The sequence below is a fragment of the Geodermatophilus sp. SYSU D00698 genome (assembly GCF_054050335.1).
Window position 1 is genome coordinate 1 of sequence record NZ_JBJGZD010000009.1, and the last position, 56,183, is coordinate 56,183.

Annotated in this window: 52 protein-coding genes, 1 pseudogene and 1 riboswitch; of the genes and pseudogenes, 20 read left to right on the forward strand and 33 right to left on the reverse strand. The window is 76.2% G+C overall.

From position 1 onward, the window contains the following. Positions 1 to 152 precede the first annotated feature (152 nt). The 3 genes from ACI8AB_RS10250 (at position 153) to ACI8AB_RS10260 (ending at position 3,346) form a co-directional block, all read left to right on the forward strand. The gene (locus ACI8AB_RS10250; RefSeq protein ID WP_456950050.1) at positions 153 to 608 is read left to right on the forward strand and encodes a hypothetical protein; all 456 of its coding nucleotides are present in this window, start codon (positions 153 to 155) and stop codon (positions 606 to 608) included. A gap of 175 nt (positions 609 to 783) precedes the next feature. Further along, entirely contained in the window at positions 784 to 1,812 is a 1,029-nt protein-coding gene (locus ACI8AB_RS10255; RefSeq protein WP_456950051.1) for a C40 family peptidase, read from the forward strand. Positions 1,813 to 1,861: 49 nt separating this feature from the next. After that, positions 1,862 to 3,346, forward strand: coding sequence for an APC family permease (locus tag ACI8AB_RS10260; RefSeq protein WP_456950052.1), 1,485 nt, complete (start codon positions 1,862 to 1,864; stop codon positions 3,344 to 3,346). A gap of 34 nt (positions 3,347 to 3,380) precedes the next feature. Here ACI8AB_RS10260 and ACI8AB_RS10265 read toward each other — a convergent pair whose 3' ends face one another. Continuing rightward, positions 3,381 to 3,959, reverse strand: a complete 579-nt coding sequence (locus ACI8AB_RS10265) for a YdeI/OmpD-associated family protein (protein WP_456950053.1) — start codon at positions 3,957 to 3,959, stop codon at positions 3,381 to 3,383. A gap of 28 nt (positions 3,960 to 3,987) precedes the next feature. On the opposite strand from ACI8AB_RS10265, the gene ACI8AB_RS10270 reads away from it, so the two are divergent. Next, complete coding sequence (locus ACI8AB_RS10270; RefSeq protein ID WP_456950054.1) at positions 3,988 to 4,314, forward strand: hypothetical protein; 327 nt, start codon at positions 3,988 to 3,990, stop codon at positions 4,312 to 4,314. A gap of 8 nt (positions 4,315 to 4,322) precedes the next feature. On the opposite strand, the gene ACI8AB_RS10275 is transcribed toward ACI8AB_RS10270, so the two are convergent. Beyond that, positions 4,323 to 5,357: a uroporphyrinogen decarboxylase family protein gene (locus tag ACI8AB_RS10275; protein WP_456950055.1), complete on the reverse strand. Its 1,035-nt coding sequence runs from the start codon at positions 5,355 to 5,357 to the stop codon at positions 4,323 to 4,325. A 43-nt stretch (positions 5,358 to 5,400) separates the two neighbouring features. Here ACI8AB_RS10275 and ACI8AB_RS10280 point away from each other — a divergent pair, with 43 nt between their 5' ends. After that, positions 5,401 to 5,988 (forward strand): gamma carbonic anhydrase family protein, encoded by a 588-nt coding sequence (locus tag ACI8AB_RS10280; RefSeq protein WP_387992346.1) that lies wholly within the window; start codon positions 5,401 to 5,403, stop codon positions 5,986 to 5,988. A gap of 72 nt (positions 5,989 to 6,060) precedes the next feature. On the opposite strand, the gene ACI8AB_RS10285 is transcribed toward ACI8AB_RS10280, so the two are convergent. From ACI8AB_RS10285 to ACI8AB_RS10305, 5 genes are all read right to left on the reverse strand, one after another. Continuing rightward, positions 6,061 to 7,128: a threonine aldolase family protein gene (locus tag ACI8AB_RS10285; RefSeq protein ID WP_456903861.1), complete on the reverse strand. Its 1,068-nt coding sequence runs from the start codon at positions 7,126 to 7,128 to the stop codon at positions 6,061 to 6,063. Between the two features lie 73 nt (positions 7,129 to 7,201). Continuing rightward, positions 7,202 to 8,275: a homoserine O-acetyltransferase MetX gene (gene metX / locus ACI8AB_RS10290; protein WP_456950056.1), complete on the reverse strand. Its 1,074-nt coding sequence runs from the start codon at positions 8,273 to 8,275 to the stop codon at positions 7,202 to 7,204. 10 nt (positions 8,276 to 8,285) lie between these two features. Next, positions 8,286 to 9,578: a bifunctional o-acetylhomoserine/o-acetylserine sulfhydrylase gene (locus tag ACI8AB_RS10295; protein ID WP_387992337.1), complete on the reverse strand. Its 1,293-nt coding sequence runs from the start codon at positions 9,576 to 9,578 to the stop codon at positions 8,286 to 8,288. Positions 9,579 to 9,622: 44 nt separating this feature from the next. Next, positions 9,623 to 9,739, reverse strand: a riboswitch (SAM riboswitch). 23 nt (positions 9,740 to 9,762) lie between these two features. Next, positions 9,763 to 10,803: an NAD(P)H-dependent flavin oxidoreductase gene (locus tag ACI8AB_RS10300; protein WP_456950057.1), complete on the reverse strand. Its 1,041-nt coding sequence runs from the start codon at positions 10,801 to 10,803 to the stop codon at positions 9,763 to 9,765. A 40-nt stretch (positions 10,804 to 10,843) separates the two neighbouring features. Then, complete coding sequence (locus tag ACI8AB_RS10305; protein ID WP_456950058.1) at positions 10,844 to 12,157, reverse strand: DUF1479 domain-containing protein; 1,314 nt, start codon at positions 12,155 to 12,157, stop codon at positions 10,844 to 10,846. 84 nt (positions 12,158 to 12,241) lie between these two features. Here ACI8AB_RS10305 and ACI8AB_RS10310 point away from each other — a divergent pair, with 84 nt between their 5' ends. Beyond that, positions 12,242 to 13,381 carry an ROK family transcriptional regulator gene (locus tag ACI8AB_RS10310; RefSeq protein ID WP_456903854.1) on the forward strand — a complete coding sequence of 380 codons (1,140 nt, stop codon included), beginning with the start codon at positions 12,242 to 12,244 and terminating at the stop codon, positions 13,379 to 13,381. 107 nt (positions 13,382 to 13,488) lie between these two features. On the opposite strand, the gene ACI8AB_RS10315 is transcribed toward ACI8AB_RS10310, so the two are convergent. The 6 genes from ACI8AB_RS10315 to ACI8AB_RS10340 form a co-directional block, all read right to left on the reverse strand. Further along, on the reverse strand, positions 13,489 to 15,453 hold the full coding sequence (locus ACI8AB_RS10315) for an acetyl/propionyl/methylcrotonyl-CoA carboxylase subunit alpha (RefSeq protein WP_456950059.1): 1,965 nt from the start codon (positions 15,451 to 15,453) through the stop codon (positions 13,489 to 13,491). Between the two features lie 5 nt (positions 15,454 to 15,458). Continuing rightward, complete coding sequence (locus ACI8AB_RS10320) at positions 15,459 to 17,039, reverse strand: carboxyl transferase domain-containing protein (protein ID WP_456950060.1); 1,581 nt, start codon at positions 17,037 to 17,039, stop codon at positions 15,459 to 15,461. 71 nt (positions 17,040 to 17,110) lie between these two features. Beyond that, the gene (locus ACI8AB_RS10325) at positions 17,111 to 17,608 is read right to left on the reverse strand and encodes a hypothetical protein (RefSeq protein ID WP_456950061.1); all 498 of its coding nucleotides are present in this window, start codon (positions 17,606 to 17,608) and stop codon (positions 17,111 to 17,113) included. Next, on the reverse strand, positions 17,605 to 18,495 hold the full coding sequence (locus tag ACI8AB_RS10330) for a mechanosensitive ion channel family protein (protein ID WP_387992316.1): 891 nt from the start codon (positions 18,493 to 18,495) through the stop codon (positions 17,605 to 17,607). Before ACI8AB_RS10330 ends, ACI8AB_RS10325 begins: the two co-directional genes overlap by 4 nt. Positions 18,496 to 18,564: 69 nt before the next feature. Further along, positions 18,565 to 19,347, reverse strand: coding sequence for a thioesterase family protein (locus ACI8AB_RS10335; RefSeq protein WP_387992313.1), 783 nt, complete (start codon positions 19,345 to 19,347; stop codon positions 18,565 to 18,567). A 43-nt stretch (positions 19,348 to 19,390) separates the two neighbouring features. Then, positions 19,391 to 19,750: a hypothetical protein gene (locus tag ACI8AB_RS10340; protein ID WP_456950062.1), complete on the reverse strand. Its 360-nt coding sequence runs from the start codon at positions 19,748 to 19,750 to the stop codon at positions 19,391 to 19,393. A 156-nt stretch (positions 19,751 to 19,906) separates the two neighbouring features. Between ACI8AB_RS10340 and ACI8AB_RS10345 the strand changes: the two genes are divergently transcribed. Beyond that, positions 19,907 to 20,935, forward strand: coding sequence for an EamA family transporter (locus tag ACI8AB_RS10345; RefSeq protein WP_456950063.1), 1,029 nt, complete (start codon positions 19,907 to 19,909; stop codon positions 20,933 to 20,935). On the opposite strand, the gene ACI8AB_RS10350 is transcribed toward ACI8AB_RS10345, so the two are convergent. Continuing rightward, the gene (locus tag ACI8AB_RS10350; protein WP_456950064.1) at positions 20,884 to 21,885 is read right to left on the reverse strand and encodes an ABC transporter substrate-binding protein; all 1,002 of its coding nucleotides are present in this window, start codon (positions 21,883 to 21,885) and stop codon (positions 20,884 to 20,886) included. The genes ACI8AB_RS10345 and ACI8AB_RS10350 overlap by 52 nt on opposite strands. Before the next feature lie 111 nt (positions 21,886 to 21,996). Between ACI8AB_RS10350 and ACI8AB_RS10355 the strand changes: the two genes are divergently transcribed. After that, the gene (locus ACI8AB_RS10355; RefSeq protein ID WP_456950065.1) at positions 21,997 to 22,938 is read left to right on the forward strand and encodes a siderophore-interacting protein; all 942 of its coding nucleotides are present in this window, start codon (positions 21,997 to 21,999) and stop codon (positions 22,936 to 22,938) included. Positions 22,939 to 23,008: 70 nt separating this feature from the next. Here ACI8AB_RS10355 and ACI8AB_RS10360 read toward each other — a convergent pair whose 3' ends face one another. From ACI8AB_RS10360 to ACI8AB_RS10395, 8 genes are all read right to left on the reverse strand, one after another. Continuing rightward, positions 23,009 to 23,851, reverse strand: a complete 843-nt coding sequence (locus ACI8AB_RS10360) for an ABC transporter ATP-binding protein (RefSeq protein ID WP_456950066.1) — start codon at positions 23,849 to 23,851, stop codon at positions 23,009 to 23,011. Further along, positions 23,848 to 24,957, reverse strand: a complete 1,110-nt coding sequence (locus ACI8AB_RS10365; protein WP_456950067.1) for a FecCD family ABC transporter permease — start codon at positions 24,955 to 24,957, stop codon at positions 23,848 to 23,850. Before ACI8AB_RS10365 ends, ACI8AB_RS10360 begins: the two co-directional genes overlap by 4 nt. Before the next feature lie 10 nt (positions 24,958 to 24,967). Beyond that, the gene (locus tag ACI8AB_RS10370) at positions 24,968 to 26,038 is read right to left on the reverse strand and encodes a FecCD family ABC transporter permease (RefSeq protein ID WP_456950068.1); all 1,071 of its coding nucleotides are present in this window, start codon (positions 26,036 to 26,038) and stop codon (positions 24,968 to 24,970) included. Positions 26,039 to 26,106: 68 nt separating this feature from the next. After that, positions 26,107 to 26,823: a mycothiol-dependent nitroreductase Rv2466c family protein gene (locus ACI8AB_RS10375; RefSeq protein WP_456950069.1), complete on the reverse strand. Its 717-nt coding sequence runs from the start codon at positions 26,821 to 26,823 to the stop codon at positions 26,107 to 26,109. Positions 26,824 to 26,880: 57 nt separating this feature from the next. Further along, positions 26,881 to 27,375: a glutathione peroxidase gene (locus tag ACI8AB_RS10380; RefSeq protein ID WP_456950070.1), complete on the reverse strand. Its 495-nt coding sequence runs from the start codon at positions 27,373 to 27,375 to the stop codon at positions 26,881 to 26,883. A gap of 55 nt (positions 27,376 to 27,430) precedes the next feature. Then, positions 27,431 to 27,838: a DUF2237 family protein gene (locus ACI8AB_RS10385; RefSeq protein ID WP_387992283.1), complete on the reverse strand. Its 408-nt coding sequence runs from the start codon at positions 27,836 to 27,838 to the stop codon at positions 27,431 to 27,433. A gap of 99 nt (positions 27,839 to 27,937) precedes the next feature. Beyond that, positions 27,938 to 29,362: a hypothetical protein gene (locus ACI8AB_RS10390; RefSeq protein WP_456950071.1), complete on the reverse strand. Its 1,425-nt coding sequence runs from the start codon at positions 29,360 to 29,362 to the stop codon at positions 27,938 to 27,940. Between the two features lie 88 nt (positions 29,363 to 29,450). Beyond that, positions 29,451 to 30,410, reverse strand: a complete 960-nt coding sequence (locus tag ACI8AB_RS10395) for a hypothetical protein (protein WP_456950072.1) — start codon at positions 30,408 to 30,410, stop codon at positions 29,451 to 29,453. 173 nt (positions 30,411 to 30,583) lie between these two features. Here ACI8AB_RS10395 and ACI8AB_RS10400 point away from each other — a divergent pair, with 173 nt between their 5' ends. Next, positions 30,584 to 32,563, forward strand: coding sequence for an acetoacetate--CoA ligase (locus tag ACI8AB_RS10400; protein ID WP_456950073.1), 1,980 nt, complete (start codon positions 30,584 to 30,586; stop codon positions 32,561 to 32,563). Here the strand turns inward: ACI8AB_RS10400 and ACI8AB_RS10405 are convergent. Genes ACI8AB_RS10405 through ACI8AB_RS10415 form a run of 3 tightly spaced genes read right to left on the reverse strand, consistent with a single transcriptional unit; the run spans position 32,513 to position 34,385 of the window. Continuing rightward, positions 32,513 to 33,217, reverse strand: coding sequence for an NUDIX domain-containing protein (locus tag ACI8AB_RS10405; RefSeq protein ID WP_387992271.1), 705 nt, complete (start codon positions 33,215 to 33,217; stop codon positions 32,513 to 32,515). The two genes, ACI8AB_RS10400 and ACI8AB_RS10405, sit on opposite strands and share 51 nt — an antisense overlap. Then, a complete protein-coding gene (locus ACI8AB_RS10410) occupies positions 33,214 to 33,588 on the reverse strand; it encodes a DUF4406 domain-containing protein (RefSeq protein ID WP_456950074.1) in 375 nt (124 codons plus the stop codon). Before ACI8AB_RS10410 ends, ACI8AB_RS10405 begins: the two co-directional genes overlap by 4 nt. Beyond that, positions 33,585 to 34,385, reverse strand: a complete 801-nt coding sequence (locus ACI8AB_RS10415) for a DeoR/GlpR family DNA-binding transcription regulator (protein ID WP_456950075.1) — start codon at positions 34,383 to 34,385, stop codon at positions 33,585 to 33,587. Before ACI8AB_RS10415 ends, ACI8AB_RS10410 begins: the two co-directional genes overlap by 4 nt. A gap of 167 nt (positions 34,386 to 34,552) precedes the next feature. Between ACI8AB_RS10415 and ACI8AB_RS10420 the strand changes: the two genes are divergently transcribed. Then, positions 34,553 to 35,809: an acyl-CoA dehydrogenase family protein gene (locus tag ACI8AB_RS10420; protein ID WP_456950076.1), complete on the forward strand. Its 1,257-nt coding sequence runs from the start codon at positions 34,553 to 34,555 to the stop codon at positions 35,807 to 35,809. Positions 35,810 to 35,874: 65 nt separating this feature from the next. Here the strand turns inward: ACI8AB_RS10420 and ACI8AB_RS10425 are convergent, their stop codons facing one another. Beyond that, the gene (locus ACI8AB_RS10425; RefSeq protein ID WP_456950077.1) at positions 35,875 to 37,116 is read right to left on the reverse strand and encodes an MFS transporter; all 1,242 of its coding nucleotides are present in this window, start codon (positions 37,114 to 37,116) and stop codon (positions 35,875 to 35,877) included. 127 nt (positions 37,117 to 37,243) lie between these two features. On the opposite strand from ACI8AB_RS10425, the gene ACI8AB_RS10430 reads away from it, so the two are divergent. Next, entirely contained in the window at positions 37,244 to 38,572 is a 1,329-nt protein-coding gene (locus ACI8AB_RS10430) for an MFS transporter (RefSeq protein WP_456950078.1), read from the forward strand. Here the strand turns inward: ACI8AB_RS10430 and ACI8AB_RS10435 are convergent. Then, entirely contained in the window at positions 38,535 to 40,244 is a 1,710-nt protein-coding gene (locus ACI8AB_RS10435) for a glycoside hydrolase family 13 protein (protein WP_456950079.1), read from the reverse strand. The genes ACI8AB_RS10430 and ACI8AB_RS10435 overlap by 38 nt on opposite strands. 117 nt (positions 40,245 to 40,361) lie before the next feature. On the opposite strand from ACI8AB_RS10435, the gene ACI8AB_RS10440 reads away from it, so the two are divergent. The 3 genes from ACI8AB_RS10440 to ACI8AB_RS10450 all read left to right on the forward strand — a co-directional run bounded on the left by ACI8AB_RS10440 (position 40,362) and on the right by ACI8AB_RS10450 (position 42,570). After that, positions 40,362 to 40,742, forward strand: coding sequence for an FKBP-type peptidyl-prolyl cis-trans isomerase (locus ACI8AB_RS10440; RefSeq protein WP_387992251.1), 381 nt, complete (start codon positions 40,362 to 40,364; stop codon positions 40,740 to 40,742). 101 nt (positions 40,743 to 40,843) lie between these two features. Continuing rightward, positions 40,844 to 41,848: a cation diffusion facilitator family transporter gene (locus ACI8AB_RS10445; protein ID WP_456950080.1), complete on the forward strand. Its 1,005-nt coding sequence runs from the start codon at positions 40,844 to 40,846 to the stop codon at positions 41,846 to 41,848. 29 nt (positions 41,849 to 41,877) lie between these two features. Next, positions 41,878 to 42,570 (forward strand): DsbA family oxidoreductase, encoded by a 693-nt coding sequence (locus ACI8AB_RS10450; RefSeq protein ID WP_456950081.1) that lies wholly within the window; start codon positions 41,878 to 41,880, stop codon positions 42,568 to 42,570. A gap of 64 nt (positions 42,571 to 42,634) precedes the next feature. Here ACI8AB_RS10450 and ACI8AB_RS10455 read toward each other — a convergent pair whose 3' ends face one another. Together ACI8AB_RS10455 and ACI8AB_RS10460 are read right to left on the reverse strand one after the other, a co-directional pair. Beyond that, the gene (locus ACI8AB_RS10455; protein WP_387992242.1) at positions 42,635 to 42,877 is read right to left on the reverse strand and encodes an acyl carrier protein; all 243 of its coding nucleotides are present in this window, start codon (positions 42,875 to 42,877) and stop codon (positions 42,635 to 42,637) included. 76 nt (positions 42,878 to 42,953) lie between these two features. Next, positions 42,954 to 43,187 (reverse strand): hypothetical protein, encoded by a 234-nt coding sequence (locus ACI8AB_RS10460; protein ID WP_456950082.1) that lies wholly within the window; start codon positions 43,185 to 43,187, stop codon positions 42,954 to 42,956. A gap of 92 nt (positions 43,188 to 43,279) precedes the next feature. Here ACI8AB_RS10460 and ACI8AB_RS10465 point away from each other — a divergent pair, with 92 nt between their 5' ends. Next, positions 43,280 to 43,807 (forward strand): SRPBCC domain-containing protein, encoded by a 528-nt coding sequence (locus tag ACI8AB_RS10465; protein WP_456950083.1) that lies wholly within the window; start codon positions 43,280 to 43,282, stop codon positions 43,805 to 43,807. Here ACI8AB_RS10465 and ACI8AB_RS10470 read toward each other — a convergent pair. Together ACI8AB_RS10470 and ACI8AB_RS10475 are read right to left on the reverse strand one after the other, a co-directional pair. Beyond that, positions 43,783 to 44,208: a hypothetical protein gene (locus ACI8AB_RS10470; RefSeq protein ID WP_387992233.1), complete on the reverse strand. Its 426-nt coding sequence runs from the start codon at positions 44,206 to 44,208 to the stop codon at positions 43,783 to 43,785. The genes ACI8AB_RS10465 and ACI8AB_RS10470 overlap by 25 nt on opposite strands. Continuing rightward, positions 44,205 to 45,389, reverse strand: a complete 1,185-nt coding sequence (locus ACI8AB_RS10475) for an NADH:flavin oxidoreductase/NADH oxidase (protein WP_456950084.1) — start codon at positions 45,387 to 45,389, stop codon at positions 44,205 to 44,207. The genes ACI8AB_RS10470 and ACI8AB_RS10475 overlap by 4 nt, the downstream gene beginning before the upstream one ends. A gap of 218 nt (positions 45,390 to 45,607) precedes the next feature. On the opposite strand from ACI8AB_RS10475, the gene ACI8AB_RS10480 reads away from it, so the two are divergent. The 3 genes from ACI8AB_RS10480 to ACI8AB_RS10490 all read left to right on the forward strand — a co-directional run bounded on the left by ACI8AB_RS10480 (position 45,608) and on the right by ACI8AB_RS10490 (position 49,525). Continuing rightward, positions 45,608 to 47,422 (forward strand): phosphoenolpyruvate carboxykinase (GTP), encoded by a 1,815-nt coding sequence (locus ACI8AB_RS10480; protein WP_456950085.1) that lies wholly within the window; start codon positions 45,608 to 45,610, stop codon positions 47,420 to 47,422. A gap of 226 nt (positions 47,423 to 47,648) precedes the next feature. Continuing rightward, the gene (locus ACI8AB_RS10485) at positions 47,649 to 48,863 is read left to right on the forward strand and encodes an MFS transporter (RefSeq protein WP_456950086.1); all 1,215 of its coding nucleotides are present in this window, start codon (positions 47,649 to 47,651) and stop codon (positions 48,861 to 48,863) included. Further along, positions 48,860 to 49,525 (forward strand): acVLRF1 family peptidyl-tRNA hydrolase, encoded by a 666-nt coding sequence (locus ACI8AB_RS10490; RefSeq protein WP_456950171.1) that lies wholly within the window; start codon positions 48,860 to 48,862, stop codon positions 49,523 to 49,525. Before ACI8AB_RS10485 ends, ACI8AB_RS10490 begins: the two co-directional genes overlap by 4 nt. A gap of 2 nt (positions 49,526 to 49,527) precedes the next feature. Here ACI8AB_RS10490 and ACI8AB_RS10495 read toward each other — a convergent pair whose 3' ends face one another. Further along, positions 49,528 to 50,544: a zinc-binding dehydrogenase gene (locus ACI8AB_RS10495; RefSeq protein ID WP_456950087.1), complete on the reverse strand. Its 1,017-nt coding sequence runs from the start codon at positions 50,542 to 50,544 to the stop codon at positions 49,528 to 49,530. Between the two features lie 149 nt (positions 50,545 to 50,693). On the opposite strand from ACI8AB_RS10495, the gene ACI8AB_RS10500 reads away from it, so the two are divergent. Next, positions 50,694 to 52,745: a HelD family protein gene (locus ACI8AB_RS10500; protein WP_456950088.1), complete on the forward strand. Its 2,052-nt coding sequence runs from the start codon at positions 50,694 to 50,696 to the stop codon at positions 52,743 to 52,745. 88 nt (positions 52,746 to 52,833) lie between these two features. Continuing rightward, the gene (locus ACI8AB_RS10505) at positions 52,834 to 55,335 is read left to right on the forward strand and encodes a transglycosylase domain-containing protein (protein WP_456950089.1); all 2,502 of its coding nucleotides are present in this window, start codon (positions 52,834 to 52,836) and stop codon (positions 55,333 to 55,335) included. Positions 55,336 to 55,361: 26 nt separating this feature from the next. On the opposite strand, the pseudogene ACI8AB_RS10510 reads toward ACI8AB_RS10505, so the two are convergent. Then, positions 55,362 to 56,177: pseudogene (locus ACI8AB_RS10510) on the reverse strand (YhjD/YihY/BrkB family envelope integrity protein); the annotation flags it as partial. Positions 56,178 to 56,183: the final 6 nt, after the last annotated feature.

Here is a 56,183-nt window from a genome sequence, read left to right on the forward strand (position 1 = left end):
CGCCGCTCTGCGGGCCCCCCCGCCGCCGCGCGTCGGGCGGGCGGGGGGGGGGTGGGGGTGGGGGGGGGGCCCGACGGCGCGGGGGGGGGGCGCGCCCCGCCCCCCCCCCCCCCCCCGCGGGGTATGCGGACCCCGTGCTGGGACGAGCTGCGATGCGCGGTGCCCTGGCCGGCCTGGCCGGCACCGCGGCGATGACACTGGCCGAGAAGGTGGAGCAGCAGGTGACCGGCCGGCCGGACTCCTACGTGCCGGCACGCACGCTCACCGCGCTGGCCACCCGGCGCCGCCCGCCCGGGTCCGAGCGGCCGTTCGTGCGCAACCACCTCATGCACTGGGGCACCGGGGCCGCCGTCGGCGCGCTCCGCGGGATCTGGTCGGCCAGCGGCCTGCGCGGCTGGCGCGCCTCGGCCTGGCACACCTCCGTCCGGCTGGCCACCGACCAGACGCTGGAGAACGCCACCGGCGTCGGCGACCCGCCGTGGACCTGGTCGCGGCAGGACCGCGTCGTCGACGTCGCCGGCAAGGCCCTGTACTCCCTCGTCACCGGCGCGGTGTCCGACGCGCTGGTCCCGCTCGCCCCCGACCGCCGCCGCAGCACCTCCCCCTGACAGGACCGGCCCGGTCGCGCGACGGCCGGGACGGGTGGGACGGACGGGGAGCGTGGGGTCCCGCCCGCCCCGGGCACCGCGCGCCCTGCACACGCTCCGCTGACGACCTCCCTACGGTCCGTACCGAGACGAGACCAGGGGAGCGCCGCCGGGAGGCGGCAGGGGGAGGCCGATCGTGCAGCGCAACCGGGCGACGGGACGGTGCTGGACGGGTGCGGTCGTCGCCGCCACCGGCCTGGTGGCCCTCGTGCTCGCCCCCTCGTCCGCCTCCGCCGAGCCCGGCACGCCGCCGGCCACCGCCGCGGAGGCCGCGCAGCTGGTCGAGGAGACCGGCCGGCAGCTGACCGCCCTCGACGAGCAGGTGCACCAGGCCGAGCTCGCGGTCGCCGCGCAGCAGCAGGCCGCCACCGCCGCCGACGCCGCCGCCGACACCGCCGAGGCGACGCTCGCGCAGTACGCCCCGGCCATCCGCGCGATCGCGCAGAGCGGCTACACCGGCACCACCCGGTCCCGCGTGGCCGCCTTCCTGGGCAGCGACTCCGCCGACGACCTCGTCGCCCAGATGACCATGATCGACCTCATCGCCGACCACACCGACGGCGTCCTCACCGAGGTGGCCGCCGCCCAGGCCGCGGCCGAGCAGGCCCGGGCCGACGCCGACGCCGCGGCCGCCGAGGCCACCGCCGCGCTGACCGCCCTGCACGACCAGCAGGCGCAGGTCCGGGCGCAGGCCGACGCGTACGAGGCCGACTTCGAGCGGCTGACGGCGGCCGAGCAGGCCCGCGTCACCACCGCGCTGGCCGGCCCCGTCCTCGACGCGCCGTCGGCGGCCGCCGCCGCGGCCGCCGCCCCCGGCCCCGCCGCCGCGATCGCCGTGCAGACGGCGCTGGCCCAGATCGGGGACCCCTACGTGTGGGGCGCCTCGGGACCCGACGGCTTCGACTGCTCCGGGCTGACCTCCTACGCCTACGCCGCCGCCGGCATCGCGCTGCCGCACTCGAGCAGGGCGCAGTCGACGCTGGGGACGCCGGTGGCGCGGGCGGACCTCATGCCCGGGGACATCGTCTACTTCTACTCGCCGGTCAGCCACGTCGGCCTCTACATCGGCGACGGCAAGATGGTGCACGCGCGCACCTACGGCCAGCCGGTCGCGGTGACCAGCGTCGACCAGTCGGGGTACCGCGGCGCCGTCCGCGTGGCCTAGCGCCCGCCGGGCGCGCCGTCCCCCGGGGCGGGCCGTACCGTTGCCGTCCGTGACCCGGGCACTGCCGCGTGAGGAACCCGCCCTGCGGCCCGAGGCCATCGGCTTCCTCGACTCGCTGGTCATCGGCCTGGCCGCGACCTCGCCGGCCTACTCGCTGGCGGCGGTCATCGGCCCCGTCGTCGCCCTGGTCGGGGTGCACGCCCCCGGCGTGATGCTGGCGTCGTTCGTGCCGATGCTGCTCATCGCCGGCGCGTTCGCCGCGCTCAACCGGGCCGACCCGGACTGCGGGACGACGTTCTCCTGGGTCACCCGAGCCTTCGGCCCGACGGCGGGCTGGATCGGCGGCTGGGCGATCACCATGACCGGCGTCCTGGTGGTCGGGTCGCTGGCCGAGGTCGGCGTCCGGTTCACCCTGCTGGTGCTGGGCCTGGACGCCCTGGCCGACTCCACGCCCGCGGTCGTCGCGCTGAGCGTGCTGCTGGTCGTCGTCATGTCGGCGATCTGCGTGCTCGGCACCGAGATCTCCGCCCGGCTGCAGAACGGGCTGATCCTCGCCCAGACCACGGCGCTGCTGGTGTTCGCCGTCGTCGCGGTCGTCCGCGGCGTCCGGGGCGACTCGCCCTTCGGCGGGCTGACGCCGTCCTGGGACTGGCTGGACCCCTTCGGCGCCGGCGGCGCCGCGCTCACCGGCGGTCTCCTGCTCGGCGTCTTCGCCTACTGGGGCTGGGAGTCGGCGGTCAACCTGACCGAGGAGACCACCGACCCGCGGGTCGCCCCGGGCCGGGCCGGCGTGCTGTCGACGGTGGTCCTGCTGCTCACCTACGTCGGCGTCGCGGTCGCCGTCGTCTCCTTCGCGGGGACGTCCTGGCTGGCCGGCAACGCCGACGAGGAGGAGGCGGTCTTCGCGCTGCTGTCCACGCAGGCGCTGGGCGGCTGGGACTGGGTGGTGCTGGCCGCCGTCGCCACCTCGGCGATCGCCTCCACGCAGACGACGATCATCCCGGCCTCGCGCACCGGCCTGTCGATGGCGCGGCGGGCGGCGCTGCCGGCGCGGTTCGGGTCGGTGTCCGAGCGGTTCCGGACGCCGGACGTCTCTACCTGGTGGGTCGCCGGCGTGGCGGTCGCCTGGTACGTCGGCGTGCACCTGGTCAGCGAGAACGCGCTGTTCGACTCGATCACCGCGCTGTCGCTGCTGATCGCGCTGTACTACGCGCTCACCGGCCTGGCCTGCGCCTGGTACTTCCGCCGCCGGCTGGCCCGCAGCGTGCGCGACGCGCTGCTGCTCGGCGTCGGTCCGCTGGTCGGGGCGGCGATGCTCGGCTGGCTGCTGGTGCTCTCCGTGCGCGACCTCGCCGACCCGGGGAACAGCTACACCGGCCAGGCCTGGCTCGGCCTCGGCCCGCCGCTGGTGATCGGCGTCGGGATCATGGTGGCCGGGATCGTGCTCATGCTGCTGTGGCGGTGGCGCGACGCCCGCTTCTGGCGCGAGCGCCCCGGCGTGGCCCCCGAGGACGCCGACCCCCTCGCGGACTGAGCGTCCGCTCCGGTATCCCTGCAGGAGGGGCCTCTCAGTGGAGGGTGCGGCCCTCCGCGAGCATCGTGACCAGGGCCGCGATCCGCTTCGCCCGCGTGGCCGGGGTGGCGGCGGTGTGCACCCGCCACAGGACGGCGTAGCGGTTGGTGCCGTCCAGCCCCGCGAACGCCTCCTGCGCGGCGGGCTCGGCGGCCAGCGCCGCGGCGAGGTCGTCGGGGACGGTGATGGTGGCCGGGCCCGCGTAGGCGCGGTCCCAGCGGCCGTCGGCCTGCGCCGCCTCCACCTGCGCCAGGCCCGCGGGCCGCATCCGGCCGGCCGCGACGAGCCCGGCGACGATGCCGACGTTCTTCTGCGACCACACGCTGCGCGGCCGCCGTGGCGTGACCCGGGTCAGGTACCAGTGGTCGTCCACGCTGTTGCTGCGGCCGTCGATCCAGCCGAAGCACAGCAGCGACTCGACCATCTCGTCGCGGGTCAGCGAGGGCACGCCCGCGCCCTTCTTCGCCAGCTTCACGTAGCAGCCCGGCGCGGTGGCGTGCTCGGCCTCCAGCCACGCCTCGAACGCGGCCTGGTCGGGGAAGGCCAGGACCGGCAGGTCGGTCGGCAGGGTCACGCCGGGATCCTGACCGGGACGTCCCCCGGTGCGCCACCCTGTCGGCGCGGGGAGCGCCGACGCCGTCCGGGCCGGTGAGGTCTACGCCGCCGACCTCGAGCCCCGGCCGGGCGGGCGGCTGCGGCACCGGGTCCGCGTCACCGGTGCCCTCGCCGCCGAGCTCGCCCAGGGACTGGTCCCCGCGCCGACGGTGCACGACGTGGTGGTGCGCCGCCGCGCCGACGGCAGGGAGGTCCTGCGGGTGCCCGCCGAGGACCCGCACGCGCCGGGACACCTGCTGGCCGCGATCCGGGACGAGCTCGACGCCGTCGGCCCCGGGGAGTTCCTCGACCGGTGGAGCGTCCGCACGCCCTGATCCCGCGTTCAGAGCTCCGTGCGGAGCACCTCCGCCGCCCGCGCGAGCGACCGCATCTTGCCCTCGGCGGAGGCCCGCGGCAGGTACTTGAGGCCGCAGTCGCTGGTGAGGACCAGCCGCGCGACGTCGACGTCGTCCAGGGCCCGCCGCACGCGGTCGGCCACCACCTCCGGCGTCTCCACCTCCGGCGTGGACAGGTCCAGGACGCCGAGGGCGATGCCCTTGCCGCGCAGCGGCCGCAGCTGCGCCGGGTCCAGGTGCGACTGCGCCGTCTCCACCGACACCGTGTCGACCGGGGTGTCGGCCAGCTCGGGCAGGAACGAGTAGCCCTCCGGGCGCTCGCTCACCATGGCCGCGTAGCCGAAGCACAGGTGCAGGTGCACCGGACCGGGCGCGCCCTCCACCGCGCGGGTCACCGCCTCGGAGCCGTAGCGGCGGGCCACCTCCGGCCGGGCCTGCAGCCACGGCTCGTCGATCTGCACGACGTCGGCGCCCGCGGCGAACAGGTCGGCGATCTCCTCGCGGACGACGTCGGCGTAGGCCAGCGCCAGGGCGCGGTCGTCGCCGTAGTGCTCGTCCTGTGCCTGCTGCGCCATGGTGAACGGGCCGGGCAGCGTGATCTTGACCGGCCGGTCGGTGGCGGCGCGGAGGAAGCGCACGTCGCGGCCCTGGATCGGGCCGCGGCGGCGGAGCTCGCCGACCACCCGCGGCACCGGGATCGGCTTCCCGGAGCGGTTGAGCACCGTGCCGGGGGTGTCGACGTCGACCCCGTCGAGCGCGGTGGCGAAGTGGTTCGAGTAGGACTCCCGCCGCTGCTCGCCGTCGCCGACCAGGTCCAGGCCGGCCGCCTCCTGGGCGCGGACCGCCAGCAGCGTCGCGTCGTCCTGCGCCTCCTCCAGCAGGTCCGGCGCCGGCCGCCACAGCTCCCGGGCGCGGACCCGGGGCGGGAACTGGTGAGCCAGCCGGTCGTGGTCGATGAGCCACCCGGGCTGGGGCAGGCTCCCGACGACCGTGGTGGGCAGCGGCGGCAGGGAAGCGGGCACGGGGTGATCCTGCCCGCGCCGACGGGGCTCCGGGTGTGCTGGGGTGGACGCCGTGGCGGACAACTACATCGCGGAACTGCCCTTCGGCGCCCCGGCCATCGACGAGGAGGCCTTCGTCGCGCCGACGGCGGTGGTGGTCGGCGCGGTCACGATGGGACCGCGCTCCAGCATCTGGTACGGCGCGGTCGCCCGGGCCGATCACGAGGTCATCGAGATCGGCGAGGGCTCCAACGTGCAGGACGGCAGCACCCTGCACTCCGACCCCGGCTTCCCGCTGGTCCTCGGCCGCGGCGTCACCGTCGGGCACCGCGTCGTCCTGCACGGCGCCCGCGTCGACGACGACGTGCTGGTCGGCATGGGCAGCATCGTCATGAACGGCGCGCACATCGGGTCGGGGTCCATTGTGGCCGCGGGTGCCGTCGTCACCCAGGGGACGGTCGTGCCGCCGGGGTCGCTGGTGGCCGGCGTCCCGGCGAAGGTGCTGCGGCCGACCACCGACGACGACCTCGCGCACATCCGGCTCAACGCGGCCAGCTACACCGAGCGGCTCGACGCGGCGCGGAAGGTGCGGCCGGTGGTGCGCCGTCCGCTGCCGCCGGCCGGCTACACCCCCGGCGACGCCGCGGACTGACGAAGGACCACCCTTCCCCCCACGCCTCGCACGCTCGGCGCGGGCCCCTAAAGGGCGGCCCAGCACGTCACCTCAGACGGCGCCGGCGAGGCGGGCGACGGCGTCGCGGACCTCGTCGAGGGACAGCGCCAGCGTCGCGTCGCCCACCGGGAGCTCGACCCGCACCACGGTGGGGTCGCCGGTGACGCCCGCCCGCGCCCAGGTCCACAGCCCCTCCTGGGCGAGCGCGCGGGCGGCGGCGCGGAAGGCGTCCGGGGTGGTCGACAGCAGCAGGTGCAGCATCGGCGTCTGCGGCGGGTCCGGCACCACCCGCACCCCGGGCAGGCCGCGGACGGTCTCGGCGACCTCCCGCGCCCGCTCGAGGTAGGCGGGGAACAGCGGCAGCCTGCGGCGCAGGCACGACAGCGCCGAGGCCGCGCCCGGCCACAGGCCGAACAGCGTGCCGCCCATCCGCCCGCGCCACTCCCGGACCTCGGCGACGACGTCCGCGGGCCCGGCCACGCAGCACCCGGCCAGCGCGCCGACCCCCTTGTAGAAGCTGACGTAGACGGTGTCGAACGGCGCCGCGACGTCCGACGGCGGCATCTCGTAGCCGGCGGCGGCCTCCCACAGCCGGGCGCCGTCGAGGTGGGCCACCGAGTGCACGTCGTGCGCCCACGCGGCCTGCTCGACGACGTCGTCCCACGGCGGCAGCGGACCGCCCAGGTCCCGCTGCGGCAGCTCGACGACCAGCGCGGCCGGCGGCTCGGCGACGCCGTCGAGGTCGGCGCGCAGCAGCATCCGGTGCCGGTCGCCGACCGGGCGCTCGACCAGGCCCTGCAGCCGCGCCAGCGCGCCGCCCTCGTGCCGGAACAGGTGGCACTCGGGGTGGGCGACGACGGTGGCGCGGCCGCTTCGCCCGGCGTGCACCCGCAGCACCGCCTGCTGCGCCATCGTCCCGCTGGGCAGGTAGACCGCGGCCGGCTTGTCCAGCAGCTGCGCGACCTCCGCCTCGAGCTCCGCGACGACGCCGCCCGCGCCGTACCGGTCCAGCGCGGTGTCCGGCGGGATGGTGGCCAGCAGGTCGGCGGCGCGCTGGGGGCCGTGGCCGGTCAGGGCGCGGTCGCAGGCCGGCCGCAGGGCGTCGAGGTCGTCGTCCACGGGCCCAGTCTGTCGGGAGCCCGGGATCCCGGCGGACCGGGCCCGGGGCCCTGGCTCCGGGACCCCGGCCCCGTCAGGCGTCGAGCAGCTCGCGGAGGAGCGCGCCGACGGCGGCCGCCTCGATGAGGAAGCCGTCGTGCCCGTACGGCGAGGACACCACCCGCAGCGGCACCCCGAGCGCGTCGGCCACCCGCCGCTGCAGCTCCAGCGGGTAGAGCCGGTCGGAGTCGACGCCGGCCACCACCGCCCGCGCGGTCACCCGGGCCAGCGCCACCTCCACCCCGCCCCGGCCGCGGCCGACGTCCCAGGTGTTCATCGCCTCGGTGAGCACCAGGTAGCTGCCGGCGTCGAAGCGGCGGGTGAGCTTGTCGGCGTGGTGGTCCAGGTAGGAGGCGACGGCGAACCGGCCGTCGGCCTGCACGGCCGCGCCGAAGCGCTCCTCCAGCTCGAACGCGCTGCGGTAGGTCAGGTGCGCGATCCGCCGGGCGACGCCGAGCCCGGCGACCGGGTCGGCGCGGATCGCGGCCTGCTGGGTGGTCTGGGTGCCGATCTGGTCGGCGGTGGCCGCCGCGCCCGAGGCGAGGAAGAACAGCCCGGCCACCCGGTCGGGCAGCGCGACCGCCCACTCCAGCGCCCGCATCCCGCCCATCGACCCGCCGACGACGGCGGCCCACCGGTCGATGCCGAGCGTGTCGGCCAGCGCCGCCTCGACCAGCACCTGGTCGCCGACGGTCACCTCGGGGAACCGGGACCCCCACGGCCGGCCGTCGGGCGCGGTCGAGGACGGGCCGGTCGTCCCCTGGCACCCGCCGAGCACGTTGGCGCAGACGACGAAGAACCGGTCGGTGTCCAGCGCCGCGCCCGGCCCGACCAGCGACGCCCACCAGCCCGGCGTCGGGTGGCCGGGCCCGGCCGGGCCGGTGACGTGGCTGTCGCCGGTGAGCGCGTGCTCGACCAGCACCGCGTTCCCGCCGTCGGGGGCGAGCGTGCCCCAGGTCTCGTAGGCCACCCGGACGCCGGGCAGCACCCCGCCGCGTTCGAGCCGGACCGGTCCGTCCAGGTCGAGGAACAGCCGGTCCCCGGCGGGGTCGCCGTCGCGCCACCCGCCGGGGCGCGGCGGGGTGCGGGACCCCGGGAGGTCCCGCACCCCGCCCACGTCAGGCGCCCTTCGCGGCGCGGAACCCGGCCTCGAGGTCCGCGAGGATGTCCTCGATCCCCTCCAGCCCGGCGGCCAGGCGCACCAGGCCGGGCGTGACGCCGGTGGTCCGCTGCTCCTCCGGCGTCAGCTGCGAGTGGGTCGTCGACGCCGGGTGGATGACCAGGCTGCGGACGTCGCCGATGTTGGCCACGTGGCTGTGCAGCTCCAGCGCCTCGACGAAGCGCTTGCCGGCCTCGACACCGCCGCGGATCTCGAACGCCAGCACCGCGCCGGCGCCGCGCGGGGCGTAGCGCTGCTGGGCGGCGTGCCACGGCGAGGACGGCAGGCCGGCGTAGTGCACCGACTCCACCTCGTCGTGCGCCTCGAGGAACTCGGCCACCCGCTGGGCGTTGGCCACGTGCCGTTCCATGCGCAGCGACAGGGTCTCGATGCCCTGCACGACCAGCCACGCGTTGAACGGGCTGATCGCCGGGCCGAGGTCGCGCAGCAGCTGCACCCGGGCCTTGAGCGCGTAGGCGGGCGCGCCGAGGTCGGCGTAGACGACGCCGTGGTAGGTCGGGTCCGGCGTGGTGAAGCCGGGGAACCGGCCGCGGGTCCAGTCGAAGTTGCCGCCGTCGACGATGACCCCGGCGATGGCGGTGCCGTGGCCGCCGAGGTACTTGGTGGCCGAGTGGACGACGACGTCGGCGCCGTGCTCGAGCGGGCGCACGAGGAACGGCGTGGCGATGGTGTTGTCGACGATCAGCGGCACGCCGTTGCGGTGCGCCACCTCCGACACCGCGGAGATATCGAGGACGTCGCCCTTCGGGTTGCCGATCGACTCCCCGTAGAACGCCTTGGTGTTCTCGCGGACCAGCGACTGCCAGTTCTCCGGGTCGTCGGGGTCCTCGACGAAGGACACCTCGACGCCGAGCTTGGGCAGCGAGTGGTGCAGCAGGTTGTAGGTGCCGCCGTACAGCGACGCCGAGGCGACGACGTGGCTGCCGGCCTCGGCGACGTTGAGGATCGCCAGGGTCTCGGCGGCCTGGCCGCTGGCCACCGCGAGCGCGGCGACGCCGCCCTCGAGGGAGGCCACGCGCTGCTCGAGCGCGTCCTGCGTCGGGTTCATGATCCGCGTGTAGATGTTGCCCATCTCGGCCAGCGCGAACAGGTCGGCGGCGTGCTGGGCGTCGCGGAACTGGTAGCTGGTCGTGGCGTAGATCGGCAGGGCGCGGGCCCCGGTGGTGGGGTCGGGGCTGGTCCCGGCGTGGATCTGCCGGGTTTCGAAGCTCCAGCTCTGCTGGTCGGGCACGGCGCCGTCTCCTCTCGCTCGCGGAGACCCCGCGACGCACGGAGGGCTCCGTCTTGCCGCGCGGCGGGCGCCGCGCGGCCGGCTCTTCCCCTGGGAGCACCTCGGACGGAGGAGAGGTTGCCGGGCAGCCAGCCAGGTACTTGTCGCTGCCTCTCGTGAGCCTGCGCGGAACCCTAGCGCCCGGTCAGGAGGCGCCGGGCCGGGGGTGCGCGAGGGCGGCCGCGGCGTCGTCGGCGAGGCGGGCGACCAGCTCCCCGGCGGGCAGCGCCTCGGCCAGCGCGTACGCCTGCCCGGCCCACATGCTGATGGCCTCCGGGTCGCCGGCCTGCCGGGCCGCCGCGCGCAACGGCGTCGTCAGGTGGTGGACGTGCGGGTAGGCGGCCGGAGCCGCGGCGGTGTGCTCGGCGAGGAAGCGGTTGACCAGCCCGCGGGCGCGCCGGCCGCTGAACGCGCGGGTGAGCGCCGTCGGCCGGCCGGCGCCGAGCGCCGCCCGGTGCGCCGCGCCGGTCCCGGCCTCGGGGCACAGCAGGAACGCCGTGCCCAGCTGCGCGGCCTCCGCGCCCGCGACGAGCACCGCCGCGACCGAGGGGCCGTCGACGATCCCGCCGGCGGCGACCATCGGCAGGTCCACCGCCCGGGCGACCAGCCGCAGCAGCGGCAGCAGCCCGTACTCGCCCGCCCCGTCCTCGTCGCGGAGGCCGCCGCGGTGGCCGCCGGCCTCGACCCCCTGCACCACCAGCGCGTCCGCGCCGGCGTCGCGGGCGGCGAGGGCGTCCTCCGGCGAGGTGACGGTGACCAGCACGGTGGCGCCGGCGTCGTGCAGCGCGGCGACCATGTCCGGCCGCGGCAGGCCGAAGGTGAACGACACCACCGGCACCCGCTCCTCGGCGAGGACGGCGACCTTGGCCTCCCACGCGTCGTCGTCGGCGCGGGGCTCGCCGAGGTCCACGCCCCACCGCCGCGCCTCGGGCCGCAGCCGCTCGGCGTAGCGGCGCAGGGCGCCCTCGTCGGCGGGCGGCCCGGGGACGAAGACGTTGACGCCGAACCGCTCCCGGGTCCGCGCCCGGACGGCGCGGACCTCCTCGCGCACCGCGTCCGGCGTCCGGTAGCCGGCGGCGAGGAAGCCCAGGCCACCGGCCCCGGACACCGCCGCGGCCAGTTCCACCGTCGACGGCCCGCCGGCCATCGGCGCCTGCACGACCGGTCGTCGCAGCCCCAGCACCATGCCGGGCATCCTGCCGCGCCGCGGCTCGGGCGGGGGTGGGTCAGGCGAGGCCGAGCCCGCGCCGGCCGATGTCGTTGAGCTGGTCGGGGGTGAACCGGTCCGGCCAGGTGCGCTCGTAGTGCTCGGCGGGGAAGTCGGTGGGGCTGGAGCCGGTGAGGAACGCGTCGCGCACGGAGGCGGCGTAGGCCTCGTTGCGCGGGCACCAGGGGGCGGCGGGGACGTACATGACGTTGCCCCAGCCCTGCTGGTCGGTGACCGGGGCGACCGAGTGGATCATGTCGCAGTGCCACCAGACGGAATCGCCGGCGCGGACGTCGGGGATGCCGCTGGCGGCGCGCAGCAGCAGGGAGTGCCACTTCTCGCTGGCCGGGAAGACCTGGTTGGTGGTGACGCCGCACATGTCGTCGTCGGGGACGTCGGGCAGCAGCGGGCGCAGCATCAGGTAGGCCATCGCCTCGGGGATCGGCACGGTGTGCAGCACGCCCTGGTCGTGGTCCATGTCCGACAGCGCGGTCCACCCCTGGAAGGTGCGGAACGCCGAGCACATGGTGGAGCCGGGGTACTGCGGGCCGGCGGTGCGGTAGGCGGCGTCGTACGGGTCGTAGGCCTCGACGGTGCCGTCGAACAGGTGCCGGAAGGCCTTCTGGTAGGCCTCGGTCATCCACAGGTCGAGCGTGCCGGGGTCGAGGTGGGTGCCCAGGCCGCCGGAGTCCGCGCCCGGCGGGCGGCGGCGGATGCGGTCGGGGTAGAGCGAGTCGCGGTCCGGGTCGAACCACCGGACGCCGTCGGACTCGGACGTCCACAGCGCGTTGAGGAAGCCCTGCACCCGGGCCATGCGGTCGCTCTGCCGGGCCTCCATCTGGGGCGGGGACCAGTAGACGGGGTAGATCTCGGGCTTGGAGCCGACGCTGCCGAAGAAGTCGTCGCCCGGGCCGCGGTAGTCCTCGAAGAAGCGGTTGCTCTCGACGTAGTCGACGATGCCGGCGTCCCAGGCCAGCGCCTGCTCGCGGGGGAAGTGCCCGCGGACGACCAGGCAGCCGCGGCGGCGGAGCGTCGCGAGCTGGTCGGCGGAGACCGTGCCCGCCTCGATGTCGGCGTAGTCGAGAACCGGCCAGATCTGCTCACCGCGCGCCTTCGCCGCCTCGATCTCGGCGACCGCGGCGGCGATGCGGGCCTCGACGACGGCGAAGACCTCCTCCACCGTGCGACCGGAGGCGGCGATGCGCGCCCGCAGCGCCGGCTTGATCTCCCGGATCGCGGCCTTCAGGTCCTCCGGGGGGGTCTCCCAGTGCGGCAGCGGCGGCAGGTGCCGCGCGTGCGGGGTGGGGGAGGCGGTGAGGGTCACGGTGCTCACTCCGTTCAGGAAGGACTCCTTACTTGAGTGGGACCCTAGAGCAGCCGCGCGTTCCAGGCAACAGTCCTTACTAGACTCGTCCGCATGACCCCGGCCAAGCCGTCGCTGGAGCTGCTCCGCTCGCTGACCGACGAGCACGTCCTCCGCGCGCTGATCGACCGGGGCCGGCTGACCCGCGCCGAGATCGCCGCCCGCACCGGCATCTCCAAGCCCACCGTCGGCGAGAGCGTGCGCCGGCTGACCGAGGCGGGGCTGCTGCGCGACACCGGTGAGCGCACCACCGGCCGCGGCCGGATCGGCACCTACTACGCGCTCGCCGGCGACCTCGGGGTCGCCCTGGTCCTCGGCATCGCCCCGGAGGGCGTCGTCGCCGAGGCCGTCGACGTCCACGGCCGGGTCGTCGCCCGGGAGGCCGAGGCGGTCGGCCGCCCCGCGCAGCCGGACCAGGTGGCTCGGGCGCTGCGGGCGGCGGCCCGCCGCGCCGTGGACGGCGGCCCGGGCCCGGCCCGGTCGGCCGTGGTCAGCGCCGCCGACCCGGTCGACCGGGGCTCGGGCCGGCTGGTGCACCTGCCGGACGCGCCGTTCCTGGTCGGTGAGCTCTCCCCGGTCGAGGTCCTCGCCCCGCTGGTCGCCGGGCCGGTGACCGTGGACAACGACGTCAACTGGGCCGCCCGCGCCGAGCGCGCGGCCGCGGCCCCTGGGGAGCTCGAGGACTTCGCGTACCTGTACCTGGGTGAGGGGCTCGGCTGCGCCGTCGTCGCCGACGGCGAGGTCCGCCGCGGGCACGGCGGCCTCGCCGGCGAGATCGCCCACGTGCTCACTCGCAGCCCCGACGGCCGCGCCGTCGCCTTCACCGAGGTCTTCGCCGAGCTGCAGCTGCGCCGGCCGGACTCCACCGCCGTCGACGTCGACGCCCTGCTGGGCGTGGTCGACGCTCCCGGTGACCGGCCGGGCCGCGTGCTCGCCGCCCTGGCGGAGGCGATCTGCGGCGTACTCGGGGCCGTCGTCGCGCTCACCGACCCCCGGCTCATCGTCCTCGGTGGTACGTGGGGCCCGCGTCCCGCCGTCGTGAGGGCCGTGTCGGAGGCGCTGGCGCACCAGCCGCGGGGCGTGCCGCTCCAGGTCGCCCGGGCCACGGCGGAACCGTCGCTGGCCGGCGCCCGGCACCGTGCCCTGGACGATCTCCGGACCTCCATCCTGGCGTCGCGGCCGGTGCCCGCGTAGGGCCGATCGAGCGACCCGTGCCGGGCTGGTCCCCGGCGCGGCCCGTCGCGGTCCCGGGCGGCACGCAGTCGGGACCTCCCGACCCGGCGCACCCCTGGCCGCGGAACTCAGGCCGGGGTGAGCCGGGCCAGCACCTGGTCGAGGGCGACGCGGTCGCCGGGGGCGACGAGCAGGTCGACGACGCCGTCGGCCGGGGCGCGCAGCGTGTGCTCCATCTTCATCGCCTCGACGACGACCACCGGGTCGCCCGCGCCGACCGGCTGACCGTGGGACGCCGGGGTGGCGATCACCGTGCCGGGCATCGGGCTGGTCAGCTCGGGGGCGTGCGCGGCTGCGTCCGGCCGCAGCACCGGCCGCCGGGCCCGGCGCAGCGGCCAGTCGGCGCCGCCGGCGTGCACGAACAGCGCGTCGCCGTCCTCGGCCACCCGGCAGTGCGACCGCACGCCGTCGCGCACCAGCGCCAGGCCGCCGTCCTCGGGCGCGCAGCTCAGCGGCCCGGCGTCGGCGCCGTCGAGGCCGGCGCGCGCGGCGGCGGGCGTGCCGGTCAGCGTCACCGTCCGCTGCCGGCCGCCGGCCTCCAGCCGGACGACGAACGGCGCGGACGGCGCGCCGGCGCGGAAGCCGGTGGGCGCGCTCCACGGGTCGGCCGGGTCGGCGGCGGCCCAGGCGGCCAGCCACACGTGCGCGGCGGCGGCGAGGACGGCGTCGTCGGGGACGGCGGGCGGCTCCCAGGCGGCGGCGAACCGGTCGAGCAGCGCGGTGTCCAGGTCCCCGGCGCGGACCGCGGGCTCGGCGAGCAGCGACCGCACGAACCCGACGTTGGTGGTCACGCCGAGCACCGCGGTCTCCGCGAGCGCCCGGTCCAGCGCGGCCAGTGCCGTGGCGCGGTCGGGGCCGGCGGCGACCACCTTGGCCAGCATCGGGTCGTAGTCCGAGCCGACGACGGTGCCGGCGGCGACACCGGAGTCCACGCGACTGCCGGCGGGCTCGGCCAGTGCCAGCACCCGCCCGCCGGTGGGCAGGAAGCCGCGGGCGGGGTCCTCGGCGTAGACCCGCGCCTCGACCGCCCAGCCGGTCAGCGCGACGTCGTCCTGGGTGAACGGCAGCGGCTCCCCGGCCGCCACCCGCAGCTGCTGCTCGACCAGGTCCAGGCCGGTGACCAGCTCGGTGACCGGGTGCTCGACCTGCAGCCGGGTGTTCATCTCCATGAAGAAGAACTCGTCGGGCCGGTCGGCCGACACGATGAACTCCACGGTGCCCGCGCCGGTGTAGCCGACGCTGCGGGCGGTGGCGCAGGCCGCCGCGCCGATCCGCTCGCGGGTGGCGGCGTCCAGCAGCGGCGACGGCGCCTCCTCGACCACCTTCTGGTGCCGCCGCTGCAGGCTGCACTCGCGCTCGCCGAGGTGCACGACCGCGCCGTGCGCGTCGGCGAGCACCTGCACCTCGACGTGCCGCGGCCGCTGCACGAACCGCTCGAGGAACAGCGTGTCGTCGCCGAACGCCGCACGCGCCTCCCGGCGGGCCGACGCCAGCGCCGCGGGCAGCCCGGCGGCGTCCTCGACCACCCGCATGCCCTTGCCGCCGCCGCCCGCCGAGGGCTTGACCAGCACCGGGAACCCGATCCCGGGGGCGGCGGCCACCAGGTCGTCGTCGGTGAGGCCGGGCTCGGCGATGCCGGGGACGACCGGCACGCCCGAGGCGACCACGGTCTTCTTGGCGGTGATCTTGTCGCCCATCACCCGGATCGCCTCGGCCGGCGGGCCGACGAACACGACGCCGGCGTCGGCCAGCGCGGCGGCCAGGGCCGGGTTCTCCGAGAGGAAGCCGTAGCCGGGGTGCACGGCCTGCGCGCCGGTGGCGAGGCACGCCTCGACCACGCGCTCCACCGACAGGTAGCTCTCCGCGGCCGGGGCGGGGCCGAGCCGGTAGGCGACGTCGGCGGCGCGGACGTGCGGGGCGCCGGCGTCGGCGTCGCTGTAGACGGCGACCGAGCGGATGCCGAGCCGGCGCAGCGTCCGGACGACGCGGACGGCGATCTCGCCCCGGTTGGCGACGAGGACGGTGTCGAACACGGCGGTCACATCCGGAAGACGCCGTAGGCGACGTCGTCGAGGGGGGCCTGCGCGCACGCGGACAGCGCCAGGCCGAGGACGGTGCGGGTGTCGGCGGGGTCGAGGACGCCGTCGTCCCACAGCCGCGCCGTCGAGTAGTAGGGGTTGCCCTGGGCCTCGTACTGGCCGCGGATCGGCGCCTTGAACGCCTCCTCCTCCTCGGCGGGCCAGTCGGTGCCGCGGGCGGCCAGCCCGTCGCGGCGGACGGTGGCCAGCACCGACGCGGCCTGCTCGCCGCCCATCACCGAGATGCGGGCGTTGGGCCACATCCACAGGAAGCAGGGGGAGTAGGCCCGGCCGCACATCGAGTAGTTGCCCGCGCCGTAGGACCCGCCGATGACGACGGTCAGCTTGGGCACCCGGGCGCAGGCGACGGCGGTGACCATCTTGGCGCCGTGCTTGGCGATGCCGCCGGCCTCGTAGTCGCGGCCGACCATGAAGCCGGTGATGTTCTGCAGGAACAGCAGCGGGATGCGCCGCTGGTCGCAGAGCTGGACGAAGTGCGCGCCCTTGAGCGCGGACTCCCCGAACAGCACGCCGTTGTTGGCGACGATGCCGACCGGGTGCCCGTGCAGCCGGGCGAAGGTGGTCACCAGCGTGGGCCCGTAGAGGGCCTTGAACTCCTGGTGCTCGCCGCCGTCGACCAGCGTGGTGACGACGTCGCGGACGTCGTAGGGCGTGCGGGGGTCGACCGGCACCAGGTCGTAGAGGTCGGTCTGCGGGCGGACGGCGTCCCGCGGCGGGGCCACCTCCCAGGCCGGCGGCGCGGGCGGGGCCAGCGTGGACACGATGCCGCGGACGATCTCCAGCGCGTGCTCGTCGTCGTCGGCCAGGTGGTCGGTGACGCCGGAGACGCGGCTGTGCAGGTCGCCGCCGCCGAGGTCCTCGGCGCTGACCACCTCGCCGGTGGCGGCCTTCACCAGCGGCGGCCCGCCCAGGAAGATCGTGCCCTGCTCGCGGACGATCACCGACTCGTCGGCCATCGCCGGCACGTACGCGCCGCCGGCGGTGCAGGAGCCGAGGACGGCGGCCACCTGCGGGATGCCGCGGGCGCTCATCGTGGCCTGGTTGAAGAAGATCCGGCCGAAGTGCTCGCGGTCGGGGAAGACCTCGTCCTGCATCGGCAGGAACGCGCCGCCGGAGTCGACGAGGTAGACGCACGGCAGCCGGTTCTGCAGCGCCACCTCCTGCGCCCGCAGGTGCTTCTTCACCGTCACCGGGTAGTAGGTGCCGCCCTTGACCGTGGCGTCGTTGGCGACGACGACGCACGGGCGGCCCGCGACCCGGCCGATGCCGGTGATGATCCCGGCGCCGGGGGAGTCGCCGTCGTACATGTCCTCGGCGGCCAGCGGCGAGAGCTCGAGGAACGGGCTGCCGGGGTCGAGCAGGTGCGCGACGCGGTCGCGGGGGAGCAGCTTGCCGCGCTCGACGTGCCGGGCGCGGGCGGCCTCGGAGCCGCCGAGCGCGCGCCGGGCCAGCCGCTCGCGCAGCTCGGCGACCAGGTCCTCGTGCCGGGCGCGCGACGACTCCGGCGCGGCCACCGCCATGTTGTGCCTCCTGTGTGGGATCTCCGCCCCGGACGTTAACCGTCGTTCACATCGGCTGTCCACGCGCCGCGTCAGGTGGTCGGGGTGGTGTCCGTCGTCGGCGGGGGCTCCTCGGCGGGGGACGGCGGCTGCTGCGTCGTCGGCGTCTCCGTCGCGGGCTCCGTCGTCCGCGGGGTGGCCGTCGTCGGCAGGGTCGGGGGAGCCGGCGCGGTGGTCGTCGGGACCGGCGTCGGCGCCGTCGTCTCCTCGGGCGTCGTCGTCTCCTCCGGCGTCGTCGGCTCCGGCTCGGGAGTCGTCGGGGGTGCCGTCGTCTCCGGCGCGGGCGCGGGCGCCGGGGTGGTGACCTCCGTCGTGCCGCCGGCCGGGACGGTCGCCGGGTCCGGCGGCTTCACGTACAGGTAGAGCACGCCCAGGCCCACGAAGAGCGCGGCCAGCACCAGCGTGGAGGTGCGCGCCCGGCCGATGTGCCCGGGTGAGCGGCGGAAGACGTTCGACAGGCCGAAGCGGCCGCGGCCGGCGGGGTCGCCGCCGCCGGTCTCCTCGGGACGCGGCGCGCCCGGGACGGTCACTGCTGCGCCCCCTGCCGGACCGGGGCGGGCGCCGGTGCGGGTGCCGGCTCCGGGGTCACGTTGAGGCCGGCGTGGCCGAAGGCCAGCACGATCCGGGCGCGCAGGTCGCGGCTCACCTCGAACTGCCGGCCGGGCAGCGTGCGGGCGACCACCCGCACGTTGACCTGCTCGAGGTCGATGCTCTCGACGCCCATCACGCTCGGCTCGTCGAGCAGCAGGCGGCGCAGGTCGGGGTCGGCGAAGGCCTGCCGGCCCACCTCGCGGAGGATCTCGTTGACCCGCGTGACGTCGGCCGTCGTCGGCACCGGGACGTCGACCACCGCGCGCGCCCAGTCGCGGGACAGGTTGACCACCTTGACGATCTGCCCGTTCGGGATGGTGACCACCTCGCCGTCGGCCGAGCGCAGCCGGGTGATCCGCAGCGTGACGTCCTCGACGGTGCCGTCGGCCGGGTCGCCGCCGCCGACCACCTGGATCGAGACGACGTCGCCGAAGCCGTACTGCCGCTCGGTGATGAGGAAGAACCCGGCCAGGACGTCGCCGACGATCCGCTGCGCGCCGAAGCCGAGCCCCACGCCGAGCACGGTGGCCGGGGCGACCAGGCCGGTGACCGGCACGCCGAGGCGGTCGAGCACGTAGAACGCCGCCACCGCGTAGACCATCACGATGAGCGTCCAGGTGACGACCTGGGTGAGCGAGTGCCGGTGCTTGGCCGCCTCGGAGCGGACCAGCACGTCACCCCCGGTGGAGCGGGCGTCGATGCGGCTGGTGATCCGGTCGCCCACCCAGCTGACGAACCGGGCCACCAGGACCGAGCCCAGGATGATCAGCACGATCTCCAGGCCGCGGCCGGCCAGCCAGTCGAGCAGGTCGGTGAACGGTGCCATGCGGGATCCGGTCCTCCGGTGGCTCGTGGGGTCGGTGCCCATCCAACCCGGTGCGGCTCGGAGTTGCCGCTACCTCGGCTCGACGAACAGCGAGGCGACCGAGCGGCCGATCCGCCCCGTGGTGTCGTGCAGCTCGGCCGAGCACTGCCCGACGCCGCCGGGCCCGATCGTCGTCGTCGCGTCCATGCCCAGCCACTCGCCCGCCGGCTGCCGGAACAGCGCGACGACGAGGTCGACGTTGGCGAAGGTCGCCCGGTCCCACGGGAGCTCGGCGGAGATGCCGCTGGCCGCGTCGGTCATGACCAGGAGGTGCTCCAGCGGCGTCATCGGCTCGCCCTCGACCAGCGCGCACAGCGGCCGGGTCCAGGCCGCGGCCGGCCCGGTGCCGGTGAGCGAGCCCGACGCCTCCCGCCAGTCCAGCGCGCGGTGGTAGGCGACCTCCTCGCGGAACACGTCGAACACCGCCGGGCGGGCGTCCTCCGGGCCGACGGCGGCCGGCTGCGGGGGCGTGGCGGTGTCCGCCGCGTCGCGGCTGCGCATCCGCCAGGCGGTCACCCGCATCGCCGTGCGCCCGCCCGCGGTGAGCGTGGCCTCCACCAGCTCGATCCGCCGGCCCGGGCGCAGCACCCGCGCCTCCACCCGCACCGGTCCCACCGGCACCGGCCCGAGGACGTCGTAGGCCAGCCGCACCGTCTGCCCGCCGGGGATGCCGCCGGTGCGCTCGACCTCGCGGGCGAGCAGCGCCGCCGGTGGCCCGGCGTGCTGGAGGCCCGGGTCCCACGGCCCGATGGTCAGCGCGGTAGCGACGTAGCCGTCGCCGTCCGGGAGGTAGCAGGCGGAGGGCAGGTGCACGTCCCGCAGTCTCGCCCGGCCGGAGTCGGGGCCCTCCCGCGGGTCAGCCGAAGCGGGCCAGCCACAGCGCGGAGACCAGCCACACCGCGCCCACTCCCGCGGCCACCCACCACAGCGGCTGCCCCTCCGCCGACAGCGAGATCAGGACCCCCACCACGAGGACCGCCCCGGCCACCGGCGTCGACCGCAGCAGCGCGCCGGCGGTGTCCGGTCCGGGGAAGGCGACGAAGACCACCGCCGCCGCGACCAGCAGGAACGCGCACAGCGCCCCGAGGTAGGCCGCGGTGACGCCGAACTCCGCGGGCAGCACGAGCGCCCCGACCCCGCCGACGACGGCCCCCGCGCCCAGCCAGAGGAGCAGGCGGCGGCGCCGTCGGGACCATGGGGGGCGGGGTTCGGTCACGCCGTCGAGGGTGCCCGCCCTCCCCGTGGGTCACCCGTGCCGTGGCCGCGATCACCGCGCCAGGACCGTGACGCGCCGGGCGGACGCGGCGCCCGCATGCGCCCGGTGACGCGTCGGTAGGTGGCGTCCGACTCGACGACCGCTACGCTCGGACGGGTGCCGCACACCCGCCGCCCAGCCGTCGGCTACCTGACCACCGTGGCGGCGGCGGGGCTGTTCGCCGTCAACGGCACCGTCTCCACGCTCGCGCTGCAGGCCGGCGTCCCGCCCACCTGGCTGACGGCGATGCGCTGCGGCGGGGCGGCGGTCGGTCTGCTGGCCGCGCTGGCGCTCGTCTCCCCGCGGCGGCTGCGGCTCACCTGGCGCGAGGTGCCCTTCCTCGCCGTGTTCGGCGTGGTCGGCGTCGCGCTCACGCAGTTCCTCTACTACGTGGCCATCGGCCGGCTGCCCGTCGGCATCGCGCTGGTCTTCGAGATGACCGCGCCGGTCGGGATCGCGCTGTGGGTCCGGCTGGTGCGCCGGGAACCCGTGCGCCCCCGGATCTGGGTGGCGCTGGCGCTGTCGCTGTCCGGGCTGGTCCTCGTCGCGCAGGTGTGGGAGGGCGGCGGCTCGCTGGACCCGCTCGGCGTCGCCGCGGGCCTGGCCGCCGCCGTCTGCCTGGCGACCTACTACCTCATGGGCGAGCGCGGGACGGCCACCCGCGACCCGGTCGCGCTCACCACCTGGACGTTCGTCGCCGCCGCGCTGTTCTGGGCGGTCGTCGCCCCGTTCACCGCGTCGTTCGACGCCGGCGTGCTGGGGGAGCGGGTGCCGGTCTCGCTCGGCTCGGCGCAGCTGCCGCTGTGGGTGCTCGTGGCCTGGATCGTCGTCCTCGGGGCGATCACGCCGTTCTGGCTGTCGATCGCCGCGCTGCGCCACCTGCCGCCGACGACGGCCGGGCTGGTCGCCACCGTCGAGCCGGTGTTCGCCTCGGTCGTCGCCTGGCTGTGGGTGGAGCAGGTGCTCACCGGCTGGCAGGTGGCCGGCGGGTTGGTGGTGCTCGGCGGCATCGCGCTCGCCCAGACCGCCCGCACCGCCGCGCGGCCGGCCCCGGCGCCGGCGCCCGTCCCCGAGACGCCGGCGCCGCTCGCGCCTCAGGACACCTTGTCGGAGTCGGCCAGCCAGCCGGCCAGGCGCTCCATGTAGCGGGCCTGGGCGGCGTAGTCCATGCCGACGTACTCCCACGGGTACACCTGCTGCGCCTGCGCGGCCGGCAGCAGGCCGTAGGTCGGCTGGCCGGCCATCTCCTCGGGGGTCATCGCGCCGCGCAGCGAGTAGAGGATCACGTCGCTGCGGTACTGCGGCACCTGCTCCCAGCTCGCGGTCTGCCAGAAGTAGCCGTCGCCGCCCGGGTCGACGAACTGCACGCCGAGGTCCTGGTACAGGCGCAGCGACGGGTCGTCGTGGGCCTTGGCCACGTAGAAGCCCTCGTCCGGGTAGGCGGCCACCGGCAGCACGGTGACCCCGGAGGACGCGGCCTCGGTGAGCGCCGCGGAGGCGTCCTCGTAGTCCTGCCGGGCCGCGCTCACCTCCTCGCCGTCCACGTCCGCACCGAGGGCCTCCGCGAGCTCGGCGGTGCGCTCGATGACGTCGGCGGCCGAGCCGCGCCAGGCGATCGCCACGACCGGCGCGATCCGCGCGACCTGCTCCTGCTGCTCCAGCGACTCGAAGCCGTACAGGGGCTGGGTGTCGTCCAGCGTCCCCTCGGAGTCCACCGGGTAGACGGTGGTGACGATCAGGTCGGGGTCGGCGGCGGCCAGCGCCTCGAGGTCGATCTGCCCGTAGCTCTCGCCGACGATCTCCACGCCGTCGAGGTCGCGGCCCTCGAACTGGACGTCGTCGGCGGCCGAGGTCTGGCCGAAGGTGGCCACCGGCTCGATGCCGAGGTTCCACAGCGACGACGCGACGTCGTTCAGGCCGGCCACCCGCTCCGGCGCGGCGTCGAGCCCGACGGTGGTGCCGACGTCGTCGGTGAACGACCAGCCTCCCGTCGCGGCCTCCGCCTCGTCGTCGGTGCCGGATCCGGCGCAGGCGCTCGCGGCGAGCAGGGCCGCCAGCGCGAGGGAGGCGCCGAGCGGGCGCGGGGGTCGGGACACCGGGGTCCTCCTCCGGTTCGGGCAGGGGGCTTCCCCCTGCGGGCGAGGGGAGGTTAGCCTTGCCTTACAAGCGGTCCGCAGGGGCCGTCCCCGAGCGGAGCGGAGACCCGCGTGACGACGACGACCGAGGCCCCGGCAGCGGCGGTGGCCGAGCTGCCGCAGTGGCTGTTCTTCGAGACCGTCGTCGCCCGCGTCCGCTCCCTCGGCCCGTCGATGGTGCGGATCACGCTCACCGGCCCGCAGCTCGAGGGCTTCGGCGTGGCCGGGGACGACCAGCGGGTCAAGCTCGTCCTCGCCCCCGACCCGACCGCGCTGGCCGAGCTGCAGGCCGCCGGCGCCGAGTGGTACCCCGCCTACTGCGCGCTGGCCGAGGAGCGGCGCCCGGTCCTGCGCACCTACACCGTGCGCGCGGCCCGCCCCGAGCGGTCCGAGGTCGACCTCGACGTCGTCCTGCACGGTGTCGCCGACGGGCACGCCGGCCCGGCCGCCACCTGGGCCGCGCAGGCCCGCCCGGGCGACCCGATGGTGCTCATGGGCCCCGACCGTCCCGGCCGCGGCCGCGCGTGGGGCGTCGAGTGGGCCCCGCCGGCCACGGCCTCCTGCCTGCTGCTCGCCGGCGACGAGACCGCGGTGCCCGCCGTCGGCGCGATCCTCGAGGCGCTGCCGCCCGGCCGCCGCGCCGTCGCCGTCCTCGAGGTGCCCGAGGCCGGGGACCTGCAGGACCTGCGGCTGCCCGAGGGCGTGCAGGTGCGCTGGCTGGCCCGCGCCGACCGCCCCCGCGGCGAGCTGCTGGTGCCCGCGGTGCACGCCGCGCTGGTGGACCTGGGGATCTGCGCCGCGCCGGCGCCCGCCCCCGAGGACGTCGACCTCGACACCGGCCTGCTGTGGGAGGTCCCCGAGGACCCCGCGGCCGGGGCGGGCTGCTACGCCTGGCTGGCCGGCGAGGCCGGGATGGTCAAGCAGCTGCGCCGCCGCCTGGTCGGCGACCTCGGCGTCGACCGGCGCTCGGTGGCCTTCATGGGCTACTGGCGCGAGGGCCGCGCCGAGAACTGAGGAAGGACCCCGCTGCCCCCACCGCTCGCACGCTCGCGGCGGGCCCCTGCAGCGGGGCCGTTCCATCAGCTCACCGGGGGAGCCGTCGGACCGGGACGACCATCGGGGTGCCGGCCACCGGGTCGGGCACCACGCGGGCCTCGAGGTCGAAGACGTCGGCGAGCAGCTGCTCGGTGAGCACCTCGTGCGGCGTGCCGGAGGAGACCAGGACGCCGTCGCGCATCGCCACCAGCCGCTGCGCGTAGCGGGCGGCGAGGTTGAGGTCGTGCAGCACGACGACGACCGTCCGCCCCCGCTCGGCGTGCAGCCGCGCCACGAGCTCCAGGACGTCGATCTGGTGCGACAGGTCCAGGTAGGTCGTCGGCTCGTCGAGCAGGATCAGGTCGGTGCCCTGGGCGAGCGCCATGGAGATCCACGCCCGCTGCCGCTGGCCGCCGGAGAGCTCGTCCACCGGGCGGTCGGCGAGGTCGCCCATGTCGGTCCAGGTCAGCGCCTCGGCGACGACCGCCTCGTCCTCGGTCGACCACTGCCGCAGCCAGCTCTGGTGCGGGTGGCGGCCGCGGGCCACGAGGTCGGCGACGGTGAGCCCCGAGGGGGCGACCGGCGTCTGCGGCAGCAGCCCGAGCACGCGGGCGACCTCGCGGGTCGGCGTCCTGGCGATCGTCCGGCCGTCGAGCAGCACCTGACCCGCCGCCGGGCGCAGCAGGCGGCCCAGCGCCCGCAGCAGCGTGGACTTGCCGCAGCCGTTCGGCCCGACGATCGCGGTGAACGAGCCGTCGGTGAGCGCGAGGTCCAGCCCGTCGACGACGACGCGGTCGTCGTAGGCCAGGCGCAGCCCCTCGGCCGCCAGGCGCACCCGGCCCTCGCCGGCGGCGGCGGGCACCGGGGGCGCGTCGGTGGTGGGAGTCGTCATGCGATGGTCCGCCTCCCGCGGACGAGCAGCCAGAGCAGGTACGGGGCGCCGACGACGGCGGTGAGGATGCCCACCGGCAGGGCCTCGGGCAGGACGGTGCGCGTGAGCAGGTCGGCCAGCACGACCAGCGCCGCGCCGAGCAGACCCGAGGCCAGCAGGGGCGGGCGCGAGCCGCCGGTCAGCCGGACGGCGATCTGCGGGACGACCAGCGCGACGAACGTGATCGGCCCGGCCGCCGAGACCGACGCGGCGACCAGCACGACCGCGACGAGGACGACGGCGGCCTGCGCCGCGGCCAGGCGGACGCCCAGCCCGCGCGCGGTGTCGTCGCCGAACTGCAGCACGCCGAGCACCCGCCCCGCCGCGAGGGCCAGCGGCACCAGCACCGCGAGGGCCACGGCCAGCGGCACGGCCTGGTCCCAGGTGCGGGCGTTGAGCGAGCCGACGATCCACACGTAGGCGGCCGCGGCGTCGTAGATGGCCGCCCGGGTGAGCAGCCAGTCGACCACCGCCAGCGAGATGGAGGACACCGCGACGCCGACGAGGACCAGCCGGTAGCCGTCGACGCCGGACCGGTAGGCCAGCAGGAACAGCAGCAGCCCGGCCCCCAGTGCCCCGGCGAGGGCCGCGAGCGGGACGCCGACGCCGCCGAGGACCGCGCCGGCCGACGAGGTGCCGGTGGCGACGATCGCGACGACGGCGCCCACCGAGGCCCCCGAGGTGATCCCCAGGACGTCCGGTGAGGCCAGGGGGTTGCGCGCGAAGGCCTGGAACAGGGCGCCGGCCACGCCGAGCGCCAGCCCGACCAGCGCGCCGACGACGACCCGTGGCGCCCGCAGCTCCAGCACGACGAACCGCTGGCCCTGCTCGCCGGCTCCGACGAGCGTGCGCAGCACGTCGGTGACCGCGATCGGGTAGTCGCCCCGGCCCAGCGCGACCGCCCCGAGCAGCACGACGACGGCCAGCGCGACCAGCGGCACGACGACCGACCGCCACCGGAACCGCACCGACACCGGCCCGCGGCGCAGGACGACCGCGCGGCCGGCCGCGCGCCCGCCGGGGTCGGGCGGGGTCGTCTCGCGGATGGTGTCGACGGTGGCGGTCACGCGGCGGCCCTCACAGCGTCGCGCTCCGGCGCCGGCGCACGAGCGCGATGAAGAACGGCCCGCCCAGCAGGGCGAGCACGATGCCGACCTGCACCTCGCCGGGACGCGCGATCACCCGGCCGACGACGTCGGCGGTCAGCAGCAGGAACGCCCCGGCCAGCGCCGAGCAGGGGACCAGCCACCGGTGCGCCGGCCCGGTGAACGCCCGGACGGCGTGCGGGACCACCAGCCCGACGAAGGCGATCGGCCCGCAGGCCGCCGTCGCGGCGCCGGCCAGGAGCGTGATGGCCACCAGGCCGACGGCGCGGGCCAGCCACACCCGCTGGCCGAGGCCGCGGGCCACGTCCTCGCCCATGCCGAGCAGGTCCAGGGCGGGCGCGTTGAGCAGGGCGAGCACCAGGCCGGCGACGACGAAGGGCAGCACCTGCCAGGCGATGTCGGCGCCGCGGCCGGCCAGCGCGCCGATCACCCAGAAGCGGAAGGCGTCCAGCGAGTTCGAGTCGCTGACCAGCACGGCGCGCACGAGGGCGTACAGCAGCGCGGACAGCGTGGAGCCGGCCAGGGCGAGGGTGACCGGGGTGGCCCCGCCGCGGCCGGCCGCGCCGAGGACGTACACGGCGACCGTCCCGGCCAGCGCCCCCGCGAAGGCGAACCACACGTACCCCGACGGCGTGCTGATCCCCAGCAGCGCGATGGCCAGGACCACGGCGAAGGAGGCGCCGGCGGTGACGCCCAGCAGGCCGGGGTCGCCCAGCGGGTTGCGGGTGTGGCCCTGCATCAGGGCGCCGGCGACCCCGAGCGACGCCCCGACCATGAGCCCGAGCACGGTGCGCGGGACCCGCAGGTCCCAGACGATGACCGCCTCCTCGGTCCGCAGCGAGCGGTCGGTGATGACCTCCCACACGGTGCCCGGGCCGAGCGGGCGGGTGCCGATCGCGATGCTGGCCGCGCAGGCGGCGACCACGAGGACCAGGAGCCCGGCCAGGCCGAGCAGGCGGCGCCGCGTCCGGGCGGTCCCTGCCGGGCGCGCCGGGGTGGCCCGGGTCGCCGCGGGAGCGCGGGTGACGCTGGGGACGGACACCGGGCAGCTCCGGACGGGTCGAGATCAGGCAAGGCTCACCTTAGTACCCGCTCCGGAGCGGGTCACGCTCACCGTTTCGTGCGGCGGCTCCCGCCGTGCCAGTCCTCCTGTACCCCGACCTCGTCCGGCTGCACCCCCGCCGCGAGGAGCTGCGGGCGCTCGCGCAGGCTGCGCTTGAGCTCGGCGAACCCGGGGAAGCGGGCCAGGCGGACGACGGCGTCCCAGAGCTCGACCGCGTCGTCGTCGGCGGGCAGCCGGCTGATGACCGGGCCGAAGAAGGCGACGCCCCCGGGCGGCTCGAAGTGCAGGATCGGCGTCCCGACGTCCTTGCCGGTGAGCGCCAGCGCCTCGTCGGTCTCGGCCCGGATCGCTCCGTCCCAGCGGTCGTCGTCGAGGGCGTCGGCGAGGTCGGCCGGCAGCCCGGCGCGCTCCAGCACCGGCTCGAGGTAGGCCCGCGTGCCGCGCTCGACGGCCGTGCCGGGCCGGTCGGGCTCGGTCTCGAAGACCCGTCGGCCGAGGGCCTCGTAGAGCGTGCCCACCGCCGCGCGGCCGTGCTCCTCGCGGGTGCGGGCGGCCACGCGCAGCAGTCGCAGCCCCGCGGTGTGGCCGGCCTCGTACTCGGGCGGGAAGTGGGCGTCGTAGTCGACGTGCGCGTTGAGCAGGCGCAGCGAGATGAACCGCCAGTCGACGTCGTACTCGCGCCGGGACGCGACGGTGCGCACCCACCGGCTGGTCAGCCACGCGAACGGGCACACCGGGTCGAAGTAGAAGTGCAGGTCGGCCATGGCCCGATGCTGCCCCGCCCGCGCGACCCCGGCATCCGCCGCCGGAGCGGCCCCGGGTCAGCCGGCGAGCAGCGCCTCGATCGCCGTCCGGACCTCCGGCGCGCCCGGCTCGGTCGTCGGGCGGAATCGCGCGACGACCGCACCGTCGCCGTCGACCAGGAACTTCTCGAAGTTCCACTGCACCGGCCCGGCCTCGCCGGCGGCGTCGGGGGCCTCGGTGAGCCGCTGGTAGACCGGGTGCGCGCCCTCGCCGTCGACGTCGACCTTCCCCGTCATCGGGAAGGTGACGCCGTACGTGGCCGAGCAGAAGGACTCGATCTCCTCGGCGCTGCCCGGCTCCTGCCCGGCGAACTGGTTGCACGGCACGCCGACGACGGTGAACCCGCGCGGGCCGTACTCCCGCTGCAGCTCCTCCAGCCCGGTGTACTGCGGGGTCAGGCCGCAGCGGCTGGCCACGTTGACCACCAGGGCCGGACGGCGGCCGGTGAGCGCGCCGAGCGTGGTGTCCTCGCCCCGCAGGGTCGAGACGGGCAGGTCGAGCAGGTCGGTCACGGGCACTCCTCGCGGGCCGGGCGGGTCGACGGCACCAGCGCGCGGGGTGCCGGGCTCATTCCAGGTCGCTGATGTCGTCGGGGACGTCGACGGCGTGCTGCCGCAGCGCGGCGAGCGGCACGACCTCCAGCGACCGCGCGTTCGTGGCCGCGAGGACCACCCCGGCCGCGGCGCCGGCACGGTAGGCCTGCAGCCAGCGGGTGGCGACGACGCACCAGCGGTCCCCGGGCCGCAGCCCGGGGAACCCGAACTCCGGCCGCGGGGTCGTGAGGTCGTTCCCGAGCTCGCGCTGCAGGGCGAGGAACTCCCGGGAGACGACGGCGCACACCGTGTGGCTGCCCGCGTCGTCCGGGCCCGTGCGGCAGGACCCGTCGCGGTAGAAGCCGGTCAGCGGCTCGGTGCCGCAGGGGTCGAGGGGACCGCCCAGCACGTTGCGCTCGGTCCCCGGCTCCGGCTCGGTCACGACGGGATCGTGGCAGAGGTCCTCGCGGACGCGCCCGTCCGCGGGCCCGGCCGGCGGCGCTGCCGGCCGGGCCCGCGGAGGGCGGTCAGCCGGTGCCGGTCAGACGGCGTCCTCGCGACGACGCCGGCCGGCGAGGGTCAGCCCGGTCCCCAGTGCGAGGGCCAGCAGGGCCGCGCCGAGGACGGTGACCGTCTCGGTGCCGGTGTAGGCGAGCTCCCCGGTGCCCGCTGAGCGGTCGGACGCCGTCCAGGAGCCGGCCGTCCAGGAGCCGGCCGCCGACGCCGGGCGGGTGGCCCCGTGGGCCCAGGCGTTCCCCGGGCCGTGACCCCGGTCGTGGCCCGTGCCGTGGCCCGTGCCGTGGCCCGTGCCGTGGCCCGTGCCGTGGCCCGTGCCGTGGCCCGTGCCGTGGCCCGGGCAGTCCTGCGGCGCGCCCGTCTGCTGCGGGCCGGTCGGGTCGGTCGGGTCCGTGGGGTCGGTCGGGTCCGTGGGGTCGGTCGGGTCCACCGGCCGGGTCGGCGGCGTGCAGTCGCCGAGGGCGTCGCCGAGCAGGCCCAGGCCCGCGCCGCAGACGGTCACCGGCACGTCGACGTCGATGCCGCCGCCGGAGCCGTCGTCCCCGGAACCGGGGGCGCCGGGGCCTTCCGTGCCCTCGGAGGAGCACCCGCCGAGGGCGTCGCCCGGCAGGCCGACGCCGTTGCCGCAGACGGTGACCGGCAGGTCGACGTCGAGCAGGCCGCCGTCGGAGTCGCCGCCGGAGCCACTGCCGTCCCCGGAGGTGGCGGGGGTGCAGTCGCCGGCCGAGTCGCCCAGCAGGCCGACGCCGTTGCCGCAGACGGTGACCGGCAGGTCGACGTCGAGCAGGCCGCCGTCGGGCCCGGTGCCGGGGTCCCCGGTCGGCACCGCGGGGCTGCACTCCCCGGCGGCGTCGCCGAGCACGCCGACGCCGTTGCCGCAGGCGGTGACCGGGACGTCGGCGTCGAGCAGGTCGCCGAGCGGGCCGCCGTCGACGGGGACGGGAGCCGGCTCCGTGGCGGCGGTGCAGCCCCCGAGCGCGTCGCCCAGGACGCCGACGCCGTTGCCGCAGACGGTGACCGGCACGGTCACCGCGCCCTCGGGAGCGGCAGGGGCGGTGCCCTCTGCGGCGGCGTCGTCGAGCACGCCGATCCCGTTGCCGACGACGGTCACCGGCACGACGACGTCGGCCGGGTCGGTGCTGCCCGGGGCGGGCGCGGCCGGCGCCTGCGTGGCGGTGCCGCCGGCGACCGAGGCGTCGTTGCCGCCGATCGTCACGGGCACCGAGACGTCGACCGGGCCCACGTCGAGGGAGAGGTCCTGCGAGACGGCGGGCAGCTCCAGCCCGCCGATCGGGGTGCCGGTGTCGAGGACACCGAGCGCGTTGTCGGTGACGGTGACCGGCACCGTCACGTCGAGGTCGTCGGACGCGGCGGCGACACCGGTGCCGGCGGCCAGCAGGCCGCCGGTCATCAGTGCCACGCGCAGGGCGCGGGTGGCCCAGGGGTGCATGGGAGGACTCCTGACTGAGGACGGGACCGCGTCCCGGAGGGGACGGCGGGGACTGCGCTCGCCCGGCCCGTGGCCGGGAGGCGCGTCCTCAGTCGGGGGAGGTGGCGGGGTCGACCGGGTCGCCGGCGGCGGCGTCCCGGGCCTCGGCAGCGGCCGCCACGGCGGCCGCCTGCTGCGCGACGGGGACGGTCGCGCCGAGGTCGGCGGTGGGCTGGTCGGCACCGGCGGTGCCGGAGGCGGTGCCCGCGGACGCCGGCACGGCCGGCACCGCGGGGACGGCGGGCGTGAGCGGCGGGACCGGCAGGGACGGCGTCGGGACCGCGACCGGCGCCGCGGCGGGCGCGGGACCGGTGACGCCCGCGGACCGCTCGGCCGCGGCGGGGACCCGCGGGCCCGCGACGTCGGTGCCGGGGGCGAGGACGACCGGGGCGGCCACGACGGGCACACCGGCGCCGGCCGGGGTGTCGACCACCACGGCGGCCGGGGGTGCGAGGACGTCGGTCACGGGGGCCGGCACGTCCGGGACCGGCGGGTGCGCGCCGGTCACCGGCGCCAGGGCCCCGGTGACCGGCGGCAGCGCCCCGGTGACCGGCGGCAGCGCCCCGGTGACCGGCGGCAGCGCCCCGGTGACCGGCGCCAGGACCGGCCGCAGCGCCCCCGTCACCGGGGACAGCGCCTGCGTCACCGGCGCGACGACGTCGGTCAGCGGCTCGAGGGCCCGGCCGACGGGCGCGACGACGTCCCGCACTGGCGCGGTGACCGGCGCGGCCGCCTCGGCGACCGGCGTCAGGACGGGCGCGACCGCGTGCGCGACAGGGGCGACCGCATCCGCGACGGGCGCGACGACGGGCTGCGTGACGGACTCGGCCACCTGACCCACCGGCGCGGTGACCGCGCCCAGCAGGCCGGCGGGCGGGGGCTCGTCGGCCGAGGCGGCGGACGCGCCGGCCAGCCAGATACCGGCGGCGGTCCCGGCGAGGACCGCCAGGCGGCCGCCCCACCGGCGCAGGCGGGTGCGACGGCACGGCAGCGGAGAACGCTCGTCCATCGCACCTCCCCCCGGTGTCGTCCGACACAGTGCTCACTCATTGGAACCGGTCCGTCACAGAAGTGGCCAGGCGAACGCCGTCCTCCGATCGGGTGGAGACGGGACCGGACGGTCACGTCCCGTGAGGCGACCCACCCGGTCCGGGGACGCGGGAGGAGTGGCAGGGTGCCGCTGTGACCGCTGACACCTCTCCCGCACCGGTGCTCTGGCAGCCCACCCGGGAGGTCCGGGACGCGACGCGGCTGGCGGCCTTCGCGCGCGAGGTGGCCGCCCGCCGCGGGCTGGACCTGGACGCCACCGACTACGACGCGATCTGGCGCTGGTCGGTCGAGCACCTCGACCAGTTCTGGGCCGACGTCGCCGCGTGGTCCGGCGTGCTGCCCGGCGTCCCCGACGACCGGGTGCTCACCCGGCGGGAGATGCCCGGCGCCGAGTGGTTCCCGGACGCCACCCTCAACTACGCGGAGCAGGCGCTGCGCCACGCCACCGACCAGCACCCCGCGCTCATCGCGGTGGCGGAGGACGCCGAGCCGGCCGAGGTCTCCTGGGCCGAGCTGCGCGCGCAGGTCGGCGCGTTCGCCGCGACCCTGCGCCGGCTGGGCGTGCGGCGCGGCGACCGGGTCGCCGGCTACCTGCCCAACGTCCCCGAGGCGGTCGTCGCGTTCCTCGGCGCGGCGTCGATCGGGGCGGTGTGGTCCTCCTGCGCGCCGGACTTCGGCACCCGCGCGGTGCTCGACCGGTTCGCCCAGATCGAGCCGACCGTGCTGGTCGCCGTCGACGGGTACCGCTTCAACGGGAGGCCCTACGACCGGCGCGGCGTCGTCGCCGAGCTCCGGGCCGCCCTGCCGACCGTGACGGCGACGATCGCCGTCCCCCGGCTGTTCCCCGACGAGCTGCCCGACGGCGCGCTGGGCTGGGCCGACGCCGTCGCCGACCGGCAGGAGCCCGAGTTCGAGGCGCTGCCGTTCGACCACCCGCTGTGGATCGTCTACTCGTCGGGCACCACCGGGCTGCCCAAGGGGATCGTGCACGGGCACGGCGGCGTGGTCCTCGAGGAGCACAAGCAGCTGGGCCTGCACGGCGACGTCGGCCCCGGCGACCGCTTCTACTGGTACGCCTCCACCGCCTGGATCATGTGGAACATCGCCACCTCGGCGCTGCTGCGCGGCGCGACCGTGGTGGTCCACGACGGCGCCCCGGCGTACCCCTCGGTCGACGCGCAGTTCGCCCTCGCCGCGCGCACGCGCCTGACCTACCTGGGCACCAGCGCCGGCTACCTCGTCGCGTGCGAGAAGGCCGGGATCCGGCCGGGGGAGACCCACGACCTGTCGGCGCTGCGGACGATCGGGTCCACCGGCTCGCCGCTGCCCGCCTCGGCGTTCGAGTGGGTCTACGACGCGGTCGGCCGCGACGTCTTCCTCGCCTCGGTCTCCGGCGGCACCGACGTCGCCACCGGCTTCATCGGCAGCACGCTGCTGCTGCCGGTGACCGCCGGGGAGCTGCAGCGGCCGATGCTCGGCGTCGCCGCGGCGGCGTGGGGCGAGGACGGCGAGCCGGTCACCGGCGAGCTCGGCGAGCTGGTGGTCACCGAGCCGATGCCGTCGATGCCGCTGTACTTCTGGAACGACCCGGACGGCAGCCGCTACCGCGAGGCCTACTTCGAGCCGTGGCCGGGGGTGTGGCGGCACGGCGACTGGATGGAGGTCACCGAGCGCGGCACCTGCGTCATCACCGGCCGCTCGGACTCCACCCTCAACCGCGGCGGCGTGCGCATGGGCACCGCCGACATCTACGCCGCCGTCGAGAGCTTCCCGGAGGTCGCCGACTGCGTCGTCCTCGGCGTCGAGCAGCGCGACGGCGGCTACTGGATGCCGCTGTTCGTCCAGATGGCGCCCGGCGCCGAGCTCACCGGCGAGCTCGCCGACCGCATCCGGGCCGCGATCCGCAGCTCGGCCAGCCCGCGGCACGTGCCCGACGAGGTCCTCGTCGTCCCCGGTGTCCCGCACACCCGGACCGGCAAGCGGCTGGAGGTGCCGCTCAAGCGGCTGTTCCAGGGGGTGCCGCCGGAGAAGGCGGTCAACCCCGGGGCGGTCGACGACGCGTCACTGGTCGAGCACTACGTCGCCCTGGCCCGGGAGCGCGGCGCCCGCTGAGAACGGTCCGCGCAGCGCCGCCCACTGCAGCAGCAGGACGGTCTTGGCGTCGGCGATCCGGCCGTCGCCGGCCATGGCCAGCGCCTCGTCGAACGGCAGCTCGAGCACCTCGATGTCCTCGCCCTCCTCGGCCAGCCCACCCCCGGCCGACACACGGTCGGCCGGGGTGTAGGGGCCGGCGAAGAACGCCAGCCGCTCGGTCACCGACCCGGGGCTCATGAACAGGTCGGGCAGCCGGACGAGCGCCCCGACGGCGACGCCGAGCTCCTCCTCGGCCTCGCGCCGGACCGCGGCCTCGGCGTCCTGCTCGTCGAGCAGCCCGGCGGCGGTCTCGACGAGCATCCCGTCGGGGGAGCCGTTGACGTAGGCGGGGAAGCGGAACTGCCGGGTGAGCAGCACGGCGCGGCGGGCGGCGTCGTACAGCAGCACCGTCGCGCCGTTGCCGCGGTCGTGGGTCTCGCGCTGCTCGGTGCGCCAGACGCCGTCGCGGCCGCGGCGGGCGAACGTCGTCCGCCGGTTCACGTACCAGGCGCTGGACAGCACCTCGACGTCGCGGACGACGACGTCGGGGTTGCCGGTGAGGTCGCGCCCGGCCCGGTCCAGCCCGGTCCGCCCCCGCGCATCGGGGACGTCGACGCCGAGGACGCCGGTCACCGGGCCACCGCCGGCACCTCGTCGACGCTGGTGAAGACCGCGGCGCCGCGGGCTCGGGCCAGCGCGACCATCTCGTCGGAGCCGGCCGAGGCGCCGGGCAGCCGCAGCACGGCGTCGACGCGGGCGACCAGCCGCCGGCCCATCGGGTGGAACACCTCGTCGAAGGCGGCGTCGCCGACCCGCGTCGACCCGGCCAGCTCGGCGAGCGGCAGCGCGAGGTCCTCCCCGTTGACGGCGAGGTGGCCGGCGCGGAACAGCTCCAGGCAGGCCCGCTGGATGGCCCGGTGGTTGGCCGCGATCCTCTCCGGGTCGTCGCCGGTGCCCCCGCGGTACGGGCCGGCGACCAGGATCATCAGGGGTTGTCCGTTCATGCGAGGTCGACCTCCACGCCGGCGTCGTCGAGCGCGGCGAGGGTCTCCTGCGCCGCGGGGGTGAGCTGGGGGTCCCGGGCGCTGGCGTCCGTGACCAGGCGGCCGACCGCGTCCAGCGGCGCGACCGAGGCGAAGGCGCGGACGCCGAGCTTCGAGGCGTCGGCGACGACGAACGCGCTGCGGGCCTGCTGGAGCCCGACCTGCTTGACCGCGGCGTCCTCGAGCGTGAACTCCGACCAGCCGGCCGCGGCGCTCACCGCCCCGATCGACATGACGAAGACGTCGAAGGTGAGCTGGCGCAGCACCGCGGCGGTCAGCGGGCCGGCCAGGCTCCGCTCGCCGGGCCGGGACTCCCCGCCGACGACGAGCAGGCGGATCCCCGGCCGGTCGGCCAGCACGTCGGCCACCGGCAGGCTCACGACGGCGACGGTGAACGGGCCCTCGCCCGCGGCCGCCCGGTCGGCCAGCGCGCGCGCCACGTGCACCGTCGTCGTCCCGGCGTCGAGCAGCACCGTCACGCCCGGCTCGACCAGGGCGGCGGCCACGCGGCCGATCCGGTCCTTGAGCCCGGCCTGCCAGCCGGCCCGTGCGCCGAAGCCCGCGGAGCTCTCCGGTCCCGCGACGGCGACGGCGCCGCCCCGGACGCGCTCGACGAGGCCGCGGGCCTGCAGCGCGTCGAGGTCGCGCCGCACGGTCATCTCGGAGACGCCCAGGCGGGCGGCGAGGTCGCCGAGCGAGGCCCGGCCGGCGTTGCGCACCAGCCGCAGCGTCACGTCGAGTCGGTCGGGGACGGCCACGGCGGGATTCCTACCAGCACCATGTGAGATCTGTGAAGACGTTGTGCGATGTGCCTGGACGGGCGTGCCGTCGGTCACGCTCCCGCGGGGGCGCCGTGCGGGGGACGGGAGCGGCCCGCAAGGTGGACCGGGACCGACCACCGACGACGGAGAGAGGCCCCGCGACGATGACGTCGACCCAGGAGCGCCCCGCCGACCTGCTCGAGCCCCAGCCCCCCGCGCTGCTGCCGCCGTGGCACACCCCCGCGCGCGAGGCGCTGCAGGAGCAGGCCCGCCGGTTCGCCCACGACGAGGTGCTGCCGGTCGCGAACGAGCTCGACCCGCAGAAGGGCCTGCTCCCGGAGTCGCTGCTGGCCCGGATGGCCGAGCTCGGCTGGTTCGGCATCACGGTGCCCGCCGAGCACGGCGGGCTGGGCCTCGGCGTCTTCGAGTACTGCATGGTCTCCGAGGAGCTGGCCCGCGCCTGGATGAGCAGCGCGAGCATCCTCGCCCGCGCGCAGGGTCTCGGGACGGCGGTGACCGACCCCGCCCGGCGCGGGGAGCTGCTGCGCCGCAGCGCGAGGGGCGAGTGGATCGGCGCGATCGCGCTGTCCGAGCCCGACGCCGGCTCCGACCTCGCCGGCGTCTCCACCCGGGCGGTCCTCGACGGCGACGAGTGGGTGGTCACCGGCCACAAGCGCTGGTGCGGCAACGCCGAGGCAGCCGACTTCATCCAGGTCCTCGTCCGGGAGCGCGACCCCGAGCCGGGGGAGTCGCGCTCCGCCGGGCTGGTCAACCTGCTGCTGGAGAAGGAGCGCGGCTCGTTCCCGCCCGGGCTCACCGGGACCCCGATCGACAAGATCGGCTACCACGGCTTCCTCACCTGGGACCTGGTCTTCGACGGCGTCCGCATCCCGCGGGGGAACGTCGTCGACCAGGCGGCCGCCAGCGACGAGCAGGGCGAGGCGGCCAGGCGCGCCGGGTTCGCGGAGGCTCAGAAGTTCCTGAACACCGCGCGGGTGCACACCGCCGCCCGCGCCGTCGGCCTGGCCCGCGCCGCGCTCGAGGACTCGATCGTCTACCTGCAGGAGCGCGAGCAGTTCGGCCACCCGATCGGCGACTTCCAGGCGCTGCGCTTCGCCGTCGCGGAGATGGCCGCCCAGATCGAGCAGTCGCGCGCCTTCTACCGGCAGGTCGCCCACCTCGTCGACCTCGGGGTGCGCTGCGAGAAGGAGGCCTCGATGGTCAAGCTCGAGGCCACCGAGATGGCGGTACGGGTGACCAACCAGGCCATGCAGCTGCACGGCGGCAACGGCTACACCACCGAGCGGCAGGTCGAGCGGCACTGGCGCGACGCCCGGCTGACCACGATCTTCGAGGGCACCAGCGAGATCCAGAAGCGGATCGTCAGCGACCGCCTGCTGCCCCGGTCACCGCTCACCTAGCAGTCCTGCCGACGGTCGTGCCCTGCACACGGGTGTGTGCAGAGCACGACCGCGCTCAGGACACCTCAGGCGCCGGCGACGGCGGGTTCCTCGGCGTGCGCGACGTTGTCCAGCTCGCGCCAGATCAGCGCCAGCAGCACCGCCGACCCGGCGAACGCGAACCAGAACGGGCCGGTCACGCCCCAGGCGCGGGCCACGACCCCGCCGACGGCCTGGCCGGCCAGGATGCCGCCGAAGACGCCCATCGCGTAGAGGCTCCCGACCCGGCCCTGCAGCCCGGCCGGCACGGCGCGCATCCGCACCGTGCGCGACGTCGTCCCCCAGACGAACGCGTGCGCGCCGAAGACGAACAGCACCGGGACGGCGACCCACGGCGTCGTGGCCAGCGCCAGGAGCAGGTGGGTGAGCGTCTCGAACAGCAGCCCCGCCTTCATGAGCGTGGCGATGCCGACGTGCCGCTCGAGCCAGTCGTAGGACGCCGTCCCGACCATGCCGCCCAGCGCGCCGACCGTGGTGAGCAGGCCGTAGCCGGCCGCGCCCAGGCCCAGCCGCTGGTCGGCGTAGAGCACGAGCACCGACCAGGCCGCGCCGTAGGTGACGTTGAACAGGACGATCGTGACGGTCAGCGTCCGCACGGCGGGGTGGCCCCAGGTCCAGCGCAGTCCCTCGGCGACGTCCCGGCCGATCCGTCCCCGCCGTGCCGGCCGTTCCGGCGGCGGGACCCGCATCCGCGCGATCAGCACCGCGCCCAGCGCCACCAGCACCGCCTGGGCGAGGAACGGCCACGCGGCGCCGGCGACGAACAGCAGGCCCCCGACGGCCGGGCCGGCGAGCTGGTTCATCGTCAGCGTGCCCGCGGTCAGGCGCGCGTTGCCGATGCCCAGGTCGGCGCGGTCGACGACCATCGGCAGCAGCGTGCCGGCCGCGGTGTCGGCGAAGACCTCGGCGGTGCCCAGCACGAACAGCGCGGCGAGCACGGGCACCAGCCCGACGTCGCTGCTGAACAGGGCGGCGGCCAGCACGGCGAGCACCCCGGCGCGGGCCAGGTCGACGGCGGCGACGAGCAGCCGCCGGTCCACCCGGTCGGCCAGGACGCCGGCGTGCAGCCCGAACAGCAGCCACGGCAGCTGCTGCAGCAGGGCGCCGAGCGCGACCAGCAGCGGGTCCTGGGTCCGGGCCGCCACCAGCAGCGGCCCGGCCGCCAGCGCCACGCCGTCACCCAGGTTGCTCACCCACGACGACGCCATCAGCCAGCGGAACGACGTCCCCATCCGGGCGGGCAGCACCGCCTCGACCACCCGGCCCACGGGAACGGGACTGTAGACGTGACCGTTCCTGCGGTCTCCCGGTAATCCGGCTGACTCCTGTCGGCCCCGTCGGCGAGCATGGGGCCGACGGCGCCGACGGTGCGCCGACTCCCGAGGAGGACCCGAGATGGCCGGCCTGCCGCGCGCGCTCGCGCCCCTGCGGCACCGCGACTACCGCCTGCTGGCCGCCTCGATGGGGCTGTCGCTGCTCGCCCAGGGGCTGTGGACGGTCGCGCTGGTCTGGCAGGTGGTCGACCTCGGCGGCGGGCCCGCCGCACTCTCCCTCGCCACCGCCCTGTCCGCCGGCGGCATGCTGGCCAGCACGCTGCTCGGCGGCGCCCTGGCCGACCGCGTGCCGCAGCGGCGGATCCTGCTCGGCGTGGCGCTGCTGCAGACGGCGGCGGTCGGGCTGGTCGCCGTCCTGTCGCTGGCCGGGGCGCTGGCGCTCGGGCCGCTGGCCGCGGCCGCCCTGGCCCAGGGCGTCGCGACGGGGCTGTACTACCCGGCCTACTCGGCGCTGGTCCCGAGCGTGGTGCCGGCGGGCGACCTGCTCGCCGCCAACGGCCTCGAGGGGGTCGTCCGCCCGGCGCTGGCGATGGCGATCGGGCCCGCCGCCGGGGGCGTGCTGGTCGGCGCGTTCTCACCCGGCGCGGCGCTGCTCGCGACGGCGCTGACCTCGGCGGTCTCGGCCGCGTGCGTGGCGGCGCTGCCGACGGTGCCGGTGCGCCGCGACGAGGTCGGCTCGGGCCTGTTCGCCGACGTCCGCGAGGGCGTCGCCTACATGCTCCGCACGCCGTGGCTGCTGGCGACGCTGCTGTTCGCCTCGCTCATGGTGCTCGTGTTCATCGGCCCGTTCGAGGTGCTGGTCCCCTTCGCGGTCCGCGACCGCACCGGCGGCGGCCCGACCGAGCACGCCTGGGTGCTGGCCGCGTTCGGCATCGGCGGTGCGCTGGGGTCGGCGGTCGTCGCCTCGCTGCGGCTGCCGCGGCGCTACCTGACGGTCATGAACCTGCTGTGGGGCTTCGGCTGCGTGCCGATGGTCGTCTTCGGCTGGACGTCGTCGCTGTGGGTGATGATCGCCGCGGCCGGGGTGCTGGGCGCGGCGTTCGAGTCGAGCACGGTCATCTGGGGGACGCTGCTGCAGCGGCGGGTGCCGCCGGCGCTGCTCGGCCGGGTGTCCAGCCTCGACTTCTTCGTCTCGCTGGCGTTCATGCCGCTGTCGATGGCGCTGGCCGGGCCGGTCAGCGAGGTCGTCGGGCTCACCGGCACGTTCCTGCTCACCGGGCTGGTGCCGCCGCTGCTGGCGATCGCGGCGATCCTGTACTGGCGGCTGCCGGCCGACGAGGTCGCCCACCCGCTCGACGTCCCCGCCGAGGAGCCGGCGGGGCCCGGGACGGTCGACGAGCCGGAGGAACTGCCTACGGCAGGCGCAGGACCCTGGCCTCCCAGGGCCTGAGCACGGCGGGGTCGTCCTCGGGCAGGTTCCCGAGGACGACCTCCGCGCCGACCGTCTCGGGCAGCAGCCCGGCGAGGTCCTGCTCCTCGGCGCCGAGGTTGCAGACGACGAGCAGCGTGTCGCCGTCGAGGCCGCGGGTGAACGCGTACACCTCGTCGTGGTCGGGCAGCAGCATGGTGAAGGAACCCAGTGCCACCACCGGGTCCTCGTGCCGCAGCGCGATCAGCCGCCTGTGGTGGGCGAGCACGGAGGCGGGGTCGTCGCGCTGGGCGGCGGCGTTCCACTCCGCGTGGTCGGGGTTGACCTCCAGCCACGGCGTCCCGGTGGTGAACCCGGCGCTCGGCGAGGCGTCCCACTGCACGGGCGTGCGCGCGTTGTCCCGGCTCATCCGGCGCAGCGCGGCGAACACCTCGTCGGGGTCGGCGCCGTGCGCCACGGCCTGCACCTGGTGGTTGATCGACTCGACGTCGCGGAACTGGGCCAGGTCGGTGAACGGGAAGTTCGCCATCCCGATCTCCTCGCCCTGGTAGACGTAGGGCGTCCCGCGGTGCAGGTGCAGCAGCGTGGCCAGGCAGGTGGCGGAGTCCCGGCGGTGGCGGGGCGAGTCGTCGCCGAAGCGGGACACCGCCCGCGGCTGGTCGTGGTTGTCCCAGTAGAGGGAGTTCCAGCCGACGTCGGCCAGCCCCGTCTGCCAGCGGCCGAAGGAGGCCTTGAGGTCGCGCATCCGCAGCGGCCGCGGGTGGAACTTCGAGCCCTCGAAGTCCAGGCCCACGTGCTCGAACTGGAACACCATGTCCAGCTCCCCGCGTGCCGGGTCGGTGAACAGCAGCGCGTCCTCCACCGTCGCGCCCGGCGTCTCCCCGACCAGCAGCAGCTGCTCGCGCCGGCCGGTGAAGACCTCGCGGTGCATCTCCTGCAGGAACTCGTGGATGCGGGGGCCGCACACCACCGACGCGGTCGCGTCCCCGTAGGGCAGGCCGGGCAGCGGCGGGCCGTCGTGCAGCTCGCCGTCCGGGCCGACGTCCTTGCTGATGAGGTTGATGACGTCCATGCGGAACCCGTCGACCCCGCGGTCGAGCCACCACCGCATCATCGCGTAGACCGCCTGCCGGACCTCGGGGTTCTCCCAGTTCAGGTCGGGCTGCCTGCGGTCGAACAGGTGCAGGTAGTACTCGCCGCTGGCCTCGTCGAGCTCCCAGGTCGAGCCGGAGAAGAAGCCGTGCCAGTTCGTCGGCTCGGCGCCCGGGTCGCCGGGCGCCAGGCCAGCCCTGGGCGGCCGCCACCAGTACCAGTCCCGCTTCGTCGAGTCCGGCGACGACCGGCTCTCGACGAACCACGGGTGCTCGTCGCTGGTGTGGTTGACCACCAGGTCCATCACCAGCTTCATGCCGCGGGCGTGCAGCCCGGCGACCAGCTCGTCGAGCTGCTCCAGCGTGCCGAACAGCGGGTCGACGTCCTGGTAGTCGCTGATGTCGTAGCCGTTGTCGGCCTGCGGCGAGGGGTAGACCGGGGACAGCCAGACGACGTCGACGCCGAGGTCGGCGAGGTGGTCCAGCCGCTGCAGGACCCCGCCGAGGTCGCCGATCCCGTCGCCGTCGGAGTCCTGGAACGAACGCGGGTAGACCTGGTAGACGACGGCACGCGTCCACCACGGCGCGTCAGCGGGGGTCACCGGACCAGCCCAGCACCCCTGGCCCCGCTCCGCACCTGCGCGGCCCCGAGGGCCCGCTGCTTGGATGGTCGGGACCCGTCGGGGGACTCCCCGGCACCCCTGATCCGAGGAGGACCGATGGCAGAGCCCCTGAGCCGCCCCGACGTCGAGCCGCCCACCGGGCCCGCGCCCGACGACCTGGTGATCGAGGACCTCGTCGTCGGCGACGGCCCCGAGGCCACCGCCGGCGTCCTGGTCAGTGCCCACTACGTCGGCGTCACCCACGACGGCGGCGAGCAGTTCGACGCCTCGTGGGACCGGGGCGACCCGCTGGAGTTCCGCCTCGGCGTCGGCATGGTCATCCAGGGCTGGGACGAGGGCATCCAGGGCATGCGCGTCGGCGGCCGCCGCCGGCTGACGATCCCCCCGCACAAGGCCTACGGCGACCGCGGCGCCGGCGGGGTCATCAAGCCGGGCGCGACGCTCGTCTTCGTGGTCGACCTCGTCGGCGTGCGCTGAGTCCTCCGCGCGGTCGTGCCCCGCTCCGCTCGGGGCAGGGCACGACCCGCCGCTGACCGGCACGTGGTTGCGCCGGACAACCTCGGGGCACCGGTGCGGCCATGAGCGAGCCGGTCCCCACCCGTGAGCACGTCCTGGCGAAGGAGGGCGCCGGCGGCGAGACGGGCGGCGAGTCCACCGGCACCGTCGTCGTCGCGGGCCTGGCCAACCTCGGCATCGCCGTCGCCAAGCTGGTCGGCGGGCTGGTCAGCCACTCCTCGGCGATGCTGTCCGAGGCCGCGCACTCGCTGGCCGACACGATCACCGAGGTGCTGCTGTTCGTCGCGCTCAAGCGGGGCGACAAGGCGCCCGACGCCCGCCACCCGGTCGGCTACGGCCGGGAGACCTACTTCTGGGCGCTGCTGGCCTGCCTCGCGACCTTCACCCTCGGCGCCGGTTTCTCCTTCTACCAGGGGATCGAGACCATCCTCGAGGGCGAGGAGCAGGGCTCCCCGCTGATCGCCTACGTCGTCCTGGCGGTCTCCTTCGTCCTCGAGGGCGCCTCGTGGCTCAAGGCCGTCCGGCAGGTCCGCGGGGCCGCCCGCAGGTGGGGGACGACGCCCCGCCGCTACCTGGCCGAGACCACCGACACCACGGTCAAGGCCGTGACGTTCGAGGACAGCGCGGCCCTGGTCGGCCTCGTCCTCGCCGCGCTGGGGCTGTTCCTCGAGCAGGTGACCGGCGACCCGGTGTGGGACGGCGTCGCCGCGATCCTCATCGGCGTGCTGCTGCTCCTCGTGGCCGGGTCGCTGGCGCGGGCCAACGTCTCGCTGCTCATCGGCCAGTCGATCCCGCGCCGGCTGCAGGACCAGCTCCGCGAGGAGATCGCCGGGCTGCCCCAGGTCGACGACGTCCCGGTGCTGCTCACCACCGTCATCGGTCCCGGGCAGCTGGCCGTCATGGCCAAGGTCGACTTCGCCGACGGCGCGACCGTGGCCGACGTCGAGCGGGCCTCCGACGAGGCCGAGCGGCGGCTGGTCGCCCGCCACGGGGGCGTCCGCTTCGTCTTCCTCGACCCGACCCCCGGCGACGGGCGCGCCCGCGCGGAGGCCCACCGCCCGGAATGACGGCGGCCGGCCCGGAGTTGGGGGGTGCCGTGCGCATCGAGGTCTGGTCCGACGTCGTCTGTCCGTGGTGCTACATCGGCAAGCGCCGGTTGGAGACCGCGCTGGAGCGGTTCCCGCACCGCGACCAGGTGGAGGTGGTCTGGCGGTCCTTCCAGCTCGACCCCACGATCCCCGAGGGCGAGACCCACGCGACCCTCCCGGCACTGGCCGCCAAGTACGGCCGCCCGGTCGAGGAGATGCGCGCGATGATGCGGCACGTCGAGGAGACCGCCGCCGGTGAGGGCCTGGAGTACCACCTCGCCGACGGCGTCAGCGGCAACACGCTGCTCGCCCACGAGCTCCTCCACCTGGCCGCCGAGCGCGGCCTGCAGGGCGCGGTGAAGGAGCGGCTGCTGCACGCCCACTTCGAGGAGGGCCGCTCGGTCTTCGACGTCGACTCGCTGGCCGCGCTGGCCGTCGAGGTCGGCCTGGACGAGGCCGAGGTGCGGGCGGCGCTCGCCGACCACCGGTTCCGTCCCGCGGTCCTCGCCGACGCCGCCACCGCCCAGGCGCTCGGCGCCACCGGGGTGCCGTTCTTCGTGGTCGACCGGAAGTACGGCGCCGCGGGCGCCCAGCCGGCCGAGCTGCTGCTGCAGGTGCTGGAGCGGGCCTGGGCCGACGCACACCCGCTGGTCACCGTCCCCGCCGCCGAGGGCTGCGAGGACGGCTCCTGCGCGGTCTAGACCCGACACGACAGAGGGCCCCTCACCGGCAGCGCCGGTGAGGGGCCCTCCGTCGTCGTGCGGGTCAACCCATCGCGGGGCCGCCCTGCTCGGTGCCCGACAGGTTCCTCAGGAACTCGTGGCAGCGCTTCGCGCGCTCCGAGTCCTGCTCCATCACCTCGCGGAAGAAGCCGGCGATGTCGTCCAGGCCCGCGTTCTCCGCGTCCCGGACGTACTGGCCGTAGTCGTGCCCGGCCTTCAGCGAGTGGTACTGCACCGAGATCAGGTCGTAGGCGACGTCCTCGAATCCGGTCTCACCCGTGGCCATGTCGGACCTCCTCGTCGTCGGAGAGTGGCGTCCGCACGGGTTCCCCGCAGGCCGGCAACGGAAACGGGCCGGTCCGTCACGACGCGCCGGTGACCGCGCCTCCCGTGACGTCCCCGCCGCCGGCGTCGTCGGTGAGCGTCCGCCCGGCCGTGGTCTCCGCGTCGTCGGCGGCGAGCTCCTCCTCGCCGGTGGACGCCGGGTCGTCGTCGGTCGAGGCCAGGTCCGCGCCCTGGGCGTAGGCGCCGGGGTCGGCCTGCGTCGTCCGGGGGTCGTTCAGCGGGTCCGGGACGTCGGGGTCGGTGACGGTCATGGCCCGTCCCTGCCCGGGGCGGCGGGCTGGCAACCCCGCGCGACGTGCGGCAGGGTCGGCGCGACGGGTCCCCCGACGGACGGAGACGCCCCGTGACCGACCCCGCGACCCCCGTCGACCCGCCGACGCACCGCACCGGCGCGGTCGCCGAGCTGCCCGACGGCCGCCTCCGGCTGGAGTTCCGCCGCTCCTGGGGCGACGGGCCCGACGCCGTCTGGGCCGCGCTCACCGAGCCTGACCGACTGGCCCGCTGGTTCGGCACCTACGAGGGCGAGCGGGCCGCCGGCGGCCGGGGGACGCTGACGATGACCCACGAGACGGAGCCGGCGGCGACGGAGGCCCGCATCGCCGAGTGCGACCCGCCGCGGAAGCTCGTCGTCGAGTGGCCGGAGCAGGAGGACTGGCGGGTCGGGCTCGCCGTCGTCGTGGAGAGCGGCCGGACGACGCTGCACCTCAGCCAGGACTTCGCCGCCGGCACCGACGTCACCGACCACGCGCTCGGCTGGCACTGGTACCTCGACAAGCTCGACGCCGAGATGGGCGGGCACCCCGACCCCGGCGACTGGGACACCTTCCTCGCCCGGGTCGGTCCCGACTACGGGCGGACGCCGGAGGGCTGAGCGCCGAGCGCCGCCATGGCGGCGGCGGTGACCAGCCCGGCGGCGACCACCGCGGTCTCGACGGGCTCGGCGCCGGCCGGGGTCAGCCGCCGCCGCACCAGCCGCTCCGCGAGGTAGCCGGGCACGAGGGCGGCGCCGGTGGCGGCGAGGACCCGCGGGGCGCGCCCGTCGTCGCCGGCGGCGAGGCGGGCCAGCGCCCAGCCGTGGACGGCGAGGGTCCAGGCCGGCGGGCCGAGCGCCGTCCCGGCCCACCAGGCGTCGCGGCCGACCGTCGCCGCGCGCCCGGAGAGCACCGGCGTGTCGAACGCGTGCCGCCGGCGCAGCGACAGCGCCGTCCCGGCGAGGCTCGCCGCCAGCTGGACGGCGGACGCGGCGAGCAGCGCCCCGCGGCGGCCCGTCACCGGGCGCGCTCGCGCACCTGCACCGGCGCCGGGCCGGTCCACGGCCCCAGGGTGCCGAGGAGGGCGTCGCGCCGGCCCAGCCGCGGGCCGGCCTGCACCGGGTAGGCGTCGTAGGCGCCGGTGAGGTCCCGCGCGGCGTGGACGGCGAAGTTCGGGTCCTCCTGCGCCTCCCGCGCGACGGCGACCAGGTCGGCCAGGCCCCCGGCGACGACGGCCTCGGCCTGGCGCGCGTCGACGATCAGCCCCACGGCCATCGTGGCGACGTCCGCCCCCTCGCGGATGCCGGCGGCGAAGGGCACCTGGTAGCCGTAGCCCAGCGGGTGCTCCCAGCCGCCCAGGCCCCCGCCGGAGGCGTCGACGACGTCGACCCCGCGGGCGCGCAGCTCGCGGGCGAAGGCGATCGTGTCCTCGAGGGTGATGCCGTCGGGCGTGCCGTCGACGGCGGAGACCCGCACGAACAGCGGCCGGTCCGCGGGCCACGCGGCGCGGACGGCCTCGACCACCTCCAGGGGGAACCGCCAGCGCGCCTCCCGCGAGCCGCCGTAGCCGTCGGTGCGCCGGTTGGACAGCGGCGAGAGGAACTGGTGCAGCAGGTAGCCGTGCGCGGCGTGCACCTCGACGACGTCGAACCCGGCGTCGAGCGACCGGCGGGTGGCCGCGGCGAACGCCTCACGGACCCCGGCCAGCTCCTCGACGGTGAGCCCGTGCGGCACCGGCCAGCCGGGGCCGGCGGGCACCGCGCTGGCCGAGACGGTCGGCCACGGCTGCTCGCCCGGTCGCGCGTCGTCGGCCGTCACCGGGCCGCCGCCCTCCCACGGGCGGTGGCTGCTGGCCTTGGCGCCGGCGTGGGCGAGCTGGACGCCCGCGACCGCGCCGGCGGCGCGCAGGAAGCCGGCGACGCGGGCGAGGCCGGGCACGTGCGCGTCGGACCACAGGCCGACGTCGCCGTGGCTGATCCGCCCCTCCGGCGCCACCGCCGTCGCCTCGACGACGACCGTGCCGAAGCCGCCGAGCGCGAACCGGCCGAGGTGCACGAGGTGGTAGTCGCCGACCAGCCCGTCGGTCACGGAGTACTGGCACATCGGGGCGACGACGAGCCGGTTCGGCAGGGTCACCCCGCGCAGCGCCAGGGGGGTGAACAGGGCCGGGGAGGGCGCGGAGCCGTTCGTGAGACTGGTCACGCCGGGGAACCAACACCGCCCCCACCTGCGGTGTTCCCGGTACCGACCCTGCGCGGACGTAGACGTCCTAGACGTAACATCTCTCACCGTTACAGGCGGGTGTCCCCGCTTGTACGCTTCCCGAACCCGACGGCCGGACCCGTTCCGCCGGCCCGGGAGACAGCACGCACCGGCGCCGGTGTCCCGGACACCCGGCGTGCCCAGAGGATGGAGACGCCGTGACCTCCGTGACCACCCCCGGTCTCGACAACGCCCCCACCACGCACGCCCGGCTGCTCGCCTGGGTGCGTGAGATGGCGGAGCTGACCACCCCGGACGAGGTCGTGTGGGTCGACGGCAGCGACGAGGAGTGGGAGCGGCTCACCCAGAGGCTGGTGGACGCCGGCACCTTCACCCGCCTGGCGAAGAAGCCCAACTCGTTCTGGGCCGCGTCCGACCCCAGCGACGTCGCGCGCGTCGAGGACCGCACCTTCATCTGCTCGGTCGACGAGGCCGACGCGGGGCCGACCAACAACTGGATGGCCCCCGACGAGATGAAGTCGATCATGACGGAGCTGTACCGCGGCTGCATGCGCGGCCGGACGATGTACGTCATCCCGTTCTGCATGGGCCCGGTCGAGGCCGAGAACCCGATGTTCGGCGTCGAGCTCACCGACTCCGAGTACGTCGTCGTCTCCATGCGGGTCATGGCGCGCATCGGCTCGCGGATCCTCGAGGCGATGGGCACCGACCGGCCGTTCGTGCCGGCCATGCACTCCCTGGGCGCCCCGCTCGAGCCGGGCCAGGAGGACGTGCCCTGGCCCTGCAGCCAGACCAAGTACATCGTGCACTTCCCCGAGGAGCGGGCCATCTGGTCCTACGGCTCGGGCTACGGCGGCAACGCCCTGCTGGGCAAGAAGTGCTACTCGCTGCGGATCGCCTCGGTGATGGCCCGCGACGAGGGCTGGCTCGCCGAGCACATGCTGATCCTCAAGCTGACCAGCCCGCAGCAGAAGACGTACTACGTCGCGGCGGCCTTCCCGAGCGCCTGCGGCAAGACCAACCTGGCGATGCTCGAGCCGACCATCCCCGGCTGGAGGGTCGAGACCCTCGGCGACGACATCGCCTGGATGCGGTTCGGCGAGGACGGCCGGCTCTACGCGCTCAACCCCGAGTTCGGCCTGTTCGGCGTCGCGCCGGGCACCGGCTGGGACACCAACCCCAACGCGATGCGCACCATCGACAAGGGCAACTCGGTGTTCACCAACGTCGCGCTCACCGACGACGGCGACGTCTGGTGGGAGGGCATGACCGAGGAGCCGCCGGCGCACCTCACCAGCTGGAGGAAGCAGGACTGGACGCCGGACTCCGACGAGCCCTCGTCGCACCCGAACTCGCGGTTCTGCACCCCGATCGAGCAGTGCCCGATCCTCGCGCCCGAGTACGAGGACCCGAAGGGCGTGCCGATCTCGGCGATCCTCTTCGGCGGCCGCCGGAAGACCACGATCCCGCTGGTCACCGAGGCGCGGGACTGGAACCACGGCGTCTTCATGGGGGCCACGCTGTCCTCGGAGACGACCGCTGCGGCCACCGGCGCGGTCGGCGTCGTCCGCCGCGACCCGTTCGCCATGCTGCCGTTCATCGGCTACAACGCCGGTGACTACTTCCGGCACTGGGTCGAGACCGGCAAGGCGCACGACTCGACCAAGCTGCCGCGGATCTTCTACGTGAACTGGTTCCGCCGCGACGAGGACGGCGGCTTCCTGTGGCCGGGCTTCGGCGAGAACAGCCGGGTGCTCAAGTGGGTCGTCGAGCGCATCGAGGGCACCGCGGCCGCCGAGGAGACCGCCGTCGGCCACGTGCCCACGCCCGGCTCGCTCGACGTCTCCGGGCTGGACGTGACCGAGGACCGGGTGCGCAAGGCGCTCGCCGTCGACAAGGACGAGTGGCGCGCGGAGATCCCGCAGATCACCGAGTGGTTCGAGAAGTTCGGGGACAAGCTGCCCAGCACCATGTGGGACGAGCTGGAGATCCTCAAGAGCCGGCTCGCCTAGCAGGAGGCCCCCTGCCCCCCGCCGCTCGCACGCCCGCGGCGGGCCCCTGCAGGGGGTCACCCGCGCGGGCCCAGGGCCCCGTTCCGGACAGCGTCGTCCGGGGCGGGGCCCGTGCTCGTCCGTGCCGGTCCGTGCACGGAACGGAGCCGTCTGCCAGCCGAGCGTGCGGACGTCGGTTAGCGTGGCTGGCGGTCCCGCGTCCCCCTGACGACAGGTTCGCTCCCCGGTGCCCAATCCCTACCTGTACGTGCTGCGCACGCCGCACGCGCTGCCCATGGTGCTCGCCGCCTTCATCGGCCGGCTGCCCCTGTCGATGGTCGGCCTGGGGTGCGTCCTGCTGGTCGCGGACGAGACCGGCTCCTACGGCCTGGGCGGCGTGGTCGCCGCCGCGGGCGCGGTCACCACCGCCCTGGCCGGCCCGGTCATCGGCCGGCTGGCGGACACCTTCGGTCAGCGCCGGACGCTGCTGCCCGTCGTCGCGGTGTTCGCGGCGGCCGGGGCGCTGTTCCTCGCCGCGGTCAAGGAGGACTGGCCGCGCTGGACCTTCTTCGTCACCGCGGGCGTCGCGGGGGCGTGCATCCCGCCGGTCGCCTCGATGATCCGGGTGCGCTGGACCCACCTGCTGCGCGGCACCCACCGCCTGCACACGGCGCTGGCGATGGAGTCCGTCGTCGACGAGCTGGTGTTCATCGTCGGACCGGTGCTGGTGACCTTCCTGTCCACCACCGGGCACTCGACCTCCGGCGTCGTCACCGCCTTCACCCTCGCCGTCGTCGGGGCGCTGCTGTTCGCCGCGCAGGGGCGCACCGAGCCGCCGCCGCACGGGCACGAGGCGCGCAAGGGGCCCTCGGCCATCCGCACGCCGGGCCTGCGGGTGCTGTTCGTCGTCGGCGCCGCCGTCGGGTCGATCCTCGGCACGCTGGAGATCGCGCTGGTCGCCTTCGCCGACGAGGTCGGCGCGATGGGCCTGTCCGGTGTGCTCATCGCGGGCCTCGCGCTCGGCTCGATGATCAGCGGGATCGGCTGGGGCGCCGTGCACTGGCGGCACCCGCTGCGGCACCGGCTGCTGGTCGTGCTCGCGACGCTGACCGTGCTCACCGTGCCGCTGGTCCTCATCGGCAACGTCTGGGTGATGATCCCGTTCGTCGTCGTGGCCGGGGTGGCCGTCTCGCCGTCGCTGATCAGCTCGTTCACCCTCGCCGAGCTCATCGTGCCGCGGGTGGCGGTGACCGAGGCGTTCACCTGGATCGGCACCGCGCTCGGCCTCGGCGTCGCCGTCGGCACCTCGATCGCCGGGAAGGTCGTCGACACCGTCAGCGCCAACGCCGCGTTCCTCGTGGCCACGGTCTCGGCCGGGATCGCCGCCGTCGTCGTGCTCGCCGCGCAGCGGCTGCTGCACGTGCCGGCCGAGCACGCCGCCGAGCCGGCGATGGCGCGCTGACCCGGCCGCGTCCCGCCGCGGGCGGCGGCCGGGTCCTCGGCGTCGCGCCCGAGCGGCTCGGCCGGTGGCTGGACGGCGTCGCCACCCGGCACGGCGCCTTCGACACGGCCGTCGACGACGACGGCACGGTGCGGATCACCTGCGCCGACGGCACGACCGTGACGCTGCGCGCGCCGTTCGGCTGGACCCCCGGCCCGGCGCCGCTCGCCACCTTCACCGCCGCCGCACGCCGGCCGCGGCGGGCCGCCGTCCTGCTGGTGCGCCGCGGCCGCTGGGCCGCCGGCGTCTTCGACGGCGCGGACCTCGTCGTCTCCAAGGTCGACAGCCGGCTGGTGCAGGGCCGCAGCGCGGCCGGCGGCTGGAGCCAGCAGCGCTTCGCCCGGCGCCGCGGCAACCAGGCCGACGCCGTGGTCGCCGCGGCCGCCGACACCGCGGCCCGGGTGCTGCTGCCGCACGCCGGCGGGGTCGACGCCCTGTTCACCGGCGGGGACCGGGGGATGGTCGACGCCGTGCTCGCCGACCCCCGGCTCGCCCCGCTGGCGGCGCTGCGCCGGGAACCGGCGCTGGAGGTCGGCGAGCCGACGAAGGAGGTCCTGCTGGCCACCCCCGCCCGGTTCCGCGCCGTGCGGGTGCACGTCGTGGAACCCGGCGACCGGCCCTGAGCTCAGCCGTTCGGGAGCAGGACCAGGCGGATCGGGTTGCCCTCCTTGCGCTCGAGCATCTCGATGCCCTTCGCCGCGTCCTCGAGCGGCAGGGTGCCGGAGATCGAGCGGGACAGGTCCAGCCGGCCGTGCCGGACGAGGCCGACCAGCTGCTCCACGTGCCCGGGCTCGGAGCCGTAGTGGCCGAGGACCTGCTGCGAGAAGTAGCTGAACTGCGTGCCGTTGCGGATGGTCAGCGGCTGGTCGGTGAGCCCGACCAGCACCAGCCGGCCCTCGCGCTCCAGGCAGCGCACCGCCTGCTCGCGCACCGCGGCCACGCCGGCGAAGTCGAACGCGCAGGACAGGCCCGCGCCGCCGGTGAGCTGCCGCACCCCGCCGGCGACGTCCTCGGACGGGTCCAGGGCGAGGTCGGCGCCGAGGTCCAGGGCCCGCTGCCGGGCTGAGTCCACCGGGTCGACGGCGACGATCGGCGCCGCGCCGGCCAGCCGCAGCAGCTGCACCGCGTGCGCCCCGAGACCGCCGATGCCCCACACGCCCACCGGCTCCCCGGCGCGCACCCCGGCCGTCTTGACGATCGAGGCCCACGGCGTCGACACGGCGTCGGGCACGATGCACGCCTGCTCGAAGGGCAGCTCGTCGGGGATGGGGACCAGGGTCTCGACGGTGGCCAGCGCGTACTGCGCCCAGCCGCCGTCGTAGTCGACGCCGCGGGTGTGGATCCAGCCGTCGACCTCCTCGCCGGCCTGCAGGAGGACCCGCTGCCCGGCCTGCCAGCCGGTCACGCCGTCCCCGAGCCCGGCGACGACGCCGGCCACCTCGTGGCCGAGCGTGACCTCCTCGCCCTGCAGGAACAGCGGGTTGAGCGTGCCGTCGACGAGGTGGACGTCGGACAGGCAGATGCCGGCCGCGCGGACCTCGACGAGGACCTGCCCCGGCCCGGGCACCGGGCGCGGCACCTCCTTGACCTCGAACTGCTTGGTGCGCACGTTGAGCCGGCCGGCGAGCATCGAGTCGGGCATGTCCCGCATCCTCCCCACCGGCCCGCGGGACCACACCGCCGCCTCCGGCGCACGCCCGCGGAGTCGCACGGCCCGGGGGCGGACGTGACCCACGGCACACGACGGCGTAAGGTCCACCGGCCGTGTCAGCGACACCGACCGACACGACCGTGACCGCCACTCCGAGCGATGCGGGGGCCGACCCCGTCCTGACCGCCGAGCGCGCCCACCTGGCCCTCGCCGGGGACTGCCTCGCCGGGATGCGCGCCGCCGCCTCCGCCGTCGTGGACGCCGGCGTCGACGCCTGGGCCTCCGAGCGCCTCGGCGCCGCCCGCGCCGAGCGGCTGCGCTCGCTGGCCGCCGACCCCGGCGTGCCGCCGTTCTTCGGCCGCACCGACGGCGACGGGGAGACCTTCCACATCGGCCGGCGGCACGTGCGCGACGCCGCCGGGCGGCCGGTGGTCATCGACTGGCGCGCGCCGATGAGCCGGCCGTTCTACCGGGCCAGCGCCGCCGATCCGCAGGGCCTGGTCCGCCGCCGCCGGTTCGGCTTCTCCGGGGGCGAGCTCACCTCCTACGAGGACGAGCTGCTCGGGGCGGGGGAGGAGGGCGACGGCGGCCTGCCGCGGGCGGAGACGTCGAGCCGGGTCCTGCTCCAGGAGATCGAGCGCCCGCGCTCCGGCCCCATGCGGGACATCGTCGCCACCATCCAGCCCGAGCAGGACGAGATCGTCCGGGCCCCGCTGGCCGAGTCGGTGTGCGTGCAGGGCGCGCCGGGCACCGGCAAGACCGCCGTCGGCCTGCACCGCGCCGCCTACCTGCTCTACACGCACGGCGGGCAGCTGGCCCGCACCGGCGTCCTCGTCGTCGGGCCCAACCGGGCGTTCCTGCGCTACATCGAGCAGGTGCTGCCCACCCTCGGCGAGGTCGACGTCGACCAGACCACGGTCGCCGAGCTGACCGGTCGGGTGCCGGTGCGGGCGCAGGACGCCCCGGAGGTCGCCGCCCTCAAGGGCGACGCCCGCATGGCGCAGGTGCTGGAGCGGGCGCTGTGGGGCGCGATCGCCAAGCCCGCCGACGACGTCCTGGTGCCGCTGGCCGGCCGCCGCCACCGGGTGCCGGTGGAGCGGCTCAAGCGGTACGTCGACGACCTGCGGCGGCGCGGCCGCGTGCCCGACGACCAGCAGCGGCTGCACCACACCGCCGGCCGGGAGCGGCTGGCGCTGCTGCTCGCCGAGGACGCCCGCCGGCAGCAGGAGGAGGCCGGCGGCAGCCCGACCGACGCCGAGACCCGCCGGGCCGCGCGCAGCCCCGAGGTCCGCGCGTTCTGCGACGCCGTCTGGCCCGCCCGCGACCCGGCCGGCCTGGTCCTGGAGCTGCTCGGCGACCCCGCGGTCCTGGCCCGCGCCGCCCGCGGCGTGCTCGGCGACGACGAGCAGGCGCTGCTCCACCGCCCGGCGCCGCGCTCGGTCGGCACCGCGCCGTGGACCGCCGCCGACGCCGTCCTGGTCGACGAGGTGGCCGGGCTGCTCGAGCGGACGGCGGGCTACGGGCACGTCGTCGTCGACGAGGCGCAGGACCTCTCGCCCATGCAGTGCCGCGCGGTGGCCCGCCGGCTGGCCGCCGGCTCGCTCACCGTGCTCGGCGACCTCGCGCAGGCCACCGGCCCGTGGTCGCCGGCCGACTGGGCCCCGACGCTCGCGGACCTGGGCCGCCCGGACACCGCCGTCCGGCCGCTGACCCGCGGCTACCGGGTAGCGGGGGAGGTCCTCGACTACGCCAACCGGCTGCTGCCGGCGATCGCGCCCGGCCTGCCCGCGGCCACCGCCGTGCGCCGGGGCCCCGGTGCGCTCGCCGTCCGCCCGGTCGCCGACCTCGCCGGGCCGCTGGCCGGGGTGGTCGCCGACCTCGCGGCCGGCCCCGGGTCGGTCGGTGTCGTCTGCGCCGACGCCGCGGTCCCCGAGGTGGCGCGGCTGCTGGCCGCCGCGGGCCTGCCGGCGTCGGTGCTCGCCGACGACGGCTCGGCGGCCGGGCGGGTCGCCGTCGTGCCCGCCGCGCTGGCGAAGGGGCTGGAGTTCGACGCCGTCGTGGTGGCCGACCCGGCGGCGATCGTGGCCGCCGAGCCGCGGGGGCTGTCCCGGCTCTACGTCGTGCTCACCCGGGCGGTGAGCACGCTGGTGGTGCTGCACCGCGACGACCTGCCCGCCCTGCTGGAGGGCTGAGCGTCCCCCGACCGCGGGACCGCACGGCGCGGGTCGTTGTGGCCGGACGTGATCTCTGTTGCAGTGTGCGCGCACGGGAGGGAGGCCCATGGACCGGCAGGACAGCCGGGCCGGCACGTTGCTCCGGTTGGCCGCGACGATCGTGGTCGCCGGGGCACTGGTGGCGGGCCTGCTCCTCCCGTGGATCGGGGGTCCCGCGATCGCCGCCCAGCAGTCCACCGGGCTGCTCGGCGACCTGCCCACCGAGTTCACCGACCCCTCGCCGCCGGGGAACACCGTGCTGCTCGCCGCCGACGGCGAGCCGATCACCTACTTCTACGACGAGAACCGCGACCCCGTGGAGCCCGCCGCGATCGCGGACGTCATGAAGGACGCGATGGTGGCCATCGAGGACTCCCGCTTCTACGGCCACCGCGGTCTGGACGTGCAGGGGACGCTGCGCGCGCTGGTCACCAACATCGCCGCCGGCGAGGTGGCCGAGGGCGGCTCGACGCTCACCCAGCAGCTGGTCAAGCAGACGCTGCTGCAGACCGCCGACACCCCCGAGGAGCGGACCGCCGCCACCGAGCAGACGGTGGGCCGCAAGCTGCGCGAGGCGCGCCTGGCCCTGGCGCTGGAGGACCTCTACAGCAAGGACGAGATCCTCACCCGCTACCTCAACACCGTCTACTTCGGCCAGAACGCCTACGGCGTGCAACCGGCCGCCCGCGCCTTCTTCGGCGTCGACGCCGCCGCGCTCACCCTGCCGCAGGCGGCCCTGCTGGCCGGCCTCGTGCAGAGCCCGGTGAACGACGACCCGTTCACCGACCCCGAGGCGGCCACCGCGCGGCGCAACGAGGTGCTGTCCCGGATGGCCGAGCAGGGCCTCGTCCCCGCCGACGAGGCGGCGGCGGCCGCGGCCGCGCCGCTCGGGCTGGCACCCGCACCCGCCCCGCCCCGCGGCTGCGTCCAGGCGAGCGTCGGCCCGTTCGTCTGCGACTTCGTGCAGCGGTACCTGATCCAGGAGCTCGGGCTCAGCCAGGAACAGCTGGACAACGGCGGCTACACCGTGCAGACCACCCTGGACCCCGAGCTGCAGCGCTCCGGCGACGCCGCGGTGCTCGAGACGCTCCCGCGGGAGGACTCGCTGGCCGCGATGTTCACCGCCGTCGAGCCCGGCACCGGCCACCTGCTGGCGATGAGCGTCAACCGGACCTTCGGCTACGACCTCGCCGACCGCACCCAGGAGTCGTTCAACCTCAACGTGGCGCCCAGCCAGGGCTCGGGCTCCACGTACAAGGTCTTCGTCGCCGCCGCGGCCCTGGCCCGGGGCTACTCGTCCTACTACACGCTCACCGCACCCGACCCCTACGTCTCCCGGGTCTACCCCGGCCCGTGCGAGGGCCGGGACACCGACGGCCGGTACTGCGTCCGCAACGCCGGGTCGGGCTACCGCTCGACGCTGGACCTGACGACGGCGCTGTACCAGTCCTCCAACACCTACTTCCTCGCGCTCGAGGACGCCCTGGGCAGCGTCGAGGAGCCGGTGCGCATGGCCGAGGCGGCGGGGCTGTTCCAGTTCAGCCCGCCGGGGCTGGCCCAGCAGATCATCGACGAGAACCGCGGGTCGTTCACCTTCGGCGCCGAGGCGACCAGCCCGCTGGCGCTGGCCAGCGCCTACTCGACGTTCGCCGCCGGCGGCACGCAGTGCGACGTCGTCCCGGTGACCGCCGTCCTCGACCGGAACGGGGAACCGGCGGTCGGCGCCGACGGCGAACCGCTCGCGGTCGGCGACCGGTGCACGCCCGAGGCGATCCCAACGGGCGTGGCCAACACGATGAACCAGATGCTGCGCAAGGACGTCGAGCCGGGGAACCCGGGGCAGACCGGGGCGCGCGCCTACGTCCGCGGCCACCAGATCGCCGGCAAGACCGGTACCTCGCAGGACAACTACTCGGTGGCGTTCGTGGGCTACACGCCCGAGATCACCGCGAGCGTCATGGTCCTCAACCCCAAGCGCAACGAGGACGTCGGCGGCTTCGGTGGCGGCAAGGGCGCCACCATCTGGCACGACGCGATGGAGCCGATCCTCACCGCGCGCGGCAGCGGCGAGTTCCCGCCCGCGGACGAGACCGTGCAGAACGGCAACACCCGCCCGGTGCCCGGCTGCTCCGGCGTCCGGGCCTGCGAGCGGGCCCTCGCCGACGCCGGGTTCACCGCGCGGACGGTGCGCGTCGACAGCGACGAGCCGGCCGGCACCCTCCTGGGCACCAGCCCGCCGCGCGGCGGCCGCGCCGTGCCCGGCCAGCTGGTGTCGATCCTGGTGAGCAACGGCAGCGACTACGTGGAACCGGCGCCCGAGCCCGCGCCCCCCACGGAGCCGGCGCCCGCGCCCCCGACCGGGCCGCCGCCCGCGCCCGGGACGACGCCGCCCGGCACGACCCCGCCGACGTCCCCGCCCCCGCCCCCGGCGCCGGAGCCGCCCCAGACGCCGGAGCCGCCGCCACCGGCCACGGAGCCGCGGACCGCACCGGCCACGCCGCCGCCCCCGCCCGCCGCGCCCGCCACGGAGGCCCCGCCGCCCGGCTCCCCCTGGCGGCCGACGGCCTGACGCCGCCCCAGCCGCGCGTCGAGGGACTGGGTGAGCAGCCACCCGGCCAGCAGGACCAGGTGCAGCAGGAACAGCCACAGGCCGATGGCGACCACCGCCCCGACGACCACCAGGCCGCCGAAGGGCGCGCCGAGGTCCAGGGGGAGCGACAGGAACAGCACGAAGCCCTGCAGGAAGCCGGACAGGCAGGCGGCGGTGAACAGCGCGCCGCTGACCAGCGCGCCCCACCGGCGCCGGCCGCCGGCCACCACGCCGTAGCCCCAGAGGATGGGCACGGTCAGCACGAACAGCACCGAGTAGTAGCCGACGGCGAACCGCCCGATCACGGGCCCGGCGCCGTCCTCGCGGGCCAGGTCGGCCATGGCCGTGGCGGCCAGCAGCAGCGGGTACAGCAGCAGGGGCGTCACCACGACCAGGGGCAGGGTGAGCAGCCGGCCGCGCCAGCCGGTGAGGTTCTCCCGCCGCTGGCTGAACCGCATCAGCGCCCGCCGCAGCCCCTCGCCGTACAGCGACAGCGGCAGCAGCGCCAGCGCGAACCCCAGCAGGTCCAGCCGGACGCCGGCGTCGACCAGCCGGGCCACCGCGTCCGGCGCGCCCAGTGACTCCGGCAGCAGCTCGGTCAGCCGCTCGCTGCGCGCGCGGACCTCCCCGGCCGAGGTGGCCAGCGCGGTCAGCCGGACGGAGACCAGCACCAGCGGCACCACCGCGATGCCGGCGTAGAAGGTCAGGCCCGCGCCGATCAGCGCGAGGTCACGGCCGCGCAGCAGGCGCCGGGCACCGGCCAGCAGGGCGCGCGTCTCGACCCGCAACCGGGTCGCCGTCCACCTGCGTGCCGGGCTCACCCGCCC

What these genes read in the sequence shown, in the direction of transcription:
- ACI8AB_RS10375 (WP_456950069.1), bottom strand. Translation starts at nt 26,823, where the DNA reads ATGGCCGACCTGCACTTCTACTTCGACCCGGTGTGCCCGTTCGCGTGG.
- ACI8AB_RS10410 (WP_456950074.1), bottom strand. Translation starts at nt 33,588, where the DNA reads ATGAACGGACAACCCCTGATGATCCTGGTCGCCGGCCCGTACCGCGGG.
- ACI8AB_RS10445 (WP_456950080.1), top strand. Translation starts at nt 40,844, where the DNA reads ATGAGCGAGCCGGTCCCCACCCGTGAGCACGTCCTGGCGAAGGAGGGC.
- ACI8AB_RS10460 (WP_456950082.1), bottom strand. Translation starts at nt 43,187, where the DNA reads ATGACCGTCACCGACCCCGACGTCCCGGACCCGCTGAACGACCCCCGG.
- ACI8AB_RS10310 (WP_456903854.1), top strand. Translation starts at nt 12,242, where the DNA reads ATGACCCCGGCCAAGCCGTCGCTGGAGCTGCTCCGCTCGCTGACCGAC.
- ACI8AB_RS10330 (WP_387992316.1), bottom strand. Translation starts at nt 18,495, where the DNA reads ATGGCACCGTTCACCGACCTGCTCGACTGGCTGGCCGGCCGCGGCCTG.
- ACI8AB_RS10360 (WP_456950066.1), bottom strand. Translation starts at nt 23,851, where the DNA reads ATGACGACTCCCACCACCGACGCGCCCCCGGTGCCCGCCGCCGCCGGC.
- ACI8AB_RS10390 (WP_456950071.1), bottom strand. Translation starts at nt 29,362, where the DNA reads ATGCACCCCTGGGCCACCCGCGCCCTGCGCGTGGCACTGATGACCGGC.
- ACI8AB_RS10495 (WP_456950087.1), bottom strand. Translation starts at nt 50,544, where the DNA reads ATGCCCGACTCGATGCTCGCCGGCCGGCTCAACGTGCGCACCAAGCAG.
- ACI8AB_RS10300 (WP_456950057.1), bottom strand. Translation starts at nt 10,803, where the DNA reads ATGGTGCTGGGGCTGCGACGACCGGTCGTGCAGGCGCCGATGGCCGGC.
- ACI8AB_RS10420 (WP_456950076.1), top strand. Translation starts at nt 34,553, where the DNA reads ATGACGTCGACCCAGGAGCGCCCCGCCGACCTGCTCGAGCCCCAGCCC.
- ACI8AB_RS10395 (WP_456950072.1), bottom strand. Translation starts at nt 30,410, where the DNA reads ATGGACGAGCGTTCTCCGCTGCCGTGCCGTCGCACCCGCCTGCGCCGG.
- ACI8AB_RS10505 (WP_456950089.1), top strand. Translation starts at nt 52,834, where the DNA reads ATGGACCGGCAGGACAGCCGGGCCGGCACGTTGCTCCGGTTGGCCGCG.
- ACI8AB_RS10250 (WP_456950050.1), top strand. Translation starts at nt 153, where the DNA reads ATGCGCGGTGCCCTGGCCGGCCTGGCCGGCACCGCGGCGATGACACTG.
- ACI8AB_RS10430 (WP_456950078.1), top strand. Translation starts at nt 37,244, where the DNA reads ATGGCCGGCCTGCCGCGCGCGCTCGCGCCCCTGCGGCACCGCGACTAC.
- ACI8AB_RS10455 (WP_387992242.1), bottom strand. Translation starts at nt 42,877, where the DNA reads ATGGCCACGGGTGAGACCGGATTCGAGGACGTCGCCTACGACCTGATC.
- ACI8AB_RS10440 (WP_387992251.1), top strand. Translation starts at nt 40,362, where the DNA reads ATGGCAGAGCCCCTGAGCCGCCCCGACGTCGAGCCGCCCACCGGGCCC.
- ACI8AB_RS10320 (WP_456950060.1), bottom strand. Translation starts at nt 17,039, where the DNA reads ATGGCGGTGGCCGCGCCGGAGTCGTCGCGCGCCCGGCACGAGGACCTG.